Source organism: Flavobacterium jejuense, from assembly GCF_006491595.2.
Taxonomy (GTDB): domain Bacteria; phylum Bacteroidota; class Bacteroidia; order Flavobacteriales; family Flavobacteriaceae; genus Flavobacterium; species Flavobacterium jejuense.
Genome location: NZ_VEVQ02000005.1, coordinates 171,388 through 229,058, shown reverse-complemented (window position 1 = coordinate 229,058; position 57,671 = coordinate 171,388). Strand labels below are relative to the sequence as shown.

The 57,671-nt window shown below is 28.4% G+C and carries 33 protein-coding genes and 1 tRNA gene (2 of these 34 only partly in view); 27 read left to right on the top strand and 7 right to left on the bottom strand.

What is annotated here, in order from left to right; translation table 11 throughout:
- From FIA58_RS09560 to FIA58_RS09465, 20 genes are all read left to right on the top strand, one after another.
- A protein-coding gene (locus FIA58_RS09560) for a hybrid non-ribosomal peptide synthetase/type I polyketide synthase (protein ID WP_140962257.1) crosses the window boundary here: on the top strand, positions 1-223 show its 3' end. Its footprint begins 8,672 nt before the window's first position; the window shows 223 of its 8,895 coding nt (coding positions 8,673-8,895); the start codon falls outside the window, past its left edge; its stop codon occupies positions 221-223.
- Between the two features lie 87 nt (positions 224-310).
- Positions 311-2,167 carry an asparagine synthase (glutamine-hydrolyzing) gene (asnB, locus tag FIA58_RS09555; RefSeq protein ID WP_140962256.1) on the top strand — a complete coding sequence of 619 codons (1,857 nt, stop codon included), beginning with the start codon at positions 311-313 and terminating at the stop codon, positions 2,165-2,167.
- 118 nt (positions 2,168-2,285) lie between these two features.
- Entirely contained in the window at positions 2,286-5,444 is a 3,159-nt protein-coding gene (locus tag FIA58_RS09550; RefSeq protein WP_140962255.1) for a non-ribosomal peptide synthetase, read from the top strand.
- Positions 5,445-5,602: 158 nt separating this feature from the next.
- Entirely contained in the window at positions 5,603-12,760 is a 7,158-nt protein-coding gene (locus FIA58_RS09545; protein ID WP_140962254.1) for a non-ribosomal peptide synthetase, read from the top strand.
- A gap of 36 nt (positions 12,761-12,796) precedes the next feature.
- The gene (locus FIA58_RS09540; protein ID WP_165928891.1) at positions 12,797-14,332 is read left to right on the top strand and encodes a serine hydrolase domain-containing protein; all 1,536 of its coding nucleotides are present in this window, start codon (positions 12,797-12,799) and stop codon (positions 14,330-14,332) included.
- Between the two features lie 45 nt (positions 14,333-14,377).
- Complete coding sequence (locus FIA58_RS09535; protein WP_140962252.1) at positions 14,378-15,328, top strand: TauD/TfdA family dioxygenase; 951 nt, start codon at positions 14,378-14,380, stop codon at positions 15,326-15,328.
- Positions 15,329-15,338: 10 nt separating this feature from the next.
- Positions 15,339-16,103, top strand: a complete 765-nt coding sequence (locus FIA58_RS09530; RefSeq protein ID WP_140962251.1) for an aspartate/glutamate racemase family protein — start codon at positions 15,339-15,341, stop codon at positions 16,101-16,103.
- A gap of 211 nt (positions 16,104-16,314) precedes the next feature.
- Complete coding sequence (locus FIA58_RS09525; RefSeq protein WP_140962250.1) at positions 16,315-19,392, top strand: cyclic peptide export ABC transporter; 3,078 nt, start codon at positions 16,315-16,317, stop codon at positions 19,390-19,392.
- 105 nt (positions 19,393-19,497) lie between these two features.
- Positions 19,498-20,463, top strand: coding sequence for a cupin-like domain-containing protein (locus tag FIA58_RS09520; RefSeq protein WP_165928889.1), 966 nt, complete (start codon positions 19,498-19,500; stop codon positions 20,461-20,463).
- Between the two features lie 8 nt (positions 20,464-20,471).
- Positions 20,472-22,076 (top strand): condensation domain-containing protein, encoded by a 1,605-nt coding sequence (locus tag FIA58_RS09515; RefSeq protein WP_140962248.1) that lies wholly within the window; start codon positions 20,472-20,474, stop codon positions 22,074-22,076.
- Positions 22,077-22,158: 82 nt separating this feature from the next.
- On the top strand, positions 22,159-24,132 hold the full coding sequence (locus tag FIA58_RS09510; RefSeq protein WP_140962247.1) for a glycoside hydrolase family 13 protein: 1,974 nt from the start codon (positions 22,159-22,161) through the stop codon (positions 24,130-24,132).
- 33 nt (positions 24,133-24,165) lie between these two features.
- Positions 24,166-25,722, top strand: a complete 1,557-nt coding sequence (locus tag FIA58_RS09505) for a glycogen/starch synthase (protein ID WP_140962246.1) — start codon at positions 24,166-24,168, stop codon at positions 25,720-25,722.
- Between the two features lie 83 nt (positions 25,723-25,805).
- A complete protein-coding gene (locus FIA58_RS09500; protein WP_140962245.1) occupies positions 25,806-29,132 on the top strand; it encodes a non-ribosomal peptide synthetase in 3,327 nt (1,108 codons plus the stop codon).
- Between the two features lies 1 nt (position 29,133).
- Positions 29,134-32,487, top strand: coding sequence for a non-ribosomal peptide synthetase (locus tag FIA58_RS09495; RefSeq protein WP_140962244.1), 3,354 nt, complete (start codon positions 29,134-29,136; stop codon positions 32,485-32,487).
- Entirely contained in the window at positions 32,484-38,138 is a 5,655-nt protein-coding gene (locus tag FIA58_RS09490; RefSeq protein WP_140962243.1) for a non-ribosomal peptide synthetase, read from the top strand. Before FIA58_RS09495 ends, FIA58_RS09490 begins: the two co-directional genes overlap by 4 nt.
- A 75-nt stretch (positions 38,139-38,213) precedes the next feature.
- Positions 38,214-38,948, top strand: coding sequence for a thioesterase II family protein (locus FIA58_RS09485; protein WP_140962242.1), 735 nt, complete (start codon positions 38,214-38,216; stop codon positions 38,946-38,948).
- 100 nt (positions 38,949-39,048) lie between these two features.
- Complete coding sequence (locus FIA58_RS09480) at positions 39,049-39,231, top strand: hypothetical protein (protein ID WP_140962241.1); 183 nt, start codon at positions 39,049-39,051, stop codon at positions 39,229-39,231.
- Between the two features lie 50 nt (positions 39,232-39,281).
- The gene (locus FIA58_RS09475; RefSeq protein WP_165928888.1) at positions 39,282-39,446 is read left to right on the top strand and encodes a hypothetical protein; all 165 of its coding nucleotides are present in this window, start codon (positions 39,282-39,284) and stop codon (positions 39,444-39,446) included.
- Positions 39,447-39,502: 56 nt separating this feature from the next.
- Positions 39,503-40,537 carry a hypothetical protein gene (locus FIA58_RS09470; protein WP_140962240.1) on the top strand — a complete coding sequence of 345 codons (1,035 nt, stop codon included), beginning with the start codon at positions 39,503-39,505 and terminating at the stop codon, positions 40,535-40,537.
- A gap of 59 nt (positions 40,538-40,596) precedes the next feature.
- Positions 40,597-41,274 (top strand): 4'-phosphopantetheinyl transferase family protein, encoded by a 678-nt coding sequence (locus FIA58_RS09465; protein ID WP_140962239.1) that lies wholly within the window; start codon positions 40,597-40,599, stop codon positions 41,272-41,274.
- On the opposite strand, the gene FIA58_RS09460 is transcribed toward FIA58_RS09465, so the two are convergent.
- Positions 41,244-42,578 (bottom strand): sensor histidine kinase, encoded by a 1,335-nt coding sequence (locus FIA58_RS09460; protein WP_140962238.1) that lies wholly within the window; start codon positions 42,576-42,578, stop codon positions 41,244-41,246. The two genes, FIA58_RS09465 and FIA58_RS09460, sit on opposite strands and share 31 nt — an antisense overlap.
- Positions 42,568-43,929 (bottom strand): sigma-54-dependent transcriptional regulator, encoded by a 1,362-nt coding sequence (locus FIA58_RS09455; RefSeq protein WP_140962237.1) that lies wholly within the window; start codon positions 43,927-43,929, stop codon positions 42,568-42,570. The genes FIA58_RS09460 and FIA58_RS09455 overlap by 11 nt, the downstream gene beginning before the upstream one ends.
- A 209-nt stretch (positions 43,930-44,138) precedes the next feature.
- On the opposite strand from FIA58_RS09455, the gene FIA58_RS09450 reads away from it, so the two are divergent.
- From FIA58_RS09450 to FIA58_RS09435, 4 genes are read left to right on the top strand one after another with little or no spacing between them, the layout of a single operon-like run.
- Positions 44,139-45,488, top strand: coding sequence for a TolC family protein (locus FIA58_RS09450; RefSeq protein ID WP_140962236.1), 1,350 nt, complete (start codon positions 44,139-44,141; stop codon positions 45,486-45,488).
- Between the two features lie 11 nt (positions 45,489-45,499).
- Positions 45,500-46,753 (top strand): efflux RND transporter periplasmic adaptor subunit, encoded by a 1,254-nt coding sequence (locus tag FIA58_RS09445; protein WP_140962235.1) that lies wholly within the window; start codon positions 45,500-45,502, stop codon positions 46,751-46,753.
- A gap of 11 nt (positions 46,754-46,764) precedes the next feature.
- Positions 46,765-47,481: an ABC transporter ATP-binding protein gene (locus tag FIA58_RS09440; protein ID WP_140962234.1), complete on the top strand. Its 717-nt coding sequence runs from the start codon at positions 46,765-46,767 to the stop codon at positions 47,479-47,481.
- A 39-nt stretch (positions 47,482-47,520) separates the two neighbouring features.
- Positions 47,521-49,905: an ABC transporter permease gene (locus FIA58_RS09435; RefSeq protein WP_140962233.1), complete on the top strand. Its 2,385-nt coding sequence runs from the start codon at positions 47,521-47,523 to the stop codon at positions 49,903-49,905.
- 123 nt (positions 49,906-50,028) lie between these two features.
- On the opposite strand, the gene FIA58_RS09430 is transcribed toward FIA58_RS09435, so the two are convergent.
- The 5 genes from FIA58_RS09430 to porX form a co-directional block, all read right to left on the bottom strand.
- Positions 50,029-50,106 (bottom strand) — tRNA-Val (locus tag FIA58_RS09430).
- Between the two features lie 84 nt (positions 50,107-50,190).
- Positions 50,191-50,577 carry a DUF4258 domain-containing protein gene (locus tag FIA58_RS09425; RefSeq protein WP_140962232.1) on the bottom strand — a complete coding sequence of 129 codons (387 nt, stop codon included), beginning with the start codon at positions 50,575-50,577 and terminating at the stop codon, positions 50,191-50,193.
- Positions 50,578-50,702: 125 nt separating this feature from the next.
- Complete coding sequence (locus FIA58_RS09420; protein WP_140962231.1) at positions 50,703-51,899, bottom strand: alanine dehydrogenase; 1,197 nt, start codon at positions 51,897-51,899, stop codon at positions 50,703-50,705.
- Positions 51,900-52,015: 116 nt separating this feature from the next.
- On the bottom strand, positions 52,016-52,429 hold the full coding sequence (gene tsaE, locus FIA58_RS09415; RefSeq protein WP_140962230.1) for a tRNA (adenosine(37)-N6)-threonylcarbamoyltransferase complex ATPase subunit type 1 TsaE: 414 nt from the start codon (positions 52,427-52,429) through the stop codon (positions 52,016-52,018).
- A 75-nt stretch (positions 52,430-52,504) separates the two neighbouring features.
- Positions 52,505-54,058, bottom strand: a complete 1,554-nt coding sequence (gene porX, locus FIA58_RS09410) for a T9SS response regulator signal transducer PorX (protein ID WP_140962229.1) — start codon at positions 54,056-54,058, stop codon at positions 52,505-52,507.
- 617 nt (positions 54,059-54,675) lie between these two features.
- Between porX and FIA58_RS09405 the strand changes: the two genes are divergently transcribed.
- From FIA58_RS09405 to FIA58_RS09395, 3 genes are all read left to right on the top strand, one after another.
- Positions 54,676-55,911, top strand: coding sequence for an HD domain-containing protein (locus tag FIA58_RS09405; protein WP_140962228.1), 1,236 nt, complete (start codon positions 54,676-54,678; stop codon positions 55,909-55,911).
- A gap of 105 nt (positions 55,912-56,016) precedes the next feature.
- Complete coding sequence (lpxD, locus tag FIA58_RS09400) at positions 56,017-57,033, top strand: UDP-3-O-(3-hydroxymyristoyl)glucosamine N-acyltransferase (RefSeq protein ID WP_140962227.1); 1,017 nt, start codon at positions 56,017-56,019, stop codon at positions 57,031-57,033.
- Between the two features lie 11 nt (positions 57,034-57,044).
- A protein-coding gene (locus tag FIA58_RS09395) for a bifunctional UDP-3-O-[3-hydroxymyristoyl] N-acetylglucosamine deacetylase/3-hydroxyacyl-ACP dehydratase (protein WP_140962226.1) crosses the window boundary here: on the top strand, positions 57,045-57,671 show its start. The gene runs 762 nt beyond the window's last position; only the first 627 of its 1,389 coding nucleotides appear in the window; its start codon is at positions 57,045-57,047; its stop codon lies beyond the right edge, outside the window.

Sequence of the window (57,671 nt, the reverse complement as noted above, 5' to 3'; positions counted from 1 at the left end):
TAAAGATGTAAGAACATCTACTTATGAATTTAAGATAGAGGTAAATGAAAGTAATAATCAAATGAATATAATCTTCATATATAGTAATGAATTGTACAATGAAGAAATAATAGACGTTTTAAAAAATTACTACAAAAATATTTTAATTACTGTACTAAACAATGTATCAGCAAATATTAAAAATATTGAATTGGAATTTCAGGAAGCAGATATCAATTTTTAAAATCACTAAAAACTTACTAATAAATTAAATTCAACCTTTTTATAAGGTTGAATGATTAAACGTTTAACTAAAAAAAAGATAATAAACATGTGTGGAATATGTGGTTTTGTAAAATTCGATAAACGAGTATCGGTTGAAGATAAAAAAATAATTGAGAATATGAATAACAAGCTTATTCATAGAGGACCAGATGCACAAGACACCGTAACCTTTGACAATATAGCACTAGGCTTTACCCGTCTTAGTATTATAGGTTTAGAAAATGGAATGCAACCCATTTACAACGAAGACGAAACTGTCTTATTGGTTTGTAATGGTGAAATTTTCAATTACATAGAATTGAGAGAGCAACTAAAAAGCAAAGGGCATGTATTTAGAACAAGTTCTGATGTTGAAGTAATCATTCATTTGTACGAAGATTATGGAATGGAATTCTTGAATATGCTTAACGGTCAATTTGCATTTGCTTTATATGATAAAAGAAAGAAAAAAATGTTTTGTGCACGTGATCAAATGGGAATTATTCCGTTTCATTACACTTTGGTGAATAATACTTTCATTTTTGGTTCAGAAATTAAGGCAATTCTAGAACATCCTTATGTGAAAAGAGAAGTGGATTTAACAGGTTTAGATCAGGTATTTACTTTTCCTGGATTATCTAGTCCAAGAACAATGTTCAAAAATATTAAAAGTCTTGAAAATGGATATTACTTGACTGTTAATGATAATGGTCAAATTACTAATACAGAATATTGGGATTTAATTTTTCCTGAAGGAGAAGTTAAAATGAACGGAAAAACGGAAGACTATTATCTAGAAGAATTAGAAGCTCTTTTTGATAAGGCTATTAATTTAAGACTAAGAGCCGATGTGCCTTCCGGACTTTATCTAAGTGGAGGATTAGATTCATCAATGATAACTATGCGGGTAAACCAGCTAGCTCCAAAAGTAAAAAAAGAAGCTTTTTCTATTGATTTTATTGATTCTCAACATTCTGAATCAGTATATCAAAAGCTTATTGCACAAGAAAGTAATTCTAAACTGAATCAGCGTACTTTTTTTCATAATGATATTAGTGAAAGACTACAACATTCTGTTTATCACAGTGAATGTCCTATAAAAGAAACCTATAATACTGCCTCATTGTCACTTTCAGAATCCGTTAGAGACAAAGGAATTAAAGTAATCCTTTCAGGAGAAGGCGCAGACGAGTTTTTTGCTGGATATGTTGGTTATAGATTTGATAAAATGAGAGGGATGAACGTTAACCAATTTCCTATTGAAACATTAGAAAGTGATATTCGTAAAAACCTTTGGGGTGACCAATCCTTTTTTTACGAAAAAAACTATTCAGAGTTTAATGAACTCAAAAAGAAGCTATACTCAACAGAAGTGAATGCATCATTTAACGAATTCAATTGTTTGAATCATAAAGTAATCAATAAAGACCGAATAAATAATAGAGATGTGTTGAATAAAAGGGCTTATATCGATTATAAACTTAGATTAGTGGATCATCTAGTTTCTGATCATGGTGATAGAATGGCAATGGCAAATTCAGTTGAAGTTAGGTATCCGTTTTTAGATAAGGATTTAATAGAGTTTTCTACAAGAGTACCATCTGAATTGAAATTGAAAGATTTTACTGAGAAGTATATCCTCAAAAAGATGGCAACCAAGTTCTTACCTAAACAAGTTTTTGATAGAGAAAAGTTTCATTTTATAGCACCTGGAAGTCCTTTTTTACTTCAAAATAATATTGAATATATAAATGACATTTTATCCTATGATTTAATTAAAAAACAAGGCTATTTTGATCCAGATGAAATTGAAAGACTAAAAAACATATATAAACAAAAAGGCTTTACTGTTAATGCACCTTTTGAAAGTGATTTGTTGATTATTGTAATCACTTTCGGGATTTTGTTGGATAAATATTTTTAAAAACAAAAACCTAACTCAACTTACACTTTTAGTTGATTCTTGTTACTCATTAAGAAAATAAGTAACACAAAAATAGAAACAAAATAAGATACTAATCTCATATTAAAAACTAAAATCTATGATTTTTCAAAATGAATTATTAAAAAGTCTAGAAATTCATAGCGATAAAATAGCTATTGAAAATGGTGAAAGCCAAATTTCTTATTCCGAATTATTTACAATTACAAACAAAATTACTAGTTTTCTGTTGAAACAGAACTTAGAGCCAGAAACTGTGATTGGATTAAAATTTAATGATAGACAAAGCTTAATTTATGCAATTATTGGTGCAATGAATGCTAGGTGTGTTATTGTACCAATAGACGGTTCTCTTCCAGAAAAAAGAATACAGACTATTGCTGAAGAGCTTAATTTGAAGTTTGTAATCACTTCAAAAGAGTGCCCAAAAATTGAAAGTTTAGCAATCAATAACTTCTTTATTGAAGATATACTGAATAATGAAATTAATTCTATTGATATTCAATATCCTATATTCAATTCGAACGATAGTATTTATATTTATTTTACTTCAGGATCAACAGGAAAACCTAAAGGAATTATTGGTAAAAACTGTAGTCTTCTTCAATTCTTGCAATGGGAAATTGATACTTTTAAAATTGATACAAATACAAAAGTAAGTCAATTTATAAGTCCTTATTTTGATGCTTTCCTAAGAGACATCTTTACACCTCTATTAGCTGGTGGAACAATATGTCTTATACCAACAGATGAAGACTTTTTTACACCTGAAAAAATTGTACCATGGATTGAGAAGTCAAAAATAAATTTAATTCATTGTGTACCAAGTTTATTTAGAGTGATAAATAATGATTTATTGACACCAGAGATATTTTCAAATCTTAAAAACATATTACTTTCTGGTGAAAAAATTATACCATCAGAACTTAAAAGTTGGTATGACTTATTTGGTTCAAGAATACAACTTGTAAACCTTTATGGTACAACAGAAACTACAATGATTAGGTCTTGTTATAAGATTCAACCTGAGGATGTTAATCTTCAGAAAATGCCTATTGGAAATCCTATAAATAATACAGAATTTTTAATAGCAGATAAAAATTTCAAACCATGTAATCTTTTTGTTGTTGGAGATCTTTATATTATCTCAGAATTTACATCAAAAGGGTATTTAAATGCTCCTGAATTAACCAAAGAAAAGTTCATAGTAATAGAATCTGGATCAGGAGAAAACAAAATTGCTTTTAAAACTGGAGACAAAGCAAGGAGAATGGTTGGAGGTGTAATCGATTTAATGGGTAGAGAAGACAGACAGGTCAAGTTAAGAGGAATGAGAATCGAACTTGATGAAATTGAAAATGTTTTGGTTCAGGTTGATAGTGTAAAAAATGCTGTTGTAATTAAACATATTGATGGAGAAGAAAATGACAATCCTAAAACTGATAATAAGTTTCAAGGAAGTGAGTCATTAATAGCTTTTGTTATAAGATCAGAAAAAATTTCTGATGATTTTAATTTACAAGAAGATGTATTAAAATATTTAAATGATAATTTACCATCTTACATGATACCTTCTACTATCATGGAAATAAAAGAGTTTCCATTATTAGAGAATGGAAAGATAAATTTCAATGGATTATCTAAGTATCTAGTAACCGATAAGGTTGTGGCTCCTAAAAATGAAATTGAGTCGAGTCTTTTGGAAATTTGGAAAGAAATACTAGGAGACAAGAAAATTTCAACTGAAGACAGTTTTCATAGTATTGGAGGAAACTCATTAGCTATCATGCGTTTAATTGGAAAGATTTATAAAGAATACAATGTGAGATTTACATTAAGTGAACTTTTCAATAATTTAACCATAGTGAAACAAGCGGATCACATTAAAAAATCGGAAAAAGATAATCTTTTGATTATAAATAAATTAGAAGGAAAAGACAGTTATAACTTATCTTCAGCACAAGAAAGAATTTATTATAATTATGAATTAAACAAAGAAAGTACTGCTTACAACTTGCCAATGGCTTGGGTAATTCAAGGAGATATTGATAAGGTTAAACTTGAAAACAGTTTAATAAAACTTATAGAAAGACATGAAAGTTTAAGAACACTGTTTAAATTCGAAAACGGAAAGCTTCAACAAGTGGTTAGAGATATAATTGATTTCAAAATTGAAGAGATCTATTCGAATGAAGGTAACATTGATCAAGCAATTTCAAGTTTTATCAAACCATTTGATTTAAGTATTGCGCCATTAATAAGAGCAGGAATTATATCTACTAATAAGGAAGAAAAAGTGTTTATAGTAGATATTCACCATATTGTTTGTGATGGAATGTCTCAAAATAATTTATTTTCTGATTTAATGAAACTTTACAAAGGAGATGAATTAGAGCCATTATTATTACAATACAAAGATTATGCAGATTGGGAATGTAAATTTAAGCAAACTAACGATTACATTTCACACAGAGAATTTTGGTTGAAAAATTTCGAAGAAGAAATTCCTAATCTTCAATTACCAGTGTCAAATTTGAAAGTTGATGAAAACTCTGATAGGGGGGGAAGCATTTCATTCAAAGTTGAAATGAATGTTGTGAGAAAGATAACAAATGATTTGAAAAAGGATGAAATAACTACTTTTTCGGTTTTATATTCCATGTTTTTCATGTACTTGTCACAACTAACAGGTCAGGATGATATTGTTATTGGGATTAACAGTTCTGGAAGAATTCAGGAAGAATTAGAAGATGTAGTCGGAATGTTTACAAAAACATTACCAATAAGATATCAATTGGATGCAAACTTTAAATTTAGAGATTATGTAAAAGAAATTCATAAATTACTAATTCAAGCTAATAGCTCACAAATTTACGACTTATCAGACATCGTGAAAGAAATAAATAATAATAGATCAACATCAATCAAACAGTTATTTGATGTTATGTTTGTATTTCAAAATTTTGCTGAGAAGAAAGTGCAACTTGATGAGGTTAAATTATCTTCATATGAATTTGAAAATAAGACTTACAAGTACCCTATTACTATGTTTGCAAGTGAAGGAGAAGACGCAATATACTTCCGAATGGAATATTCACTTTTGCATTTTACTCCAAGCGATGTAGAGGAAATATCTGAACAATTCAAAAGCTTAATTCTAAAAATATCTGAAAATTTAGATGCTAATGTCGTTCAATATTTTGATTACGCATTGAATGAACCTTTAATAAATGAAGACGAAATATCCTTCAATTTTTAACCTATCAAATTTGTAAAAGCACTTTCTAATTGAATCTTATTTTAGAAGTGCCTTACCCATCTATAATCAATATCGTTAGCCTATAAATAGTATGCTTTAATTTAAAAATTAAGGTGTACTAGGTTACAATTTTATTAATATATTTAAAAAGAATCGACATGACAGAAAAGTCAAAACTAGATTTAGAAGCAATAAAAGCTAATAAGAATATCGCGGGAAGAACCTATTGGAAAGATAGGTTAGATGGATTTATATTGGAAGATTACTTTGGAAAAAGTAATGTTACGAAGTTATCAGAAAATGAAAATCATTTTAATATGATAGCTGAAGACCAACTCTTTACCATGTTGAACACCTTAGCAGATTCTAAAAAAGCCAAGCACATTATTCTACTTTCCGTTCTGGGTATTATTGCCCAAAAATATTCTTCTCGCACTGATATTGGTGTTTTTACATCTCTTTATTTAGAAAATGAAACTTTAAATGCACTAGATTCGGTTATTCCTGTTAGAATGAATGGTTTTGAAAGTCTAACATTTCCACAATTTTTAACCACATTAAAGAATAATATCATTAAAGATTTTAAACATAGTGATTATCCTTTGGAAAGAATAATGAACAAAGATGTTGATCAACTGAATCAAATTTCCACAATTGGAATGATTGTAGAAGGAATTCAAGAAGAAAAAACTATTCAACTTTTATCACCAGACTTGTTTTTTGTATTTAATGTAGAAGACAAATTGTCTCTTAAAATAGTATACAAAGGAACCAAATACAATCAAAACCATATAGAGAGTATAGGGAAACATTACTTTCATTTATTGAATGAACTTATAACCAATAAGGGAAAGCTGATAAAAGAAATTGAATTAATTACCAATGAAGAGAAAAACAAAATTGTTAATGAGTTCAATCAAACAAAGAAAACATTTCCATCTGACAAAACCATTTTGAACTTTTTTACCGAACAAGTAACTAAAACTCCAAATAATGTTGCGATTCAATTTAAGAACAAACAGTTAACGTACAAGGAACTTGATGAAAAGTCAAATCAGGTTGCCAATTTTTTAAAAGAAAAATTTTACAATCAAGGAAATGTAATTGGAGTACAATTGGAACGTTCTATTGAATTAATGGTAGTAATTTTTGGGATTCTAAAAGCTGGTAATGTATACTTACCATTATCAAAAAGTCACCCTAAAGAAAGAATTGCCTATACTTTAAAAAATAGTAATGCAAAAGCAATATTTACGGAATCTGAGAATTTTAAGGATTTTGAAAGTGAATTGGAATGTCTAGATGTTAATGATGCATATATTCAACCTGTTAGCTCTATTAATTTAGCAAAACCAAATGAAATAGCTTATATCATTTATACATCTGGTTCTACAGGTAGACCAAAAGGAGTTCAGATTAAGCATGTATCCATGGTTAATAGATTAAATTGGATGCAAAATGAATACCAACTTGATGAAAAAGACATAATTCTTCAAAAAACACCTTTAGTTTTTGATGTTTCAATATGGGAATTATTCTTATGGTCAATGAGTGGTGCAAAATTGGTATTAGCAGCTCAAGGAGTAGAGAAAAATCCTCAAGAGATTTGCGAACTAATTGAGAACGAAAAAATAACGGTCTTACATTTTGTACCATCTATGCTTAATGCTTTGCTTGTTTACTTGACAGAAAATGAACATGAATATGCTCTGAAAAGTATTAAAAATCTATTCACAAGTGGAGAAGAATTAAAAGTAACAGATGCTAAAAAGTTTTTAGATTATTGTCCAAATGCTGATTTACACAATTTATATGGACCAACTGAGGCAACTGTAGATGTTTCTTTTCACAGTGTTCTAAGATCTATAAATTATAAATCTATTCCAATAGGAAAACCAATTGATAATACTCAACTTTATATTTGTAACAATCACTTACAACACCAACCAATAGGCATTCCTGGAGAATTATTAATAGGAGGCGTAAATCTTTCTATTGGATATGTTGGACAACCTGAATTAACTAAAGAAAAGTTTATTGAGAATCCTTTTGATAAAGGTACATTTCTTTACAAAACAGGAGATTTAGCAAAATGGTCTCCAGAGGGTAACATAGAGTTTTTAGGTAGAATTGATAATCAAGTAAAAATTAGGGGTAACCGAATTGAGCTTGGAGAAATTGAATTTACAATCCAATCTTTTGAAGGTGTTAAAGGTGCAGTAGTTTTAGCCAAAGAAACAAAAAATGGAACACAACTTGTAGGTTATCTAGTTACCAGTCTAGATTTTTCAGAAAATAAGTTAAGAGACTTTTTAGAGTTAAAATTACCGGAATATATGATGCCATCTTACTTCATCAAAATTGATGAAATACCTGTTACGGTTAATGGAAAAGTTGATAGAGAAATCTTACTATCGTTACAAATGCAAGTTACCGATGAATATGTGGCTCCAGAAACTGAGATCGAAAAGCAATTGCATAGCTATTGGTCAACTGTATTATCTGAATCGAAAATCGGAATCAATAGTAGTTTTTTTAGAATCGGAGGTGATTCAATATTGGCTATCAAATTAATTGGTACTATAAATAATGGATTATCAACAAATATTTCAATGATTGATTTGTATGAAAATGATACGATAAAAAAATTAGCCAACTTTATCATTTTATCTAATGAAGATGATTTTTCTGATGCATATATCAATATAACTAATGAAGTAGAACAATTCAATACTGACTATAAAGAGCATGCAAAAAATGAGTTAATAGAAAACGTTTATCCAATGAGCGATATTGAAAAAGCAATGTGCTTTATTCATAAATCACGACCAGATGACATTCTGTATTTTGAGCAATTGATGCAACCTGTAGCTTATGAGTCAGTTGACATGGTATTACTACAAAAAGCACTTGACTTACTTGTTGATAAACATGAAATTCTTAGAACAGGATTTGATATTAATAATTTTGCTCATATTGTTTACAAAAAAGTTGAAACAACTATTCAGTTTCTAGATTATAGTTCATTTGATAAAAAAGAACAAAAACGTAGGATAGAAGAAGACATGGAGAAAAGTAGACCAGCACACTTTGATCTTCAAGCAGAAAAATTATGGAGAATTATAATCTATAAATTAAAGGAAAGTCACCATGAAATATTGTTTGAATATCATCATGCTATTATTGACGGATGGAGCTTTGCTTCTTTGTTGACAGAGTTGAATAATACTTATGTAAGTCTTTTAAGAAATGATGTAGTACAATTAAATAAACTAGAGACAAGTTTTAAGGATTATATTATACAAGAACTCTTTTATAAGCAAAATCAAGCAACAATTGATTTTTGGAAAAATGATCTAAAAGGATTTAAGAGATTAGAACTGAATAAATCAACTGATGAGAAGGTTTTTAAATCGGTTAGAGATGTATATCCAACAAAACTTCTTACAGACCTTGAAAATGTTGCAAAAAGAAAGGAAACAAGTGTAAAAAATATTTTGCTGTCTGCATACATTTATTCAATGAAGATGCTTTCTGGAGAGAATGACATCCTTGTAGGACTGGTTACATTTACAAGACCTTTAAAGAAAGATGGGGAAAAGCTTTTAGGATGTTTTCTCAACACAATTCCTTTCAGAATTAAAATACCAAATGGAATTACTTGGAATGATTATATTGCTATAATAGATAAAAAAATACTTGAAGTCAAAAAACACGAACACTTGTCTCTTTTTGAAATTAATCAAGCAGTAGGAGGAGGTAATGTAGGTAATCCATTATTTGATACATTTTTCAATTATATTAATTGGCATGTGAAAGATGACATGGAGTTAGCAGAAACTATTGATGATGATTCAGAAAGAACTTATTTTGATACTTTTTTGAGAGGTAATACATTTTTTGATGTCAATTATGATGTTACTTATAAAAAGATAATTTGTATGCATGAATATTCTTCTCCATTTATGACGGAAGAGACCTATTCGCAATACAACAATATGTTCTTGTCTGTTTTAGACAGAATTATAAAAGATTCTGATGAGATTATAAATCCTCAAGACTTTTTTTGGAATTCAGTTATTGAAGATTTAGACACGGACTTGCAAAATTACAAAGAAATCAATTCGTCTTTTGACAATTTGATGTCAGTATCTGATTATCAAGAAGAACTATGGTCTGATGATATGAAATCAGGAAGAGGTAATAATCATAATATTTCATTAGTTACAGGTTTTAAAGGAGAATTAAATAACAATCTGCTTAAGGAAAGTATTCAAAATACTATTAATAAGCATGATTTATTAAGAGCAAGAATAGTTCAAATTGAAGGAAAGTATTTTCATGAGATAATAGAAAATAATGAATTTGAATTAGACTTAAAGATGCTTCATGCAAAAAATGAAATAGTTTCTGATTTAATAAAAGAAGAAATCAATAAACCATTCAACCTTGATGAATCTTTAGTTCGTTTTGCAGTTATTCAGTTAGAACCAAAAATAAATAAATTAATAATTGTTTTTCATAATTCAATTGTTGATCATCAATCTGTAAAAAATGTAACGAATGAAATTTTATCATTTTACCAATCAAAAGCAGGTAAAGTAAATGATAATAATAAAGTTTCTACATTACAGTATTCAGGCTTTTTGTTATGGCAACAAAAAACTTTATTAAGACTACTTCCTAATTTACTTGATTATTGGAAAAATCAATTAAAAGGTGCTGTAAAGGAATTTGAACTTCCATTTGATAAAACAAAAGAGTTGAAAGGAACATTTACCTATTCAAATACAGAGATTAATATTCCTTCGACAATTGTTGATAAGGTTCTAAATTATGAAAAAGAACATGGTATTAAGGTTAATGTTATATTAATGGCAGTGTTTAAAATATTGCTACATAAATATAGTCAACATGAAGAAATTATTATTGGAACTAGAGTGGCAAACAGAAGAGGAAATCATTTGAAAGATTTAATTGGTCCTATATCAAATACTTTAGCAATAAGGAGTTTCATTGAAAAGGAAACTAATTTTGATACATATTTAAAAAACCTTAATAAGATTTATAAGGAAGGATTAGAACATCAATCATTACCTTTTGATCTATTATTGAATGAACTTTTTGGAGAAAACTATAAGCACACTAATAATTCATTATTTGATGTTTTTTATGAATATGACGACATTAAGAATGCACACCTAGTTGAGGATAATCTTGAAGTAAATTTTGATAAAATTGACAATTCATTTGAAAAATATGATTTGAGTATGTCTTTAAAAAGTGATGGAACATCAATATTAGGAAAACTTAAGTTTAATTCAGATAGTTTTAGTTTCAATAGGATAAATTCATTATTAGAACATTTTTATGGACTGATAGAGAATTTAATAGACAAGAATAATAATAAATTATCGTCAATTGGAGTACTTTCCAAGAAAGAAGAAATAGAGCTTATAGATGATTTTAATTCAAGTTTTAGAGCTTATCCAGCTTATTCAAATATCATATCGTTATTTGAATCTCAAGTAATTCAAACACCAGAAAACATAGCCTTGAGGTGTTCAGATAGTGAGATGAGCTATTCAGAACTCAGTCATAAGATCAATAATTTTAGTGATTACTTATTAAAAGATAAGGGAGTTGAAGTTGGAGAAGTTATAGGAGTTATGTTGGAAAGAGAAGCCTATTTAATTCCTACTTTATTTGGTATTTTAAAATCAGGAGGAGCTTATTTGCCAATAGATGTTACTTTACCCAAAGATAGAATCGAAACAATTATAAAAGATTCGAAAATAAGTAAATTGATCACAAGAGCAGAACATCTCGATTCACTAGAGTCTTTATCAGTTGAGATTATTGATTTAAACCAAGTTTTACCAAGTCTCATTGGTCGTCAAAGCTCAGGTTTACAAGCAAAAGTAAACCCTAATGATTTGGCATATGTAATTTACACTTCAGGATCCACAGGAACTCCAAAAGGAGTAATGATAGAACATGGTTCATTACTGAATATCGTTCAAAGCATGGATAATCGTTATCCATTAACGGCAACAGACAGTTATTTATTAAAGACTACTTATTCTTTTGATGTTTCAGTAGCAGAACTTTTTGGATGGTTTCATGCTGGTGGTTCTTTGACCTTGTTACCATCAGGATCAGAAAAAGACCCAAATAAAATTTTGTCATGTATCGAGCAGAATAAAGTAACACATGTCAGTTTTGTACCGTCAATGTTTTCCTTTTTTATCGAGACAATCGAAAAAGAAGGAATCGATAAAATAAGAAGTCTAAAGTATTTATTTCTAGCAGGAGAACCCTTGTCAATAGACTTGGTAAACCGATTTAAAGCATTAAAAACGACAATAACTTTAGAAAATATTTATGGACCAACAGAAGCAACTATTTACAGTAGTGGATATTCCACAAGTAATCTAAAAGAAGCAGAAAAAGTTCCTATAGGCAAACCATTAGACAACATACATTTATATGTTTTGGATCAAGGGAACAATTTACAACCTATAGGAGTTCCAGGAGAGTTATGCATAGGAGGAAAGGCACTTGCAAGAGGATATTTACATAATTCGGAGCTTACTGCAGCGAAATTCATTCATGTAACGGGTTTACCAGAAGAGAGAATATACAAAACAGGAGATTTAGTACGATGGCAACAAGATGGTAATATTGAATACTTAGGCCGCATAGACAATCAAGTAAAGATTAGAGGTTTTCGAATAGAGTTAGGAGATATAGAAAGTCAATTAAATAAGGTTCAAGAAGTAGAACAAAGTGCAGTAGTAGTAAAAGAAAAAGAAGGAGATAAATATTTAGTAGCTTATTATCAGTCAGATAAAGAAATAGATCAGACGGAACTTAAGCAACATTTATTAGATAAACTTCCAGAGTATATGGTTCCGTCTTATTATGTTTATTTGAAAGAGTTTCCATTAACATCAAGTGGCAAATTATCAAGAAAAGACCTGCCAGAACCTGAGATAAAAAGAGGGAATAACTATAAAGCACCATCGAATGCTATAGAAGAAAAATTGGTAGCAATTTGGTCAGAAGTATTGAAATTAGACAAAGAAGTAATTAGTGTAGATAGAAGTTTTTTCGAATTAGGAGGACACTCACTAAAGGCAATGGTTTTGGTAAACAAAATTGCAAAAGAATTGGAAATAACATTGCCATTAGAACAAGTGTTTGAACAATCTACAGTAGAGAAACAATCTGAATTTATTGAAATAAATAAATGGTTGGATGATAGTTCTAATTCAGAAATAGAGGAAGAAATGACTGAAAGTATAACTATTTAATAAATAAAGTTAAATCATAATTATAACAAATAAATGATGAAAAAAAAGAATAATATTCATGAAACAAAAAACATTTTATCATGTTTTATCACTAATAATCTAACCAGTAAATTAATATTCCGGTTAGTTTTAAAACTTGCATTAATAAGCTTGACTGCTTTAGGATATGCTCAAGCACCAGCATATTTTACATCAAATAATAAGAATATTAATGTAGAAGATTTTAATAATAAAATAAACTACATGCTAGATCAAGTGAGTGTTCCAGCACTCTCCATGGCAATAATAGAGAATAATGAGGTTGTTTTTTTTAATAATTATGGCAAAAAAAGCTTAAAGAACAATACTGCTACAGATAGTAAAACTGTTTTTGAAGCAGCTTCTTTAACAAAAATGTATTTAGTTTTTGTTGTCCATAAATTAGTTGAAAAAAAATTATTGGATTTGGATAAACCAATATATCAATATTTGGAATATGAACCTTTAAGTCATGATAATCGATACAAATTAATTACTTCAAGAATGATTTTAAGTCATTGTTCAGGTATAGAAAATTGGAGATGGAACAATAAAGATGATCTTTTGGAAATACTTAGTAATCCTGGAGAAAGGTTTGTTTATTCAGGGGAAGGGTTTCAATATTTAGCTAAAGTTGTTGAAGTAATATTGAATGAATCGTATGAGAGCTATGTTACAAGAATGATTGTGAAACCTTTTGAATTAAATGATACTTATTTGAAATTTAAAAAGCTAAGATTAAATCCTTTTGTGAAGGAGTCACCTTCAAATTATGCAGTTGGTCACAATATATTTGGTGAAGAAGTAAAAAAATGGAAAAATCATATTACTGTTCCAGCTTCTGGCACTCATACTACAGGAAAAGACTATGCAAAATTTATGATTTCTTTTTTTGATGAAAAAAATTTATCAAAAGAAAGGAGAAATGATATTATAAAACCAGTAATTAGATTGGGAGAAGATGATGCATCTGGTTTTATGGGATCTGGTTTTTTTATGTTGCAGAATAAAAAAGACACAATAATTTCTTTTAGTGGAAATAATGACGGATTTAGAGCTGAGTTATTTTATTCGGTAACACATAAAAGAGGATTTGTATTTTTTACAAACAGTGATCAAGGAAAACTAATTACAAAAGAGTTAAATAAGATTACTACAAATTTTGATATTGATGTTTTATTTGATGAAGCATTTTTCAAGTATTATCCAAGCAATGCAATTACTCTTCAAAATGTTTACAGGGAAGAAAAAGTTAAAGGTGTTCTTGAAAAGGTAGAACAACTGAAAAAAGAAGGAAAATTAGATGAGAGTACCTTGAATGAATTAGGTGAAATTTTTAAGGAAAAAGAAACTGATATGTCAATACAATTACTAAAAGAAAACATAGCATTATATCCAGAATCTCCAAATGCTTATGGTCTTTTAGGGAGTATTTATATGAATATGAAGAAATATAAATTGGCACATACCAGTTTTTTAAAGGCCAAAGAATTGGATTTCAATCTGTGGAATGTTCAAGAAGATATAGAGATTTGTCAAGAAAAAATAGAATAAGATTGATATAAGCAAATTGCATTATTTCCTAAATAAACAAAGCAAATGGAAAATTTAAAAGAAAAACTTCTACTACCTTTAATTAAAGAGGTAAAAGAGCTTACTCGAGATGAATTTATCTCTTATTATTTAAAAAATAAAGATGAATTTGATACTGATTTAAAAGAATATGGAGCCATTAAATTTAAAGGTGTACTAATTGATTCTCAGGAAACTTTTCAATATATAGTTAACTCAATTTCAACAAAATTCTTAAGTTACATTGATGGAAATTCTCCAAGAACCAAGTTAACTGACAATGTTTATACTTCAACAGAATATGATAAAAGACAAAAAATCACAATGCATAATGAATTATCATACTCTGCTAAATGGCCCAATAAATTATTTTTTAGTTGTTTACAAGTTGCTGAAACAGGAGGGGAGACATTATTAGCCGATAGCAGATCTATTTTAAGAGCTATGAATCCTGATATAGTGTCAGAAATTAAAACTAAAGGAATTATTTATGTTAGAAATTTAAATGGAGGTCAATTTGGAATGGGACCTTCGTGGCAAGATACTTTTGAAACCGATGATAAAAAACAGGTTGAAGAATATTGCACTTCATACAATATAAATTTTAAATGGATGGAAAATGATAATCTTAGAGTAGAACAATTCAGTAAAGGAATCATTGAACATAGAACTACTAAAGAAAACATTTGGTTTAATCAAATAGATCAATTTCATCCATGTCATTTGGGAGAGGAAATTTTTGAATCAATGAAAATTCTTTATGATACTCCAGAAAATTTCCCAATGTATGTGAAATTCGGAGATGGAACATCAATTAGTGAAGATATTGTTAAGGAAATTTTATCAACAATTGATAAACTAACCATTGCACCTAAGTGGCAAAAAAATGAGTTACTTATTGTGGATAATGAGTTAATAGCTCATGGAAGAAATTCTTATTCTGGAGATCGACGAGTAATTGTGGCAATGTCCGAATAATTAGTGTATTATGAATTTAGAAGATGACAGAGTTATTGGTATCGTAGGAGGTATGGGACCTCAAGCAGGACTTAATTTGTTTAATGCAATATTAAATCTGTCTGAAGTAACAACTGATCAAAAACATTTTTCTACGATTTTAATGTCGCTACCTAAGCATATTACTGATAGAACATCATATCTTGAAGGAGAAACAAGTATTAATCCAGCTTATAATATTGCAAAGATTGTTAAGAAACTTGAAGAAGCTGGAGCAAACTTAATCGGTTTAGCTTGTAACACTTCTTACTCTCCGAGAATTTATAATGTGATAGAAGAGGAGTTGAATCGTTTAAATAGTCAGGTGACTCTAATCCACATGCCAAGAGAAACCTGTAAACATATAGAAGAAAATTATCCAAACTATAGAAGAATTGGATTAATGTCTACTAATGGAACATACAAATCAGGATTGTATAAAAACTTGTTAGAACAATTTGGATTTGAAGTTATAATACCTGATTTCGATTTTCAAGATAACATCATTCACAGGATGATCTATGATAAAGAAATTGGTCTTAAAGCTGCTCCTAATAAAAAAAGTTTAGAACTTGAAGCATTACTTCATAGAGCATTATCATTTTTTGAACAAAACAAAACCGATGCAATAATTTTGGGATGCACAGAGCTATCACTATTATTGAAAGATAAGTTTGTGAATAATATGCTTATCGTTGATCCTACAGAAATTCTAGCAGTTGCCTTAATTAGGGAAGCTAATGTTCTAACCGTATAGAAATACAATCTACAGAATTTAAAAAAAGAAATAACTAATGATGATTATAAGTCATTACAATAATTTCTATTCAAAAAAAGAGGTTTTATGGTTTTTGTTTAATAATACGTTTTTCTCATATAATGAAAAAATAATTAATTCAAAAAAAAACATAAACTCATGCCAAAAGGCATAGTGAATTATAATCAAATTTTATAATAAAAAAAGTATAATGAAAAGATTTTCAAATTACATATTTTTAGTTTTTATATTTTCCGTTTTGATAACGAATAACTATTGTTATTCACAACAACAGAAGAATCAGTTTTTAACAGACTCAATTGATAAGGAAGTCATAAAATTAATGAAGGATGGAGACATACCAGGATTAAGCTTAATTGTTCTTAAAGACGGAAAACAAGTTATTAAAAGTTTTGGGTACGCTAATTTAGAGAATAAAGAACTTATTACTCCAAGTTCTTTATTTGAATTAGCTTCTTGTAGCAAAGCATTTACGGCTCTTGCAGTTCAAAATCTTATTCAAGAGAAAAAAATCACTTTGGATAGTGATGTAACGGATTATTTGCCTTGGTTTTACGTTAGTTATAAAGAAAAACCAGCTAAAATTACAATTCGACAATTGCTTCACCATACTACAGGTATTCCATGGCAGACAATTTCTACAATTCCTGCAAGTAATAGTAAAACGGCACTTGAGATGACTGTTAAAAACGTAGTGGGTACAAGTCTTAATGAAATGCCTGGAAAGCAGTTTGAATATGCAACAATTAACTATGATATTTTAGCTTTGATAATTGAAAAAGTCAGCGGAATATCATTTGAAGACTATCTAAGAGAAAATGTTTTTGATAAGTTAAACCTAAAGCAAACCTTCATAGGAACTCAGATAGATAGAGCACAAATGACTACTGGATACAAGATTAGTTTTTTAGAAGCTAGACCATATTCAGCACCAATATTTAAAGGGAACAATGCTGCTGGATATGTAATATCTGATGCATTAGACATTGCAAAGTGGCTCAATGTACAACTGGGTTTATCAAAATCTCAAATGTATCCTTTGGTTAAAACTACTCAACTAAGAGACGAAACGGTTCCTCCTCATGGAAATTCCTCCTATGGAATGGGTTGGGAAGTTTCATTAAGTGGTAATGGTGAAATAATGCATACTGGCTTAAATCCAAATTTCACGTCATTTATCTCTTTAAAACCCAATCAAAAAATAGGAGTTGCAGTCTTGGCTAATTCAAACAGTAGTTATACTAATGTTATTGGAGACAAAATTATGAGATTATTATCTGGAGAGAATATCAGAAAAGAATATAATCCTGGAGATGGAAATGACAAGCTTTATTCAATAATTTCTGTGATAATGTGCTGTTATATTTTTCTTGTATTTTTTCATTTGACAACTCTTGTCATACAAATACGTAATAAAAATAGATATTTTGAAAGAATTTCTTATAGTAAAATGATAAATATATTGACCTCTTTTATATTTCTAGGAGTAGTATTATTAGGAATTTATTTGTTACCAATTGCTATGGGTGGCTTCACTTGGAAAGCAGCAACAGTTTGGACTCCAAATAGTTTTATTATACTGATAACATTAATAACTGTAGCTAGTGGGTTGAGTTATTTAGCTTACTTAGTTTCTTATTTGTTTCCAGGAGATACACCTTTTTTACAAAAATTACCAAAAATAGTCTTGGTTAGTATATTCTCAGGGTTATCAAACATGGCAGTAGTACTATTAATTACCTCAACATTTAATAATACAGTTGAATTAAAATATTTAAGTTTTTATTATTTATTAACATTAATGATATATATATTAGGTCGTAAATATGTACAAACCACATTGATACATTTTACAAGAGATGTCATATATGAAAAAAGATTAAAACTGATAGAACGAATTTTTTCAACTTCTTTTCAAAAATTTGAAAAAATTGATAGAGGTCGAGTATATTCAACATTAAATGATGATGTCAGTACTGTTGGTGATTCAGCTAATATGATAGTAGGATTTGTTACTAGTTTTATTACAGTAGGTGGTGCATTTATATATCTTGCTTCTACAAAGTTTTGGGCTACGCTTTTAATAGTTATTGTAATCGTTGGTGTCTCTGCATTATATTTTGCAGTTAGCAAAAGAGCAGAGGCTTATTTTGAAGGTGCGAGAGATACGCAAAACGTTTTTATGAGATTGTTAAATGGTCTAATTGATGGGTTTAAGGAAATAAGCTTACAACATAAGAAGAAAATTGAATTTAAGGATGATATTGCTGATACTGCTGAAGAATACAGAGTAAAAACAACAATTGCTCATGTAAAATTTGTTAATGCGTTTTTAATAGGAGAATCTACTTTTATTATTTTACTTGGATTGATTGCTTTTGGAATACCAAAAATATTTCCTGATTTAGAGAACACAACTATTATGAGTTTTGTAGTTGTTTTACTTTATCTAAACGGTCCTCTAAATTCAATACTTTCTTCTATACCAGCTATTATTCAAGTTAAAATTGCATGGAATCGTATACAAAGTTTTATTGCAGAAATTCCAGCAAATCTTGATTTGAATAAAATTCCAGAAACATTAGATAAAGACTTGATTGAAAACATCAAATTTGAAAATGTATCTTTTACATATAAGTTTTCTGAAAGTAAAGAACAGTTTTCAATTGGACCCATAAATTTAGAAGTTGATAGAGGTCAGATTTTATTTATCATAGGCGGAAATGGTAGTGGTAAAACCACTTTAGCTAAATTAATAACAGGTCTATATGAACCAGATAACGGAAATATTTTTATAAATGAGAATGAAGTTGATTCTTCTCAGCTTGGTGAATATTTTTCAGCAGTTTTTAGTCCATGTCATTTGTTTCATAAACTCTATAACATCAATATGGAAGATAAATCGGATGAAGTGAATAAATATCTGAAAATTTTAGGTTTGGATAAAAAAGTAGAAATCATTGATAATAGTTTTAATACTATAAGTCTTTCAGGTGGTCAAAGAAAAAGATTAGCTTTATTACAATGTTATTTAGAGGATTCACCAATATATTTATTTGATGAATGGGCAGCAGATCAAGATCCAGAGTATAGACGTTTCTTTTACCGTGAGTTATTACCAGAAATGAAGAGAAGAGGAAAAATTATAATTGCAATTACTCATGATGATCATTACTTTGATGTAGCCGATAAAATTTTGAAAATGAATATGGGCAAAGTTGAATATGTTTCAAATGATTTTAAAGTTGATGAAGTATTAATTTCTTAGTAGTCATAAATTGCTTTAATACTTTAAGTATTGAAGATAGAGACATTAGTAGTGATTCTCTCCTTTAAATAATTGATTTTAATACCAATAAAATAAATAATGGATATGGAAAATACCCTTGTGGAACCGATAGATAAAATAAAATTTGATGGTCTTGGTAACGATTTATTTTCAATCATTCCAGGAATAGAAATGGCAGATGAAGCTCCTTCTGTTTTAGCCAATGAATTGAACGAGAAAGATTTTAATAAGAATTGGGTCATACCAAATAAACCGTGCTTGATAAAGGGAGCTGTAAAGAAATGGCCAGCTGTACAAAAATTTAAGAGTAAGGATTATTGGTTGTCTGTATGTGATAATTTTGAAATTAAAGTATACCCGCATATGAATCACAATGTATGGGAAGTACAAAAAACGGATAGTGAGGATATCTCATTTCATGATGCTATTGAACGACTTTTTAACAATGAAGATTATATTTTAAGTATTCCTTCAGAAAGAGTAACAAATGATAACCACTTTTCAGAATTATTAAAAGAGACACCAGATTTTTCTTTTCTTTCAGGTTCAATAAAACCTAGAATGTACGATCAAAGAAGGTTTTTTATGTATCGAAGAGCATCGACAGCTTGGCATTATCACAATATTGATGAAACCTTAATGTGTCAGATTAGTGGTGCAAAAAAAGTAGCTTTATTACCTCCGAGTATTCCTAATCCAAAAGAGATAATGAAATTTTTGAATAATGAGCGTTATTTGAATGGAGAATCTTTAAAAAACTATATGGACTTAAAGCCAATGGTTGTTACTGTTCAAGAGGGGGATGCATTATATATTCCACCATATTGGTTTCACACAGTTGTTCCAGATGATGGAGAAGTTGGGTTTACCTATGCTTATTGTTGGAAAAGTCCATTACATAAATTTGGAGATTTTTCAAACTTTTTTGTTCGTCAATTGTATAGAGATGGATTATGGCCTTTCAAAACAGTATCTTTAATTATGCCATTTTTAGGTATTTATTCAGGTTTTTTGAACGTATTTAGAAAAATGCAGAAGGCTTTCAGGTAATTAGAATTATGAAAAATTTATTATTAAAATTACTTGAAAGAAAAATAGCAATTAATATTGAAGATGGTAATTTGAAATTAGATGTTCCTAAAGGTATTGATATTAAGGATATTTTGGAGGAAGTAAAAGAAAATAAACAACAGTTAATCACTTATATTGACAAGGTTAACATCAAGAATAGACAAATTGATTTTGATAAAGAACAGATGTTAATTAGTGTTACAAGTCTAAAAGATCAAGAAACTTATGATGTGTCACATCAGCAAGAAAAAGAGTATTTAAGATATTTAATTAATGGGAAACATGCTTTTAACATTGTTTTTCAAGTAAAACTTCCAATTATTCAAGATGAAATAATGGATAAAGTGATTAACACATTATTTGAAAGGCATGAAATACTGAGAACTACATTTTTAGTTGTTAAAGGACAAGTACAGCAAAAAATACATACTCATATTCCAATTGATTTTAATTTGGAGTACGTTAATCTTTTAGATGTTTCAAATAAAGAAGAAAGGTTTCAAAATGAATTTAAAGAATCTGAAAATAGACTTTTTGATTTTGAAAAAGGACCTTTGATTTCTATTAAAGTAATAAGGTATGATGATAACGTTCAAGGTTTATTAATTTCAATGCATCATGCAATTTCGGATCAAGAAACTACCAAAAAAATTGAAGAAGAAATACAATTGTTATATGATATATTTGAAAAAGGTAGTAAACAATCTTTAAGTCTAACAGAAATACAGTCTAAAGAACATACCTTTTGGGTAAATAGTTATCTCAAAAGCGATATTGGACTTAAACGTATTAAAAGTTATATTGAAAAAATAAAAAAAAGCTTATCATTAGATAAAAGAGGTATTAATTTACAAGAAAATAGTTATAAGAAAAAATTAAATAAAGAGCTAGAAATAGCTTTAAAGGGAAAAGATTTAAAAGAATTTCCTTATTTTTTTGGTTATGTTTATAATCTCTTTCCGATACAAGGAGCATCTTATCAAACATTTATTAATGAAAATCAAATAACAAAACTCAACCATATGTTGAAATTGTATAATTGCAGTTTCTTTAGTTTGTTAATGACTCTATTTGCAATTGTTTTTTATAAAAAAGATAAGAATGAAAATCTAAGAATGTTTATACCTTATTCAGGTAGAGTATTTGAAGAATTTAATGATGTCTTAGGTTGGTTATCTTCAGAAATGATTATTTGTATAACAATAGATGATAAGTTAACTATAAAAGATTTGATAAATAATGTTTCAAATACAATTTTAGAAACCAAAAATTATTCATTATATCCTCATGAAAAGATTATGAACGATTTAGATATTGATTTAGATGTTTTAAGTCCAATCTTTTTAAATCTTTCAAGAATCAATGAATCTTTTATTGAAATTATGGAGCCCAAACATATGAATTGGGGTTCAGGACATTTTACATTTGCTGGAACAATTTTTCAATACGATAACTGCCTCAAATTAAATGTAGATTATAATCCTAACTATTTTACTGAATTAGAGATTGAGAGTCTTACAAAAGATTATATTCATTTAATAGATTTACTATCTAATAATTCTGCTTTAAGTCTAAGTGAATTAATCTCATAATAGCTTAATCTCTAACAACTAGTTTTGATTTAAACGATTGTCCGTAAACAAGTATCAAACAGAACAACAATATACATAAATTATGAAGAAAGAATTATTATATACTTCTTCAGATAGAAGCGTAAGAAAAGTTCATGTAGGATTTTTTCCAGTGAAAGGAAGATATTTTAGAGAAGAAATGAAAAACAGAGGTAATGGATGTTTTGAACTTACTGTAGATTTACCAAAAGGGAAATCATTTCTTCATTACTTCTTAAATGAAAATTTTGATCAGCCAATTAATAATATTGGTAATATGATTTCTCAGTATGATTCGCATATGAGATCTCCAATAATTTTAGAAACAGAACTATTTTGTCCTATTCAATTTGAAAATAGTTCAAATTTTATAAGTCATATAAAAGATAATCTCTGGGAAATTAGAGCAATTACCCATCAAAATTGGATTGAAGGAGTTGCAATACTTATAGAGTCAAAAGAATATCAGTTATTAAAACATTTTCAGCATAAAAATAAATCATATTGGAGTTGTAGAATTAAATTAGATGTAAATGAAATCAGTTTTTGTATAAAAATTTTTAATTCAACACAAATTAAGTATTTACATGAAAATAACAGTCTAAAAGATGAGATTAGACCTAATTCATTTTTATTTCTTAATTTATTTAATCAAATAGAAGATAGTATAAATGTTCCTCAATTTAGAAGTGGATATCAAATTTTTCCTGATCGTTTTTTTAAAGCGGGAAACACATCTTTGAATTATGAGTTGAAAGAATGGGGAGATGAACCAGATTATTATACCTTTTTTGGAGGAAATCTTCAAGGAATTATTAAAAATTTAAATTACGTTTCCGATATGGGTGTTGAATTTATTTATTTAAACCCAATATTCTTATCTGGAAGTAACCATCGCTATGACTGTAAGGATTATATGAAAATAGATCCTTTATTAGGAAATGAAACTGATTTTCGTGAGTTGGTTAATGGTATTCGAGAACGTAATATGAAACTTATTTTAGACGTTTCATTAAATCATTGTAGTACAAATTTCTTTGCATTTAAAGATTTATGTATCAATCAAGAAAAATCGAAATATTTAGATTGGTTTGAAGTAGAACAATTCCCATTATATACTGATAATTCTTTTCATTATAGTTCTTGGCATGGATATAAAGAATTACCACAGTTTAATTTACATAATAAAGAGGTACAAGACTATTTTTTGAAGGTTGCAAGATATTGGACAGAAGGTTTCTTAATTGATGGATGGAGATTAGATGTCTGTACAGAAATGCCAGATGCTTTTATAAAAGCCTTTGTTAAAGAAACAAAAAAGGTAAACTCAAATGCAATAATTATTGCTGAAAGTTGGCATAATAACATTTCTGTTTTTTCATCGGATTGTAAAGTTGATGGACTTACTAATTTTTCACTTTACATTGATGCCTTAATTCCTTTTTTTGTTAATGAGAATATATCTTTAAGTATGTTGGTTTCTAAAGTTTTAGAATTAAACCATAAAAATTCCTTTAAAGTAAATCAATCTTCATGGACCTTTTTAAGTAATCATGATTTACCTAGATTTTTTTCTATTATTAAAGATCGTACTAATTATTTATTGGCCTATACTTTTTTATTTGCATTACCAGGAACACCTGTAATTTACTATGGAGAAGAAATTGAAATGGAAGGATTGGGTGACCCATTTAATAGACGTTGCATCAAGTATCCTTTTAAAGATGGAAAAAACGATAGTTTATATAATTTGTTAGCAGAGTTAAATAAAATAAAGAATAAGCATAAAGAAATTTTTGATTTTGGAACGCTCACTTTTTCAGAAGTGATCCATCATGATAAGCAATTAATTTTGCAAAGATCTTTTGAAAGTAAAAGCATATTTTTCTGCTTTAATTTTGATGAAAAAAAACATGAATTTGATTTTTTTTCTAACACTAAAATAAACATTAATAGACAAATACCTTCTAAATCTTGTGAGGTTATATTTTATGATGAATTATCTAACACAGAGCTATCTTATAAAATTCATTTATAAAAAAAATTATTGAAGCTTTTAAAAAAAATATTTATGATAATACATTTAGCATCTGAGGTAACACCATTTTATAAAAGAGGAGGTTTGGGAGATGTCTTAGGTACCTTACCTAACTATCTTTCAGATGAATATCCTAACATTGTTATTTCCTTTTATTATAAAAATAGAATGATAGAATTATTAAATTCAGAAGTAAAAGATAAGTTTAAAATAGAAATACAAGAGGTTGATTATGAGTTTGAATATTACCATCAAAAGAAAGAAGATGTAAACTATTATTTTATTAATATGTCCGACAGCTTATTATTTAGTGATATGGAATCTAGAGAAAATGATTCTTTAAACAATGATGATGATGGTGAAAAAGCATACAAAGAAAATTTTCCTTATATAATTTACTTCTATTTTGCTAAAGCAGCAATTCAATTGATAGAAAATCTTGAGTTATCTCCTGAATTTATATTTTTCCATGATTGGCATGTATGTGGATGTTTGGCATTTCCAGAAAGAATTAAAAATCTTAATGCAAATTCTGATTGTATTTCAATTATTTTGATTCATAATTATGAGTTTCAAGGGGATATTTTACCAGATCTTTTGCATCATCTTGATGAAGATATTTTAATAGAGCTTTTACCTATTTATAAACAATATGGAATTGCTACTTTTTTTGCGTTGGCATTCAAAAATTCAGACTATGTAGCTACTGTTAGCGAGACTTATGCAAAGGAATTAATTCAGGGCATATTACCCCACATTGGATTGAAGTTTTTGGATTTAATTAAAAAGAAAAAAATATACGCTTTACCTAATGGAATAGATAACATTCTTTGGTCTCCTAAATCAAGTCCCTTTATAAAAAATTTATATGATATAGGTTCTTATCAAATTATCAAATTAGAAGCTAAACAAGAATTAAATTCTGAATTACAGTTTCATGATGATGGAAAACCTATTGTTTTGTTAATGGCTCGTTTAACAGAACAAAAGGGTATAAATATTTTAATAGACTTATGGGGTTCAGAAAAAGAGGCAATGCAACAAATAGAAAATCTTCTAAATATAGGAATAAAATTAGTGATTTACGGACGTCCATCTGGTGGTGTAACGGGTACTATTCATAAAAGATTGATGCTGGCCAAGGAAATGTTTCCTGACAGATTTAACTATATTTCTCATTATACAGAGGAAAAGGCTCACAAATTACTTGCTGCATCAGATATTATTTTATGTCCATCCTTATTTGAACCGTGTGGTTTGGTACAAATGTATGCTTTAGCTTTTGGTACTGTTCCTTTAGTAAGATCTGTTGGAGGTTTAAGAGACACAATTATTCCATACCAGTTAAATCCTGAACTGAGTACTGGATTTTATATTGATGAATTTAGTCATGAGAATTTGAAGAAAACCATTCAAGAAGCGGTTTTTGTTTATCAAAATAAAAAGATCGATTGGAATGGAATAATAGAAAGAGGAATGGCAAAAGATTATTCATGGAAGAGTTTAATACATCATTATTATTCATTTTTTGAAACTATAAGACAAGATTCAAAAAAGAATAAGAAAGTAATAGAAAATGAAATCGCATAAAACTTAAATCAGTTTTTTATTTTTCATGTTTTTTTATTTCTAGACAATTTTAATTAACATAAGTGGGCTATAAAAAATAAATTATGGAAAGATTATTATTAGAACTGTACAAGAAAAACATAAAAGTGAATCTTGATAACGGTAATCTTAAACTAAATATTCCAAAAGGAATTGATGCTAAAGATATTTTGGAAGAGGTTAAAAAGAATAAAGAAAATCTTATTGCTTTCATAAACAATAGAATTCAACTTAATACTAATTTTAAAACAATTGAACCAACTCAAATCAAGGATTATTATGTTTTGTCTTCTGCTCAAAAGCGTTTGTATTTTTTGTATGAATTTGATAAATTATCATTAGCATATAACATGCCTCAGACTGCTAAATTGAAAGGAGTTTTAGATAAAAATCGATTAAATAATGTTTTTAAGAATCTTATTACAAGATATGAAATTTTAAGAACAAATTTTATAATCGTTAATGATGAACCAGTACAGCAAGTATTAGATAGTATAGATTTTGAAATAGAATATTTTAATGCAACTGAAACGGAAATTTCACAAATAATTCAAAAGTTTATTCGTCCATTTAATTTAAACAAAGATCCGTTGCTTCGTGTGGGTTTAATTCATTTATCAAATAAAGAGCATCTTTTAATTTTAGATATGCATCATATCATTACTGATGGAGTATCAAACGGCATTTTGATAAAAGCATTTATGAGTTTATATAATCATGATTCTTTGCCTGATTTAAGAATACAGTTTAAGGATTATGCAGAATGGCAGCAAAGTGATGAACAACAAGAACAGATTTTAAAACAGAAAGATTTTTGGCTAAATCAGTTTAATAAAGAGACTTCAGTTATTAATTTACCAATAGATTTTAAAAGACCAAAGAGTAAAAACTATGAGGGAACTAGCATCGGTTTTGAATTATCAAAGGAGAAATCAAATCAATTAAAATTAATTAGCGAACGTACTAATAGTACAATGTTCATGACTATTTTATCGATTTATTATATACTTCTTAATAAAATTACAAATCAAGAGGATATAATAATTGGTACAGCTGTAGCAGGAAGAAAACATTTTGATTTAGAAGATTTAATAGGAATGTTTGTTAACACATTGCCCTTGAGAAATTATCCGAAGGTAGATTTGAGTTTTAATATGTTTTTAGAAACAGTAAAGTCAGTTACCTTAGAATGTTTTGAAAATCAAATTTATCCTTATGAATCTTTATTAGATGAATTAAATATTGAAAGAGATACAAGTCGAAATCCTTTATTTGATGTTTTTTTCTCTTATCAGAATTTTGAAGAACCTGAACTTTCAATACCTGGTCTAACACTATCACCTTACAATAGTGGACATATAGATTCTAAGTTTGATATTAGTCTAAATGTTATTGAGCATAACGAAAAACTTTTTTTAGGTATTGAATATTCTACAGAATTATTTAAAAAGGAAAAAATAGAAAGCATAATAGGTTATTTCAATAAGATAGTTGATGCTGTAATAGAAAATAGAGATGTTAAAATAGGTGATATAGATGTACTATCTGAAGATGAAAAACATCAATTATTATTTGATTTTAATAATACTAAAGTAATTTATCCTAATGATAAAACGATTATTAATTTATTGGAAGAACAAGTAATACAAAATGGTTCTAAAAAAGCTCTATTTTGTAAGAATCAATCTTTAACATACGATCAACTCAATGTAGAGGTTAACCAACTTTCTAATTATCTAATTCATTCAAAAGGAGTTAAAATAAATGACGTTATTGGTATCTATACAGATAGATCCTGTAAAATGATAATTGCATTATTGGCTGTTTTAAAATCTGGAGCAACATATGTTTATCTTGATTCTGAATATCCTTCCGAACGAATAAATACAATTATTGAAGAATCTCAATTAAAATTGATTGTTAGTAACTTATCAAACGAAATGATTACTATTAACTCAAAAATTGATTGTGTTGAAATTAATAATACTGAGTTAAAATCAAATAAAAAAAATGATAAAAATCCAAGCATAGATATTAATGCTAATGATGCAGCATATGTAATTTATACTTCAGGAAGTACTGGTGTTCCAAAAGGAATAATAATTGAACACTCTTCACTTTTTGATTATTGCATGACTTTTAAAAATCATTTTTCAATTTCAAATGAAGATGTTATTATACAACAATCATCATTATCCTTTGATACAGCAATAGAAGAAATATTTCCTGCTTTAATATCGGGAGCATCAATAGTAATTCTTCCATCGGGAGGACGTGATATTGATTATATGATAAAAACTATAACACAATATAAAGCAACTGTATTAAGTACAACACCATTAGTTTTAAATGAACTTAATAAACATACTGAAAGCTTGGTAAGTCTTAAAGTTATCATTAGTGGTGGTGATTTATTATTACCCAATCATGTTAATAATTTTATAGGCAAGTTGCCAATTTACAATACATATGGTCCTTCAGAGTCGACAGTATGTATTACCTATAATAAAATTGAAAAATTATCTCAAGTCTCTTATATAGGTAAACCAATAGCAAATCGTGAGGTCTTTATTATAAATAAAAACGGTGTATTATGTCCGTCATCTGTTCCAGGTGAATTATGCGTTTCTGGAAAAGGTTTAGCCAGAGGTTATCTAAATAATGATTTATTGACTAATGATAAATTTTTTGAGAATGTTCACATTGATGGTACAAGAATGTATCGAACTGGAGATTTAGCAAAATGGTTACCTGACGGTAGTATTGCATTTTTAGGTAGAATGGATAAACAGTTAAAAATAAGAGGTTATAGAGTTGAGTTAGGAGAAATAGAATCACAACTGATTCTTTATTCTGAGGTAAAAGAATCGATAGTGATTGATAAGGAAATAAATGGAAATAAATGTTTAGTTGCTTATTATACATCTGAAAAACCTATTAAAGAAATTGTTTTAAGAGAACATTTAATTCAGACTTTACCAGAATATATGATACCTACATACTATGTTCATTTAACTAAACTGCCAGTAACAAAAAATGGAAAATTAGATACTAAGGAACTTCCAAATTTTGATAGTAGTAGAAAAGATGTCTATGTAAAATCTAATAATGAAACAGAAGAAAAATTGATGCAAATATGGTCTGAAATTTTGAATCTCGAATATAATAACATAAGTGCTAACATTAGTTTCTTTGAATTAGGAGGAAACTCTTTAAAGGCAGTTTTTCTAATTAATAAATTGGAACGATTATTTAATATTAAAATTTCTTTACGAGAAATTTTTAACAATTCTACGATTCAATCAATGGCAAAAATTATAGAAGTCCATTTATGTATCAATGATGAAAATAAACATGAAGAATCTGCTAAAACAAATAAAGTAATTATATAGTATGGATAAATTAATTTATAAATTAAAACAACATGATATTAAAATTAAGGTTGTTAATCAAAAATTAGAATTGACCATTCCTATTAATTTTAAGGATGATTGGATTTTAAATGAGGTAAGAGAAAATAAAGAAGAGCTTACTTCATATATTATAAATATCACAAGAGAAAAATCTAATTTTAAAGAAATAGAAATAGCTGATGATAAAGATTATTATGTATTATCATCTGCTCAAAGACGTTTGTACTTTCTGTATGAATTTGATAAAGATTCATTAGCATATAACATGCCACAAACTGTTAAGTTAGAAGGGAAATTAGATAAAAATCATTTAAATAATGTTTTCAAACAATTAATTTCACACTATAAGATTTTACGGACTAAATTTATAATTGTAAATGAAGAGCCAGTTCAACAGATTCTAACCGAGACAAATTTCGAATTAGAATATTTTAATGCATCAGAAAAGGATGTTCAAAAAATAGTAAAAGACTTTATACGTCCATTTGATTTAGGCAAAGATTTGTTAATCCGAGTTGGTCTAATAGAATTGTCTGATAATGAGCATATATTGATTTTGGATATGCATCATATCATAACTGACGGAGTATCAAATGGTATTTTGATGAAAGCTTTTATGACATTATATAGTAATGAGACCTTACCTAATTTACATTTACAGTTTAATGATTATGCTGAATGGCAACAAAGTGAAGAGCAACAAAAGGAAATAGTAAAACAAAAACAGTTTTGGTTGAATCTTTTTGAAGAAGTTCCTACTGTAATTGAATTACCAACAGATTTTAAAAGGCCAATTGCTAAAAATTATGAAGGAAATATTCTTAAGCTTGAGTTGAGTCAAAACGAAACAAAACAATTAAAATTAATCAATGAACGTGCTCGAAGTACAATGTTCATGACTATTTTATCTATATATTATGTTTTACTTAATAAGATAAGTAATCAAGATGACATAACAATAGGAACACCTATTGCTGGTAGACAACATGTTGATTTGGAAGAGTTAATAGGAATGTTTGTTAATACTTTACCCTTACGAAATTATCCAAAAGGAGAATTAAGTTTTATTGAATTTTTAGAAAATGTAAAATCGGTTACTTTAGGATGTTTTGAAAATCAATCTTACCAATATGAATCTTTACTAGATGATTTAAAAATAGAAAGAAATACTAGTAGAAACCCTCTTTTTGATACTCTTTTTTCATATCAAAATTTTGAAGAGCCAGAGTTATCAATGCCTGGGCTTAAACTAACTTCTTACAATAATGGTCACACTGATTCAAAATTTGACATTAGCCTTACAGTGGTTGAGGATAGCGAACAACTTTTTTTAACGTTTGAGTATTCAACAGAATTGTTCAAAAAAGAAACAATTGAAAGATTTATAAACTATTTCAAGAAGATAGTTTTAGCAGTTACAGAAGATATAAATATTAAAATAAATGAGATTGGAGTACTTTCCAAGAAAGAAGAAATAGAGCTTATAGATGATTTTAATTCAAGTTTTAGAGCTTATCCAGCTTATTCAAATATCATATCGTTATTTGAATCTCAAGTAATTCAAACACCAGAAAACATAGCCTTGAGGTGTTCAGATAGTGAGATGAGCTATTCAGAACTCAGTCATAAGATCAATAATTTTAGTGATTACTTATTAAAAGATAAGGGAGTTGAAGTTGGAGAAGTTATAGGAGTTATGTTGGAAAGAGAAGCCTATTTAATTCCTACTTTATTTGGTATTTTAAAATCAGGAGGAGCTTATTTGCCAATAGATGTTACTTTACCCAAAGATAGAATCGAAACAATTATAAAAGATTCGAAAATAAGTAAATTGATCACAAGAGCAGAACATCTCGATTCACTAGAGTCTTTATCAGTTGAGATTATTGATTTAAACCAAGTTTTACCAAGTCTCATTGGTCGTCAAAGCTCAGGTTTACAAGCAAAAGTAAACCCTAATGATTTGGCATATGTAATTTACACTTCAGGATCCACAGGAACTCCAAAAGGAGTAATGATAGAACATGGTTCATTACTGAATATCGTTCAAAGCATGGATAATCGTTATCCATTAACGGCAACAGACAGTTATTTATTAAAGACTACTTATTCTTTTGATGTTTCAGTAGCAGAACTTTTTGGATGGTTTCATGCTGGTGGTTCTTTGACCTTGTTACCATCAGGATCAGAAAAAGACCCAAATAAAATTTTGTCATGTATCGAGCAGAATAAAGTAACACATGTCAGTTTTGTACCGTCAATGTTTTCCTTTTTTATCGAGACAATCGAAAAAGAAGGAATCGATAAAATAAGAAGTCTAAAGTATTTATTTCTAGCAGGAGAACCCTTGTCAATAGACTTGGTAAACCGATTTAAAGCATTAAAAACGACAATAACTTTAGAAAATATTTATGGACCAACAGAAGCAACTATTTACAGTAGTGGATATTCCACAAGTAATCTAAAAGAAGCAGAAAAAGTTCCTATAGGCAAACCATTAGACAACATACATTTATATGTTTTGGATCAAGGGAACAATTTACAACCTATAGGAGTTCCAGGAGAGTTATGCATAGGAGGAAAGGCACTTGCAAGAGGATATTTACATAATTCGGAGCTTACTGCAGCGAAATTCATTCATGTAACGGGTTTACCAGAAGAGAGAATATACAAAACAGGAGATTTAGTACGATGGCAACAAGATGGTAATATTGAATACTTAGGCCGCATAGACAATCAAGTAAAGATTAGAGGTTTTCGAATAGAGTTAGGAGATATAGAAAGTCAATTAAATAAGGTTCAAGAAGTAGAACAAAGTGCAGTAGTAGTAAAAGAAAAAGAAGGAGATAAATATTTAGTAGCTTATTATCAGTCAGATAAAGAAATAGATCAGACGGAACTTAAGCAACATTTATTAGATAAACTTCCAGAGTATATGGTTCCGTCTTATTATGTTTATTTGAAAGAGTTTCCATTAACATCAAGTGGCAAATTATCAAGAAAAGACCTGCCAGAACCTGAGATAAAAAGAGGGAATAACTATAAAGCACCATCGAATGCTATAGAAGAAAAATTGGTAGCAATTTGGTCAGAAGTATTGAAATTAGACAAAGAAGTAATTAGTGTAGATAGAAGTTTTTTCGAATTAGGAGGACACTCACTAAAGGCAATGGTTTTGGTAAACAAAATTGCAAAAGAATTGGAAATTGAATTAACGGTAAGGAAAATTTTTGATATGGATAAGATTGAGAGTTTATCAGATTATATAATTACCATAAAGCAAATTGAAATTAGTAATAAAAATCAAAATAAAATTATTGAAATAACAATATGAAAATAGATAGATATATTTCTGACTTAAGAAAAACAAAAAACGTTAGTATCAATGTTATTGATGGTAATTTAAAAATAAAGGCTTCAGAAAACGACTTAACTGAAGAAATTATTAAAGAAATAAAAGAAAAAAAAGAGGATATATTAGACTTTTTTAAAGGTATAAATGTTTTAAAAAATGAAATAACAAAAGTAGAGGAACAAGAACATTATAGTTTATCACATGCTCAAAGAAGACTTTGGATTATTGACCAACTTACTGATGAAAAAGGAGTTTACAATGTACCTATGATTCATTCATTTAAGTCTTTAAATCTATTATCATTCAAAAAGGCATTAATAGGACTTCTATCCAGACATGAGATATTACACACTACTATACATATGATTGATGGTGAACCACGTCAATTAGTACATAAACTAGATGAATTCGAATTTGAGGTAACTAGTCTAAAAGTAGAAGATAATGAAATTGATGCAATTGTAGCAAGTGAATCAATTTGTCCATTAGATTTAACTAAATCACCAATTCGAGCAACATTAATTGAATGTAATGATGGTAGTTATGTCTTTGTTTTTATACTTCATCACATTGTTACAGATGCTTGGTCCATGAATGTTCTTTCTAATGATTTTTTAGCTTTATATGAACATTATGAAACGGGCAAAGCTTTAGATCTTCCTGATTTACGTATTCAGTATAAAGATTATTCATTTTGGCAACATGAACAATTAAGAATGGGAAATATGAATGTCTCACGCGATTATTGGTTAAAAAGATTCTCTGGAGAAATTCCTTTATTAAAGCTGCCTTTAGATCATAAACGTGAAAAATCTAAAAATCAATCAGGAGCAGAGCTTTCTTTTGAGATAGATTCAAAAACTGTTGAAGCACTTATGGCTTTGGGTAATGAAAAAGGATCAACTCTTTTTATGGTTATGGTCACACTAGTAAAGATTCTACTTCATAGATATACTGGTCAAGAGGACATTATCGTAGGAACTCCAGTAAGCGGAAGAGATCATCAAGAACTAGAAAATCAAGTAGGATTTTATAGTAATACTATAGTACTTCGTTCAACAGTAAAAGAATCGGATAGTTTTAACGAATTGTTATCAAAAGTTAGTGAGGTAATGTTAGAAGGTTACGATCATCAGTTTTATCCTTATGATTTGTTAGTTGACGAATTAAAATTGGATAGAGATATGAGTAGGAATCCATTATTTGATGTTATGGTATCACTTGATGGTTTTTCGGAAACTAATAAAACCAATGAAAAATTCAATGAAGAATATTCAGATGAAATAAAAAGTAACGACATAGGAGTTAATAAATTTGATTTAAGTTTCTCATTCAATAAACTAAATAATGGATGTTTAAATGTGATTATTAATTATAGTACCAGCTTATTTGAGAAAAATAAAATGATACGAATGGCTGGTCATATTAAGAATTTAATCATGAATATTTTTGAAAATACAGAGCGTAAAATTTCAGAAATAGAATATTTAGCAAAAAAAGAAAAACATCAAATTATTGATATTTTTAACAATACTTATCAAAAGTATAATCTTGATAAAAGTATTAAAGAACTCATAGAAGAACAAGTAGAGAAAAATCCAAATAAACTTTGCTTACTTTCAGATGAAGGAACTATGACATTTAAGCAAATGAATGCATTGGCAAATCAATTTGCACATTATTTAAGTGAAAAACATAATGTAAGTAAAGGTGATCATATTGGTATAAGTATGGATATAGGCGTCCATAGAGTTATTGCAATGATTAGTTTAATAAAGTTGGGCGCTGTCTATATTCCTATTGATCCATTATATCCAGAAGAAAGGAGACAATATATTATTACAGATACCCAATTAAAACATGTTATTACAGAAGATTTTTTTACTATTTCTGAAGACTATTCGGTTATCTCAATAAATAAAATACTTCCAGATTTGAATTCTTTTTCTAAAGAAAATATAAATGTAAAGATTGCTGCTGAGGACATATTTACTATTTTATATACTTCTGGATCAACGGGTAACCCTAAAGGAGTTCTTATAAAGAATATAGGATTAGTTAACAGAATGCAATGGTTGTGGAATGAATATGGTTTTAATGAAAATGATGTTATTTATCAAAAAACACCTTTTGTGTTCGATGTCTCTATAGGTGAATTTTTTATGCCTTTGTGTTTTGGAGCTAAACTTTTAATTGCCTCTAGTGATACATCACAAGAAGTATTAGAAAATATTAGTAAATACAATGTTACTTACATACACTTTTCACCAACAATGCTAAATATCTTTTTAGAATTTGAAATAAAAGATGTTCATAAAATGAATAGTTTAAGATATGTATTTGCTAGTGGTGAAGAACTTCTTAAAGAAACTGTAAAAAGATACTACTCTAAACTTAACATACCACTTATAAATCTTTATGGACCAACAGAAGCCTCAATTGAAGTAAGTTTTTATAAAACTAAGAAAGGTGATGAAATAATTCCGATTGGTAAACCAATAGCAAATGTAAATTTATACATAATGGATACCAATTATGAATTAATGCCAATAGGTATAACCGGTGAAATTGGTATTGCAGGGATAGGTTTGGCAAAGGGATATTTAAACCAACCAGAAATGACAAATGAGCGTTTTGTAGAAAATAAACATTCATCCAAAAAAAATCAAAAAATTTATAAAACAGGAGATATTGGTCGTTGGAATGAAAAAGGAGAAATTGAATTTCTTGGAAGGAAAGATAATCAGATTAGAATAGGAGGGTCTCGAATAGAACCAGGTGAAATTGAAAGTAAGATTTTAGAACATCCAGATGTACAAGAAGTAGCAGTAGTAGTGAATGAAGATAGTTTTAAAAACAATCATCTAATAGCTTATTATGTTAAAAGAGCTAGTAAAACTGAGATCATACAAGAATCAATTTCAAAAAAACAAACTGAAATTAAAAAAATAAAACAATCTGAAACTAAGGTTGGTTTAGGTCATAATGTAAACTATAGAATTAATGAATTATTTGAAAAAGTTGTAGACACAAATCCAGATAATATAGCATTGTTTTTTGAGGGTAAAGAAATGTCATATAAGGAATTAAATAATAGTGCTAATCAATTAGCTAATTTGTTAAGAGACAAGCATAATCTTAGGAATGGTGATTCGGTTGGGGTTATTATGGAGAAATCCGAGAAAATGATTATTTCTATTCTAGCTGTACTTAAAACAGGAGCAGCATATGTACCCGTAGATGAAGACTATCCAGATGCTCGAATAAAATATATTCTTGACGATTCTGAAATCAAATCAGTTATTTTAGATAAAAAAAATGAAGATAAAGAAATATTCAAAAACATTTCAAAAATTGTTTATGATGAAATTGAAAATAACTTGAATACTCATTTACAAACAAATAATTTAGAGTCTGGTTCTGTTGATGATCTATGTTATATATGCTATACATCCGGATCAACAGGTAAGCCCAAAGGGGTTATGGTAGAGCATCAGTCTGTTTCAGATTACATTCTTACGTTTATTGATTACTTTAACCTTAGTGAAAATGATATTGTTATTCAACAGTCTTCAATTTCATTTGATACAGCTGTTGAGGAAATATTTCCTACACTATGTTCAGGTGGAAAATTAGTTATTCTCCCAAATGGAGGTAGAGATATAGATGCAATTATTACTGCAATTAATGATGATAATGCAACAGTATTGAGCACAACTCCTTTAGTAATAAATGAGTTAAATTTAAGATTTAATGATTTAAATAGGCTTCCAAGAGTATTGATTAGTGGAGGAGACGAACTAAGGGCATCATATATTAATAAGATTGTTAACTCCATGATAGTATATAATACTTATGGGCCTACCGAGACAACAATTTGTGCTTCATTTGCAAAAATTGATACTAATACAAAATGTAATATCATTGGAACACCAATTGCTAACCATAGTATCTATTTACTGGATGACTCAATGGAGAGTTTACCTAGTGGTGAAATTGGAGAAATATATATTGCAGGACCAGGTTTAGCAAGAGGTTATATTAACAAAAAGGAAGAAACTGATAAACATTTTGTACCAAATCCAATTGATGGAGGCTTATTTTATAAAACTGGAGATTTAGGTAAATGGAATGAAGATGGACTGCTTGAATTTTGTGGAAGAAAAGATAATCAGGTAAAAATAAGAGGTTATAGAGTGGAACCAGCAGAAGTTGATCAAATAATAAATCAATATGAAGGTATAGCAAACTGTTTTACAATGTCAAAAGCAGATTTAGAAGGAAACAAACATTTAGTTTCTTATTATATAGCGACAAAATCATTAGATAGTGAAGAACTTAGAACATTTCTAAATGATCAAATTCCTCATTATATGGTGCCCGATTATTTCGTAAGAGTAGACGATTTTCCGAGAACAATTAATGGTAAAATTAACACAGATAAGCTACCAGTTCCTTATGCATTAACTTTAGATGTAAAATTAGGTTTGGAATTAAAAGATTTTCTTAAGAAGAAACTTCCTTTGTACATGGTTCCTACTCATTTTAGGAATTTAGACAAATTACCAGTCACAGCAACTGGTAAAGTAGATAGAAAAATGCTTGAAAGTAAAGACTTATTATTTAATGAAAAACAAATAATTGTAGCTCCAAAGAATAAAGTAGAAAAGAAAATACTAGAAATATGGGAAAAATGTTTGAGTTACCCTGTAATTAGTACAGATATTAACTTCTTTGAAATTGGAGGTAATTCGATTAAAGCAACACAAATATTAGCATCTATTTTTAAAGAACTTAAATGTAATATTGTTCTAAAAGATATATTTAATAACCCAACAATTATTGAGCTTTCACAATTGATTTTAAATCAAAATAATGATAAAGAATTAATTGTAAAACTAAACAAAATAGATTCAAATCTTTCTAATCTCTATTTCATTCCACCTATAATAGGTTCGTCAACAATTTTTAGGGATTTAGCTATAAAACTGGATACATATTATAATATTTATGGACTCCAATATAAAGGATTTGATTATGATGTTCCTTTTGACAAAAGTATTCAAGAAATGGCTAATACGTTTGTAAAAGAAATAAAGAAAATCAATGAAGATAAAGCAGTATCAATTTTGGGTTACTCAATGGGAGTAACAATTGCTTTTGAAGTAACTAAGATTTTGGAAAGTGAAGGTTATGATGTTAATTTAATATTCGTAGACAGAGGTATTAATGAAGAGTCTAATGAATATAATATTGACATAGAATCAGTTAATGAAATTTTAGAGATGGAATTGAAATTTTGGCTTAAAGAAATTAAGGAAGTTGACTCAGATAGGATTAAAAAACTAACTTTTAATAGTTTACAAGTTTTAAATAATTATAAAGTTGAAGGTAAGGTAAAAAGTAAAATTATAACTATTGAAGCTTCAAAGAGTTTAGAGAGAACAGAAATGAAGCATTGGAAAGAATTCACTAGTGGTGATTTTAAACATTTTTATATAGATGCAGATCATTATGGTATTCTAAATCCTGAAAATCTATCCAGATTGTCTAAATTAATAATAAGTGGTTTCACTAAATATCATTTTGACGAAAATCAATATAACGAAGCTGACTTTTTATTTAGCTAAAGTTTTAATAAATAAATTAAGGAAAAAGTAATTAGTAAATAATTCAAATTTATTATTGAATAAAAAAAAATAATTATGAATAAAATAATTTTATACTGTTTGCCATATGCAGGAGGATCTTCTGTTATTTATAGTAAATGGAGACAATATTTAAATCCTAATATTGAACTAAGACCCATTGAGCTTTCTGGAAGAGGTAAACGTTTTAGTGAACCTTTGTATGAAAATATACAAGATGCTGTTGAAGATGTATTTAATAAGATTAAAGATGAAATTCAAGAAAATCAATTCATGCTATTTGGACATAGTATGGGTGGGCTAATTACTTATGAATTAGCTCAATATATTAGAAAATCAAATCTTAGAAGTCCTTTACATGCTTTTGTTTCGGGTAGAGGAGCTCCAAACCTTATACGACCTAATGAAAAAATGTATAGTAAAATGGATAGCGAAAAATTTAGAAAAGAAGTACTTAACCTTGGAGGTACTCCACCTGAATTTTTCAATCATCCTGAGCTATTGGATTTGTTTCTGCCAATATTAAAAAATGATTTCAGAATTGTGGAAACCTACAAATGTGATGATCAGGTTGATCCTCTAAATATAGATATGACAGTGCTTTTAGGTAAAGACGATGATTTAACAATTGATAAGAATGAAACTTGGAGAGAATACACAACTGGAAAGTGTAATATCATTGATATTGACGGAGGACATTTTTTCATTAATGAACAAACAATTAAGATTATAGAAATTATAAATAATGTTAGTGTATCCATTCATAAAGAAAAAATGATGCGATTTGCTTAATAATATAAATATAGTGTTTCATTTCACTAAAAAATGATAGGTAATTTAAATCTTCTACCGAATTGTGAAGCAATTGTATAATAAATAAACAAAATTTAAAATGGGAAAAACAAAAAGACTTTCAATAAATGAATTGAAAGAAAAGTGGAGTGATGTAGAAATTACTCAAAGTCTAGGACTAATAGTTGGAGGTATTGTTGCGGCTACTGAATGTCATGTCACATCGAATTCTAATGGATCGTATACTGATGATTGCACAGGAAACACTTTCTGGCCCTGGTAATTGACAAATGGTAATAAAAAAAATAATCAATAATAAAACACAAAAGAAAAATGAAAAAAACAAAAAGACTTTCAATAGATGAATTGCAAGAAAAATGGAATCATTTAGAAATTACTAAAAATTTGGAAATAATTGTAGGAGGTTCGGTTGCAGAAGAATGTCATAATGGAGATTGTCGCCCTTTTTATTGGCCACCAGCAAGTCCACAAAAATAGTATTTAATTAAAGAGAAAGTTAATTCTTTCTCTTTAATCTTATCAACTTAATCTTTATGAAAATAATAAATTTTAATATAGAAAAAGAGTTTCTGGAAAATGTAATAATGAATTTATCGGATGAGATACGATTAAAATTGTATAAATTAGATGAAGAACTTTTTAACAGTTTGGATTATAATGATGATAACGCTTTTTTAAATCCAATACTTTTTTATTACTTGTTTACCAAAGAAAACAAACTAACTAACCCAATATCAAGTATAATAAATAATTATCTTGACATGGATTCTAAAACAGTTAATCAACATGCGGATTACTTTTTTTTGAGCGATTCAAATATAAAAATTTACAAAAGCAGTAATCCTTTCTTAACTTCTTATTTTAATCTTGAATTTGAAGAGACAACAGAAGAAACAATCCAGAAAAATATAAAACCTTTATTCAATGCATGGGAATATTTGAAAACAATCATTCCTGAGTTTTGTGAAATTATTGAAATAACAACAAAAGAGATTTCGATTTTTAATTGTAAAAATCAAAATTCCTTTGCAACACTTCAATATCTAGGAACAACATTCATTAATGTAAATGACCAAATTGCAAATGAGATTTTTTTTATAGATGACCTGTCGCATCAATGTGGACACATTATATTTTATTTTTTAACATTAAATGCACAAGATTTTTTTGTTCCTCCAATGCAAACTAAACTATCAATCTACTCAAACTATAAAGACAATAGGTCAATTTATGATGTATTTCACGGACTATTTACCTATACAACAACATTAAATGCATTATCTGAAGCCTACAAAAGTGAGGCTTTTACAGAAGAACAAAAAACAGAAATTATTGGAAGAATTGGATTCTATTTACAAAAATTCGGTTTAGATATTAAATTAACCGATAATCCAAATATTTTCTCTTCCAAAGGCATGAAATATTATGAGATGTTTCAAAAATCTTTTGAAACTATCTACTCTAAATATTCTATTTACACAAAACAGTTTAACTATTCTAATCAAAATTATTTTTATAACAATGATTTGTTTCTAACATTAAACAAAATGGAAGAAATAATTGTATAAAATTATACTGATAGGAATGAAAAACATGTAGTTCAATTTTTTAATTTAAAAATTATTTTATGATTAAAATATATTATACAATTTTTGAAAAGGAGTTTAAGGATTCTACATTTCAGAGGTATTTAAATATCCTTCCCAGCAGATTGAAGACTGATGTAATGAAGTATAGTAAATGGAATGATAAATATTCAAGTCTTTTTGGAAAACTTCTTTTAAAGAAAGGATTAAAAGAAATGGCAATCACAAATGGATTAAATGATCTTAAATTTACAGAATACGGAAGACCTTATTTGGATAGTCAAGTTGATTTCAATATATCACACTCTATGGGTTGTGTCGTTTGTGCATTTACTGATAATGGAAGAGTAGGTATTGATGTTGAAAAAATAGAGCCAATAGATTTTGATGTTTTTAAGTCTTGTTTCACAAGTAATGAATGGAATGAAATTGAAAAGAATAAGAATGATGGAGCAACATTTTTTCATTATTGGACAAAAAAAGAAGCCGTTATAAAAGCAGATGGACGTGGTTTAAGTATACCATTAGGGAATTTTGAAGCTGTTGAAGATTTTGTTTGTTTAAGTCAAAACAACTGGATAATCAATCAATTAGAAATTAGTGATTTGTATAAAGTACATTTGGTATCATCAAAAAATCAGAATTTTGAACTCATTAAAGTTGATTTTTATAGTCATGAAGGTTTAACTCAAAAGGTCAAAATGAAAGAAGTTTTCTGAAAAGGTACTGAATAAGCTTTAATACTACCACCATGTAAATGCATGATTTGTTTAGATAAACTTAAACCAATACCTGTGCCAGAAGTTTTAGTAGTAAAGAAAGGAACAAAAACCTCGTCAATTAGTTCAGAGGGAACACCAGGACCATTGTCACAAACTTCTATATAGCGATTTCCTTGATCTGTAATTCCAGCAATTATTATTATAGAACCATTTTCTAATCCAGCAATTGATTGTAAAGCATTTTTTGTTAGATTAATTAATATTTGAGAAATTTGTTTTTCATCTATAAAAAATTCAAGATCTGGGGGATTTATTTTTTCAGTAAAATGGATATTAGTATCTGTACATTCTTTATTCATCAATACTTTTATCTTTTCTAGCAAACGAATAGCTGGAACAAATGCTTTATCAGGAGGAGGTAAACTTAGTAACCTCCTATAGGATTGTACAAATTCCATTAAATCATTTCCTTGTTCCTTGATAATTCCTAATCCTTTTATTGTATTTTGAATTTGTTCAACACTTAAGGAAGAATCTGTTTTTTGATAGTATTTTAAAATAGATTCAGAAATCGATGTAATTGGACTTATGGCATTCATAATTTCATGAGTAAGTACACGAATAAGTCGAGCCCAAGAATCACTTTCTTTCTCATCTAATTCTTGATAAATATCTTGTGCAACAACTAGTAAGAGTTCTTCATTATTTAAAGTTATTGATGTAGATTTTAAGGAAATTAGCTTCTTTTCTCGTTCATTAGTTAGTTGTATCAATTTCCTGTCAAATGGATCTAATTCAGAAAAAAGATGGTACATTTTAGCATCAATTTTCTCAATTTGTTTAATATGATTTAAAGGTTTGTGATTTAGTAATTCTTCTATTTTGGGATTAGCAAAAAGAATATGTCCTTTTTTGTTATATGTTAATATACCGATATTTGCCTGTTTGATTATTTCTTGATAGTATTTTTCTTGTGTTTGTTTTTTAAGATGAACATTTTGAATCATATCATTAAGCATGTTCAAACTTTTATGAAGCTCATTTAGTGAACTAACATTTGTATCCTCAGAAAAGCTCATAGAAAAATCTTCATTTTTGATTGACTCAAAAAAATAAGCTATTTTTCTATTGGTTTGATTAATAAAACGTAATAACAGAAAAGATTGAAGGATTAGAATTATTAAAAAGAAAGTTCCAAAAAATGAATTGTCATTCAAGAAAAAAAAGGCCAATGTCAAAGCCGTAATTATCAAGAAAAAAATATGTAGAATAAATAGATAATAGAAATTTTTACTTGCCATTATTGCCCATTTTTTTTGTTTTATTGTAAAGAGTTTGTCTAGAAATCCCTAATTGCTCTGCAGCAGCACTGTAATTTCCATCATTTTGATTTAGAGCATTATTAATCATGAACATTTCCATTTCTTCAATAGTGTCAGGTACGGTTTCGGTTGGTTGCGTAAGCTTAGAGTTAAAGTTGAAATCTGAAGCTTTTAAAAGAATGTCATCAGAAAGAATTACAGCACGTTCTATAGCATGGAGTAGTTCGCGAATATTTCCTGGCCAACTATATGACATTAATTTTTGCTTGGCACTCTGATCTAAACTAAAACCTTCTTTGTCATATTTAGTCATGAATTTATTTAAATAAAAATCAGCAAGGACTAATATATCATTGTCTCTCTCTCTTAAAGGTGGAACATCTATTTGAATAGTATTGATACGATATAGTAAATCTTCTCTAAAATGACCATCTGCAACCATTTTTTCTAAATTGCAATTGGTAGCACAAATTAAACGTATGTCAACAGGAATAGTTTTATTAGAACCAACTTTTACAACACTTTTATTTTGAATAGCGGATAACAATTTAGCTTGTACTTGGAGAGATAGGTTACCTATTTCATCTAGAAATAAAGTACCCCCTTTAGCAGCTTCAAATTTACCAACTCTATCCTCTTTAGCATCAGTAAATGAACCTTTTATATGTCCAAATAGTTCACTTTCAAAAAGAGATTCAGAAATTGACCCTAAATCGACGTTGATAAATGCTTGATTATTTCGAGTTGATGTTTTATGTAGCTCTCTAGCTATTAAGTCTTTACCGGTACCATTTTCACCAGTAATTAAAACATTTACGTCTGTCTTTGCTACTTTTTGAACCAAATTCAAAATATTGGTTAACGCTTTGGATTTTCCAATGATATAATTGTGATCTTTAGTATTATTCGCAACTTCTTGCTTAGCTGGCTTATTCTTTTTGTGGTATTTACTCAAGGAATATGCTGACTTAATAGTTGTTAGTAATTTTTCGTTATCCCAAGGCTTAAGTATAAAGTCCATAGCACCTTCTTTTAAGGCTGTTACGGCTAAATCAATTTCACCGTATGCTGTCATCATTATGACAGAAATTAAAGGAGTTTTTTTTTTGATTTCTCTAAGCCAAAATAATCCTTCGTTACCTGTGTTAATGCCTGCAGTAAAATTCATATCTAACAGAACAATATCATAACTTGTTAGATCTGGAAAAGAAGAAATTTGGTTAGGATTTGATAGTGTGGTAACAGTTTTGTATTCGAATTGTAATAGAATCTCTAAAGCGCTTAAAACACTTTTGTTATCGTCAATAATTAAAATTTTTGCATCCAGCATAAGAAGTTTTTTTAAGAAAGAACACCTAACAAAAATACAATATGAAATCAGTATTAACTAAAAAAAGTTAATTATTTGGACAAAGACTGTCAAAAAAATTTACAAATTATTTGTCTTAAAATTATAATTAAAACATAACTATCTATTATTCAGTAATATGTGCTTTTGGCACAATAGTAGATTTAATGTTTGAACAAAAAATAAATGATATGAATCAGAAAATAAAAAAAATAAGTTTGATCCTTTTATTGATATCTTCTCAATTGTTCTCACAGGAGAAATGGACATTAAATGATTGCGTTGCATATGCAATTGATCACAATTTACAATTGAATGATTTTAAATATAATTCTCAATCAAATAAAGAAACTCGTAATCAATCAGTTAGAAGTTTGTTACCAACTATAAATGCAACTGGAGATTATAATATCCGTTTTGGACGTTCTGTAGATCCTAATAATAATGGAATTGTTAATACTGACTTCTTTTCAAATAATTATTCTTTAGAGTTTAGAATGGATTTATTTAAAGGGTTTCAAAAAATAAATACAATTAAATTGTCAAAGCTCTTATATAATGCAAATAAGCAAGAAACATTACAACAAAAATATTTGTTAGCTTTTAGGGTTATGTCAGCTTTTTATGATATTCTTTTTTATGAAGGATTAACAGAAATATCTATCGAACAACAATCATTATCACAAGCTAATTATGATTTTGTGAACAGACAAATTGAACTTGGAATGAAAGCTGGTGCTGATTTGTATGAGGCTGAATCTCGTCTTTTGGCTGACAAGTTAAAAGTTACTCAAAGTAAAAACCAACTTAATGCTGCTAAACTAAAACTTATTCAGGAAATGAATTTAGAGGATGCAGTAGATATCAGTATAATATCTGAGGAGTCAAACTGGGTAAATGAATTAGATATATCAAATGAAAAATCGGATTCTATATTTTCAAAAGCAATGACATTCATGCCTATCATAGAAGCTAAAGAATTGAGAGTTAAAGCTGCTAAAAAACAGGTGGCAGTTTCTAGAGGAGGTCTTTTTCCAACATTATCTTTATATGGTGGTTATGGAACAGGATATTTTCAAACATTAACAAATGCAAATGGAGAAACTATTCCATTTAAAGATCAGTTTAGAGATAATACATTTAAGTTTGTTGGTATTTCTTTGAATATTCCAATTACAAATGGTTGGGCATCACATTCTAAAATAAAGCAACAAAAAATTACTTTATTGAGAGAAGAAAATAACCTTCAATTACAAGAACAAGAATTATTTAAAACTATAAATGAGTTAGTTTTAAAATATAAATCACTTGTAGTTGAATATGAACAAAGTACTCAAAAAGTGAAAGCACAGCTTCTTTCGTTTGAGACTGCACAAAAAAAACACGAAAAAGGATTAATCAGTTCCTTAGAGTTGTATACCTCTAAAAACTTATTGGGTAACGCTCAAAATGAGAACCTACAAGTAAAGTTATTACTTGAAGTAAACAAGAAAACATTAGATTTTTATAAAGGATTACCAATTTTTAATATTAACAACTAAAGATTACAAAAATGGATATACAAATTAAAAAAAGAAAAAGCTTTGGAGCAAAGCAAATTGGATACATTACATTAGGATTTATAGTATTGTTTGCAAGCTTTAAAATATTTTTAGGAAATTCTGAAAGTACGTTTAAGACAGAATTAAGTAAACTTTCAATAGCAGAAGTTAAGAATGGGAAATTTGATGATTACATTACAATAAATGGTAATGTGGCTCCAATAACGACTATTTATATGGATGCTTATGTAGGTGGTAGAGTTACAGAAAAATTAATTGAAGAAGGAGCAACTGTAAAAAAAGGCGATATAATTCTAAAATTAGAAAACACAGATTTGTATGAGCAAATTTTAGCAAGTGAAAGTAATTTATCTCAAAAACAAAATGATCTTCGATCTACTAAACTAGCTTTTGATTCAAGACAAGTAGAAGGTAAAAAATCTTTAGCAACTGCTGAATATGAAATGAAAAAATTAGAAAGAAATTATGATCAGAATAAATCTTTATATGAAGATAAATTAGTCTCAAAAGAAATTTATTTAACATCAAAAGAAAACTATGAACTTTCTGTAAAACAATATAATATTATTAAAATACAGTCGGAACAAGACGATGCCTTACGTAGAACTTCATTGAAAAGTCTTGATGCTGATTTAGCTAGAATGCAAACAACATTGTCAATGGTTTACAAGCGTATTGATCAATTGAACGTTCGTGCCACTGCAGATGGACAATTAGGTTTCTTAGATGCTGAAATAGGACAAAGTATTGCTCAAGGACAACGTATCGGTCAGATTAATGTTTTAACAAATTACAAGATTGAAGCAGATATAGATGAACATTTCATTGATAGAGTAAAAAGAGAACTAAAAGCAAATTTAGAAAGAAACGGTAGTGAGTTTGAACTTCAGGTAAGAAAAGTTTATCCAGATGTGCGTAATGGAAAATTTAAAGTAGATTTGGTATTTGAAGGTAAAAAACCTGAAACAATTAGAACAGGTCAAAGTTATAATATAAAATTGCAATTGGGTGAATCAACAGATGCTCTTCTTTTACCAAAAGGAAGTTTCTATGAAAGTACAGGAGGGCAATGGATTTTTGTACTAAATTCGGATGAAACTGAAGTTGAGAAAAGACAAATTAGAATTGGTAAACAAAATTCGCAGTACTATGAAGTACTTGAAGGGCTCAATAAAGGAGACAAAGTAATAACATCCAATTACGATAGTTTTGGAAAAGCAGAAAAAATAATATTAAAAAAATAAACAAACAAAAAATGATACAGATAAAAAATTTAAAAAAGAGTTTCAGAACAGAAGAATTAGAAACATATGCATTAAATGATGTAAGTTTTAAAATTGCTGAAGGTGAGTTTGCTGCCATAATGGGACCATCTGGATGTGGAAAATCAACCCTATTGAACATTGTAGGTATGTTAGATGATCCAAGTTCTGGAAGTTATCAATTTGCTGGTCACGAAATAAGTGGATTAAAAGAATATCAAAGAACTGAACTTAGAAAAGGAAATCTAGGTTTTGTATTTCAGAGTTTTAATCTTATTGATGAATTAACCGTCTTTGAGAATGTAGAATTACCTTTAATTTATTTAAAAGTTAATAAGAGTGAGCGAAGAGAGAAGGTATTGAAAGTATTGGAAAGAATGAAAATTGCTCATAGAGAGAATCATTTTCCTAACCAATTATCTGGAGGTCAACAACAACGTGTTGCTATTGCTAGGGCGGTTGTTACCAATCCAAAATTAATTTTAGCAGATGAACCTACAGGTAATTTGGATTCTAAGAATGGAGTGGAAGTAATGAACTTGCTAACAGAGCTCAATCAAGAAGGAACAACAATTGTTATGGTAACACACTCTAATAGAGACGCACAGTATGCTCATAAAGTCATTAACTTATTTGATGGAAAAGTAGCAACGGAAAATCAAAATAGAGAGTTAGGAACACAAATAAAAGAAATAGGAGTAATGTCTTAAAGAAAAAGGACATTATAAATAATAAAAATATTATATATCATGCTAAAACTAAATTTAAAACTCTTCTTTCGAAGTATTAAGAAACATAGAGGAATCTTTTTTATAAACCTTATTGGACTGTCTACTGGTTTGGCCTGTGTATTATTGATTGCTCTTTGGGTAATTGATGAATTAAAATTTGATAAATTTCATGAAAATGATAATGAATTATATCAAGTTTGGAATCAATTTAAAGGAGCAGATGGTATTAGTACTATCAATTGGACACCAGATTTATTGGCAGAAACAATGGCAGATAAATTTCCAGAAGTAGAATATGCTACTGCACAAACTTTACCAGAGTGGTTTACAAAAGTACCATTATTTGTGGATGGCAAAACTATAAAAGCTACTGGAATTTTTGCGGGAAAAGATTTCTTTAAAGTATTTTCTTATGAATTAAAACAAGGAGATAGAGCGCAGGTTCTTTCCGATATTAATTCAATTATAATTTCAGAATCAATGGCATTGAAACTCTTTGGTACAACTCAAGGTATTATAGGAAAAGCAATCACATGTGACTTGATGAATATTAAAAATGAATATCAAGTAACGGGAATACTAAAAGATTTACCAACTAATTCAACGAACCAGTTTGACTTTGTACTTCCTTTTGAATCATGGAAAAAAGCTTCAGCAATAATAGGAAGAGAAATCAAATGGACTAATAATGGACCACTAACATATATAGTTTTAAGAGAAGGTACAGATGTAGAAAATTTTAAATCTAAAATAAAAAACTTTACAAAATTACAAAATAGTAATGTGGAAGCAGATTTAACCCTTACTAAGTATTCGTCTAATTACCTTTTTGGAAATTTTGAAAATGGAAAACAAACTAGTGGAAGAATGGATTATGTTTATTTGTTTTCTATTATTGCTTTATTTATTTTATTGATTGCTTGTATCAATTACATGAATCTTTCTACAGCTAATGCTTCAAGAAGATTAAAAGAAATAGGTGTAAAAAAAGCATTAGGTTCTCAAAGAGGATCATTAATTGGGCAATTTTTTAGTGAATCTATTTTGACAGCATTAGGAGCTTTAGTTTTAGCTTTAGTTTTAGCTTTATTAATTATTCCTGAATTCAATCAAATTACAGGTAAAAATTTAAATTTAAGTTTTGACTTATCAACTATTGGAGTAATAATTTTAATAATAATTTTTACAGGATTATTAGCAGGAAGTTATCCAGCGTTACATTTGTCGCGTTTTAATCCAGTTGCTATTTTAAGAGGAACAACAAAGAGCTCTTTAAGTGAAGTTTGGATTAGAAAAGGATTAGTTATATTTCAATTTGCACTATCTATAATTTTGATTGTAGCTGTATCTGTTGTATACATGCAAATAGATTATATACAATCGAAAGATTTAGGTATGAATAAGAATAATGTAATATATTTTCAAAAAGAAGGTGAACTACAATTAAACTCTGACTCATTTCTTAATATAGTAAGAGAAGTACCTGGAGTAATAAAAGCAGCTTCTACAAGTCAAAATATTATAGGCTCAGATATAAGTACTTCTGGAGGATTAGTTTGGTCAGGAAATAGTGAAGATGCAAAACAAGCTTTTTATAATATTAGAGTAGGTTATGATTTTATAGAAACAATGGATATAAAGGTAAAGGAAGGTCGTTCTTTTAAGAGAACTTTTTCTACAGATAGTTCTGCAATTGTTTTCAATGAAACTGCTATAAAAGCTATGAGATTAGAAAATCCAATAGGTAAAAAGATTAAATATGTAGGAAAAACTTATACTATTATAGGTGTACTTAAGGATTTTCATTTTCAATCATTACAAGAAGCTGTAAAACCTATGTTTTTCATATTGGATTCTGATCCAAAAATATCAGAATTTTTAGTACACATTGAAAATGGGAGAGAAAAAGAAGTATTAGGTGAAATAGAGAAAATATATTCTAGCTTTAATCCAGGTTATATATTTGAATATACCTTTTTAGATAATAATTTTCAAGTACAATATGTTTCTGAAAAACGGGTTTCTAGTTTGTCTAAGTATTTTGCTATTCTTGCCATACTAATTTCTTGTTTAGGTTTATTTGGTTTGGCTACATTTACAGCTGAGAGAAGAAGAAAAGAAATTAGTGTACGAAAAGTATTAGGGCAAACGGCAACACAAGTAACAATAATGCTTACAGGAGAGTTTGTTAAATTAGTTCTAATATCTATATTGATATCTTTACCAATAGCTTATATATTATCAAGTGATTGGCTGTCTAGTTTTGCTTACCGAATTAAATTGAGGTTTTGGTATTTCTTTGCGGCAGGTTTTGTAGCATTGTTGATTGCAATTTTGACAGTAGGAAGTCAGGCAATAAGAGCGGCAAACAGAAATCCCGTGAAAGCCTTAAAAGAAGATTAAAAGTTATTAAAAAAATAAAAGCTGATTAATTCTAATTAATCAGCTTTTATTTTATCATTTTTTTTTAAAAATACTATATACAAAAAATCCTATAAATTTATGAAGTTTATAGGATTTTTTTAATGGTGGGCGATGAGGGGTTCGAACCCCCGACCCCCTCGGTGTAAACGAGGTGCTCTGAACCAGCTGAGCTAATCGCCCCAATAAATTGCAACCGTTATTCCCGTATTGCGAGTGCAAATATACAAGGTTTATTTGTATCTGCAAGTGTTTTTGAAAAAAAAATTATTTTTTTTCTATCTTTTCTAAAATTACTTTCGAAGTGTAATTAATCATGGTAATGTTAATTTCTTCATTTTGAGTAGTTTTACCTTCAATAAGGTAAATTTTACCATTTTTATAGGGTTTGTTACTTTTTGAAAAATCAACATCTCCGTATTTTAAAGTATTTCGAATATCGTCTAAATTGATCCAATTTTCTTCCAGTGTAGCTTGTGCTTCAGGTGAAAAGTTTAAGGATTTATTGCGAAGTTCTTTTAATACACGACAATTTGGTAAATAACAAAATTCTACTCCTTTTGCTTCGGCTTTTGCTCCCAAGAACTTGATAACAAAGAATAGTCCTAATAATAGTCCAAATAAGTAATATACTAATCTATATTTAAGTTTCATATATGTAACATTTTTTTTGCAAATATAGTATTTTACGGCTGCATTAGCGATAGAAATGGCATCCTTTTATGTTATTTGAAAATAGCATAAAAGATAGAATGGATAGCGCGACCGAAGGGAATGCCCTAAAAAACGATTAAATTAATATCGCGATGTTCTAGATTGAACCAATCAGCAATGGATTTATTGGTTAGTAAACCGTGGTAGAAGTAAATACCATTTTTTAATCCTCTGTTGCATCTTATGGCACTTTCTATACCTCCATCTTCAGCAATTTGAAGTAAAAAAGGCGTAATAATGTTGCTAATAGACAAGGAGGCTGTTTTAGAATATCTTGAAGGTATATTAGGAACACAATAATGGATAACGTTATTTTTTATAAAGGTAGGTCTTTCATGAGTAGTAACTTCTGAAGTTTCGAAACAGCCTCCTGTGTCAATACTTACATCTACAATTACAGCTCCTTTTTTCATATGCTCAACCATAGTTTCAGTAACCACGATTGGAGTTCTATTTTTACCACGCATAGCTCCAATGGCAACATCGCAACGTCTTAAGGCCTTTAATAGGGATTTTTCTTGTATCGTTGAAGTAAAGATTCGTTGGTTTAAGGTATTTTGTAAACGTCTTAATTTGGTAATCGAATTATCAAAAACTTTAACACTTGCTCCAAGACCTAATGCTGTTCTTGCTGCATATTCGGCTACAGTTCCAGCTCCTAAAATGACAACTTCTGTAGGAGGAACACCTGTAATATTACCAAACAAAAGTCCTTTTCCTATATTTTGATTAATCATTAATTCAGCAGCAATATGTATAGACGCAATTCCTGCAATTTCAGATAAGGATTTTACAGCAGGATAAGAACCATCTTCGTCTTTTATGAATTCAAAAGCTAGTGCGGTTATTCTTTTAGTGGCTAAGGCTTCAAAATAGACTTTTCTTTGAGTTTTTAATTGAATGGCTGAAATGATTATCGTTTGTGGATTCATCATTTCTATTTCTGGTAATGTAGCAGGTTCTACTTTTAGTATGATAGGACAACTAAAAACTTTTTTTGTATCGTTAGTTACTTCTGCACCTGCATCAGAATAATCTTTATCGGAATAACTTGAGCTTTCTCCAGCTCCAGCTTCTATCATTACGCGATGTCCATGTGAAGTCATTGAGCTCACTGCATCTGGAGTAAGGCAAATGCGTCTTTCTTGATAAGAAGTTTCTTTTGGAAGACCAATGAATAATTCGCTTTTGTGTCTTATGATTTCCAATTTCTCTTCTTGTGGAAGCAATTGCATTTTTGAAAACGGACTAAAAGTTGACATGTTGTTTTTTGTAAAGTTGAGCCAATTTAGGAATAATTTTAAACTTTAGAAAATAGAATTTAGAAAAAAGAAAATTGATTTATTTTTTATTCTATTTGTAAGTGTTTTACTTTATTTTAATTTTTTAAAATTAATTCTCTTGAACCGTCTTTATTTAATTTCATTTGTATGCTTGCATGATCAATAGGAATTAGGTTAGGTGTTTTTTCTGGCCATTCTATGAAACACCAATTTCCAGAATAAAAGTATTCGTCAATTCCCATGTCATAGGCTTCTTCTTCACTATTTAATCGGTATAAATCGAAGTGATAAACTATTTCTCCTTTGTTAGTTTCATATTCGTTTACTAATGAGAAAGTTGGACTACTAGAATTAGTATCTACTCCTAATTGTTTTACTAGTTCTTTAATTAAAGTTGTCTTTCCAACACCCATTTGAGCATGGAAAGTAATTACTTTTTTTAAACTAGGTGTAGCTAATATTTGTTTGACTATCGTATGAATTTCATCTAGAGTAAAGTTTATAATCATATAGATGTAGCGTTTTTAGTATTTATTTTATCCACAGATTCTATATGAATGTTATAGAATCTGTGGATTTGTATTTTATTTTGGTTCCAAAACCAAGAAAGGAATAATCATTTCTTCTAAGGAAATACCTCCGTGCTGATAAGTATTTCTGTAATAACTTACGTAATGATTAAAGTTATTTACGTAGGCAAGAAATAAATCATTTTTCGCAAAAATAAAGGAACTACTCATGTTTAATGAAGGAAGACCTATTTTCTTGGGATCTTTTACTGCATAAACATCTTTATCTTCATATGTTAAACTTCTTCCTGTTTTATATCGTAAGTTTAAGCTAGTGTTTTTGTCTCCAATTACTTTAGATGGGTTTTTGCAATTAATAGTTCCATGGTCAGTTGTGATTATTAAACGAAACCCTTGCTTTTGGGCTTGTTGTATCATATCTAATAATGGAGAATTTTTAAACCAACTAACTGTTAAAGAACGATAGGCTTTGTCATCAGAAGCTAACTCTTTGACTACTTCCATTTCTGTTTTTGCATGAGAAAGCATATCAACAAAGTTGTAAACTATAGTTGTTAAATCATTTCCTTTAAGACCTTTAAAACTTTCTGCTAATTTTTTTCCATCTTTAAAATTGGTAATCTTATAATATTCTTGTTTAATATTTAAACCTAAACGTTTTAATTGTTCAGTTAAGAATTCTCCTTCATATAGGTTTTTTCCACCATCATCAACATCATTTTTCCAATATTGTGGAAATTTTTTCTCCATTTCTAATGGAGTTAATCCAGAAAAGATGGCATTTCTTGCATATTGTGTAGCAGTAGGAAGCATAGAGTAGTAGCTAACCTCTTTTTCAAGTTTGTAATGATTATTAATAATACCTTCAAAGGCTTTCCACTGATCATAGCGTAAATTATCAATTACAATAAATAATATGGGTTTGTCTTTTTTTCTAATTTCAGGAGCAACTAATTCTCCAAAAAGTTTGTGAGAAAGAATAGGTTTGTCTGCTTTTTCATCAAACCAATCTTCGTAATTACGTTCAATAAATTTACCAAACTGTACATTGGCTTCTGTTTTTTGACTCTCTAATATTTCAACCATAGCTTGATCGGAAATGTTTTCAAGTTCCATTTCCCAATAGACTAATCTTTTGTAAAGCTCTACCCAATCTTCAAAAGAGTTTACGATTGCCATATCCATGGCAATTTTACGAAATTCTTTTTGATAGTCTAAAGTAGTTTTTTCAGAAATTAATCTAGAATGGTCTAGGTTTTTCTTTAAACTCAATAAAATTTGATTCGGATTTACAGGTTTTATTAGATAATCGGCTATTTTTGAACCAATTGCTTCTTCCATTATATATTCTTCTTCACTTTTTGTAATCATTATTACAGGTATTGAAGATTTTTTTTCTTTGATTTCAGATAAAGTTTCTAAACCACTTAATCCAGGCATATTTTCGTCTAAAAAAACGATGTCAAAATTATTTTCTTCAAAAACATCAATGGCATCTTGACCATTATTACAGGTGGTTACTTCATAGTTTTTCTTTTCTAAAAAAAGAATGTGTGGCTTTAAAAGATCGATTTCATCATCAACCCAAAGTATCTTTATTTTGTTCATTTATGTAAATTTTTACGCAATTTAATATTTAATAAACGAGTATTGTATTAAAAATTGTATAAAAAAAAATACTTTTAGTAAAATTTAACTACTTGTTATAAAATTCACTATTCCAATTGTATTAGCTAACATTATTTTCAGATTTTATAACAATATAAAAGAATATTACAATCAAGATTTCTAAGTAAATATAAATAGGATAATTAGATAGGCTACTGGCAAAGTTTCATATTTAAAGAAACTAAAAAAATAAGTTATATAGTATACTGATTTTTAGAATATTTATTGTTAAATTAATAGGTTTTTGTTAGAGTCCAATGCAAATGATTTCTCTAATTATTAGACTTTTCTATAGTAATTGAATTTACAATCATTTTAATTTAAAATATTTATATTCCTTACTTTATCTAATTTTGTTTTTAAAGAAAAGGTGTTTTTGTTTTTTAAATGTTTGATAGTTATATTGTTACAGATATTAAGTTGTTTCTAATAGTTTTTAAATTAATAATAGGCAAAATTAAAATTTTGTATACAATCTTTTTACAAGTTAAGATTAAGCGAAGTGTTAGTAGGCAATACTTTCAAAAGTTCTATATTTGTTATAAAATTTAAAATAAGTGAACGCTACTAATAAGCTTAAAATATTTAACGATCCTATCTATGGATTTATAAGTATTCCAAATACTTTAATTTACGATTTAATACAACATCCTTATTTTCAGAGATTAAGACGTATTTCTCAAATGGGAATGACTTATTTGGTTTATCCAGGTGCACATCATACCCGTTTCCATCATGCTTTAGGTTGTTTACATATTATGCAAAAAGCAGTTCAAACGTTGCAATTTAAAGGTGTTTCTATCTCAGATAAGGAACAAAATGCATTATACATTGCTATTTTACTTCATGATATAGGTCATGGTCCTTTTAGTCATGCTATGGAACATAGTATTGTTGAAGATGTGCATCATGAGCAGCTTTCTTTACTTTTTATGGAGCAATTAAATGAGGAATTTGATGGTAAATTGGCTTTAGCCATACAAGTTTTTAAAGGAGAATATCATAGAAAATTTATGTTACAATTGATTTCTAGTCAATTGGATATGGATAGAATGGATTATTTGAGAAGAGATAGTTTTTACAGTGGAGTAGCTGAAGGAAATATCAACAGTGAACGCTTAATTCAAATGATGAATGTACAAGATGATTATTTAGTTATTGAAGAAAAAGGTATTTATTCTGTTGAAAAGTTTTTAGTTGCTAGAAGATTAATGTATTGGCAAGCTTATCTTCATAAAACTTCTGTTGTAGCAGAATTAATTCTAACAAAAATTTTAAAGCGTGCCAAAGAATTAACTCATAAAGGTTTAGAGTTAGAGTCGAGTAAACCTTTACGCTTTTTTTTACAAAATAAAGTAGAGTTATTAGATTTTAATGCTGAAATTTTGAATACATTTTCTCAATTAGACGACTACGATGTATTAAGTGCTATAAAAGCTTGGCAATTTCATGAAGATTTTGTGTTATCAAGTCTATGTAAAATGATAATTAATCGTGATTTACTTAAAATTAAAATGCTTGAAGAGAAACCTAATAAAGATATTTTAGATTCTTATAAAATTTCTTTTATGAAATTGCATGATTTATCAGAGAAAGAAGTAGATTATTTTGTTTTCAAAGGAAAGATAAAAAATCAAGCTTATAATAAAGATAGTGAGCCTATTAGAATATTAAAAAAAGACAAAACAATTGAAGATGTTGTACAAGCATCAGACCAGTTAAATTTGAAAGCTTTATCAAAACCTGTGACCAAATATTTTATATGTTTTCCAAAAGTAACATTAGAAGCATAAGTATTTAATTAAATTTTATATTTTTGTCAAGATGTAATTGAGTCAAAAATGACATTTGATGAGTGAGCATTTCCATTTTGCAAATGGATAACTTAAAATAACTGAATGAAATTTACAGCAGAACAAATAGCAGGTATTTTAGAAGGTGAAGTAGTAGGAGATCCTAATGCTGAAGTCTCTAAACTAGCAAAAATAGAAGAAGGTATTGAAGGGTCTTTAACTTTTCTTGCTAATCCAAAATATGTAAGTCATATCTATACTACTCAAGCTACAATAACGATTGTTAATAAATCATTTGAGCCAGAGCAAGCAATAAGAACTACACTTATAAAGGTTGATGATGCTTATAAATCATTTTCAAAACTACTAGAATATTACAATCAGGTAAAATTAATGAAATCAGGAATAGAACAACCTTCAGTTATTTCTGAAGATGTTGTTTATGGAGAAGGTTTGTATTTAGGTAGTTTTTGTTACATAGGTAAAAATGTTATAATTGGAAAGAATGCTAAAATTTATCCAAATAGTTTTATAGGTGACAATGTTATTATAGGTGATAACTGTGTGTGTTTTGCAGGTGTGCGAATCTATTCGGAAACAGTAATAGGCAATAATTGTACTATCCATTCAGGAACAATAATTGGTTCTGATGGATTTGGTTTCGCACCACAGGAAGATGGAACTTATCAGAAAGTTCCTCAAATAGGAAATGTTATTATAGAAGATAATGTAGAAATAGGAGCTTGTACAACTATAGATAGAGCTACTTTAGGATCAACAATCATTAGAAAAGGAGTAAAGTTGGATAATCAAATTCAAATTGCTCATAATGTAGAAATAGGAGAAAATACAGTAATTGCTTCACAAACCGGAGTTGCAGGTTCAACAAAAATCGGTAGTAATTGTATGATAGGTGGTCAAGTTGGTATTGTTGGTCATTTAACAATAGGAGATAATGTTAAAATTCAAGCTCAATCTGGAATTGGAAAAAGTTTAAAAGATGGAGAAGTAGTACAAGGAAGTCCAGCATTTAATTATGGAGACTTTTCTAAATCTTATGTACATTTTAGAAATCTTCCCAAAATAGTAGCAGACATAGACAAAATAAAGAAAAACAATTAATTTAGAAAATCATGGTTAAACAAAAAACCATTACAAACGAGGTTTCATTAACGGGTGTAGGTTTACATACAGGACAATTGGTAGAAATGACTTTTAAACCAGCTCCTGTAAATAATGGTTTCACTTTTATAAGAGTTGACTTAGAAGGTCAACCAATAATTGAAGCTGATGCTAATTATGTGGTAAACACTCAAAGAGGAACTAACCTTGAGAAACGAGGTGTAATGATTCAAACTCCTGAGCATGTATTGGCAGCACTTGTAGGGTGTGATTTAGACAATATAATTATTGAATTAAATGCTTCTGAACTTCCTATAATGGATGGTTCCTCTAAATATTTTGTAGAAGCTATTGAAAAAGTAGGAGTTGTTGATCAGGAAGCTGAAAGAAAAATATATGTTGTAAAAGAAGTAATTTCTTATTTAGATGAAGCTTCAGGAAGTGAAATAACTGTTATTCCTAGTGATACTTATACTATTACTACAATGGTAGATTTTGGTACAAAAGTGTTGGGAACACAAAATGCTACTTTAAAAAATATAGATGACTTTAAATCAGAAATTGCAGATTGTAGAACGTTTAGTTTTTTACATGAATTAGAATCATTACTAAATAATGGACTTATTAAAGGAGGTGAT

Bases quoted from the DNA above. Each gene is read 5' to 3' on its own strand.
- FIA58_RS09435 (WP_140962233.1), top strand. From the start codon at position 47,521: ATGCTAAAACTAAATTTAAAACTCTTCTTTCGAAGTATTAAGAAACAT.
- FIA58_RS09420 (WP_140962231.1), bottom strand. From the start codon at position 51,899: ATGTCAACTTTTAGTCCGTTTTCAAAAATGCAATTGCTTCCACAAGAA.
- FIA58_RS09535 (WP_140962252.1), top strand. From the start codon at position 14,378: ATGGAAAATTTAAAAGAAAAACTTCTACTACCTTTAATTAAAGAGGTA.
- FIA58_RS09525 (WP_140962250.1), top strand. From the start codon at position 16,315: ATGAAAAGATTTTCAAATTACATATTTTTAGTTTTTATATTTTCCGTT.
- FIA58_RS09520 (WP_165928889.1), top strand. From the start codon at position 19,498: ATGGAAAATACCCTTGTGGAACCGATAGATAAAATAAAATTTGATGGT.
- FIA58_RS09530 (WP_140962251.1), top strand. From the start codon at position 15,339: ATGAATTTAGAAGATGACAGAGTTATTGGTATCGTAGGAGGTATGGGA.
- FIA58_RS09545 (WP_140962254.1), top strand. From the start codon at position 5,603: ATGACAGAAAAGTCAAAACTAGATTTAGAAGCAATAAAAGCTAATAAG.
- asnB (WP_140962256.1), top strand. From the start codon at position 311: ATGTGTGGAATATGTGGTTTTGTAAAATTCGATAAACGAGTATCGGTT.
- FIA58_RS09440 (WP_140962234.1), top strand. From the start codon at position 46,765: ATGATACAGATAAAAAATTTAAAAAAGAGTTTCAGAACAGAAGAATTA.
- FIA58_RS09480 (WP_140962241.1), top strand. From the start codon at position 39,049: ATGGGAAAAACAAAAAGACTTTCAATAAATGAATTGAAAGAAAAGTGG.
- lpxD (WP_140962227.1), top strand. From the start codon at position 56,017: ATGAAATTTACAGCAGAACAAATAGCAGGTATTTTAGAAGGTGAAGTA.
- FIA58_RS09495 (WP_140962244.1), top strand. From the start codon at position 29,134: ATGGATAAATTAATTTATAAATTAAAACAACATGATATTAAAATTAAG.
- FIA58_RS09550 (WP_140962255.1), top strand. From the start codon at position 2,286: ATGATTTTTCAAAATGAATTATTAAAAAGTCTAGAAATTCATAGCGAT.
- FIA58_RS09470 (WP_140962240.1), top strand. From the start codon at position 39,503: ATGAAAATAATAAATTTTAATATAGAAAAAGAGTTTCTGGAAAATGTA.
- FIA58_RS09485 (WP_140962242.1), top strand. From the start codon at position 38,214: ATGAATAAAATAATTTTATACTGTTTGCCATATGCAGGAGGATCTTCT.
- FIA58_RS09455 (WP_140962237.1), bottom strand. From the start codon at position 43,929: ATGCTGGATGCAAAAATTTTAATTATTGACGATAACAAAAGTGTTTTA.
- FIA58_RS09540 (WP_165928891.1), top strand. From the start codon at position 12,797: ATGAAAAAAAAGAATAATATTCATGAAACAAAAAACATTTTATCATGT.
- FIA58_RS09460 (WP_140962238.1), bottom strand. From the start codon at position 42,578: ATGGCAAGTAAAAATTTCTATTATCTATTTATTCTACATATTTTTTTC.
- FIA58_RS09490 (WP_140962243.1), top strand. From the start codon at position 32,484: ATGAAAATAGATAGATATATTTCTGACTTAAGAAAAACAAAAAACGTT.
- FIA58_RS09465 (WP_140962239.1), top strand. From the start codon at position 40,597: ATGATTAAAATATATTATACAATTTTTGAAAAGGAGTTTAAGGATTCT.
- porX (WP_140962229.1), bottom strand. From the start codon at position 54,058: ATGAACAAAATAAAGATACTTTGGGTTGATGATGAAATCGATCTTTTA.
- FIA58_RS09505 (WP_140962246.1), top strand. From the start codon at position 24,166: ATGATAATACATTTAGCATCTGAGGTAACACCATTTTATAAAAGAGGA.
- tsaE (WP_140962230.1), bottom strand. From the start codon at position 52,429: ATGATTATAAACTTTACTCTAGATGAAATTCATACGATAGTCAAACAA.
- FIA58_RS09515 (WP_140962248.1), top strand. From the start codon at position 20,472: ATGAAAAATTTATTATTAAAATTACTTGAAAGAAAAATAGCAATTAAT.
- FIA58_RS09445 (WP_140962235.1), top strand. From the start codon at position 45,500: ATGGATATACAAATTAAAAAAAGAAAAAGCTTTGGAGCAAAGCAAATT.
- FIA58_RS09500 (WP_140962245.1), top strand. From the start codon at position 25,806: ATGGAAAGATTATTATTAGAACTGTACAAGAAAAACATAAAAGTGAAT.
- FIA58_RS09475 (WP_165928888.1), top strand. From the start codon at position 39,282: ATGAAAAAAACAAAAAGACTTTCAATAGATGAATTGCAAGAAAAATGG.
- FIA58_RS09425 (WP_140962232.1), bottom strand. From the start codon at position 50,577: ATGAAACTTAAATATAGATTAGTATATTACTTATTTGGACTATTATTA.
- FIA58_RS09510 (WP_140962247.1), top strand. From the start codon at position 22,159: ATGAAGAAAGAATTATTATATACTTCTTCAGATAGAAGCGTAAGAAAA.
- FIA58_RS09450 (WP_140962236.1), top strand. From the start codon at position 44,139: ATGAATCAGAAAATAAAAAAAATAAGTTTGATCCTTTTATTGATATCT.